Raw genomic sequence first — 42,919 nt, 5'->3', positions numbered from 1 at the left:
CGCCGGACCGGGAGGAACTCTTCACCGCGGTCCGGGCCCTGTACGCGCAGGCGCTGGAGTACCCCGAGGAGGTCTTCACCGAGGAGGTCCTGCTGGAGGCCGAACTCGGCATCGACTCCGTCAAGCAGGTGGAACTGCTCACCCGGGTGACCGGCCGCTACGGCCTGCCGCCGAGCGACGTCCGGCTCTCCGACCACGACACCGTCGGCAAGGTGGTCGACCTGCTGCACGCCCACCTGGTGAGCGGCGACGTGTCCATCGCCGCCGCCTGAGCGGCTCACCCCGACCGGAACAGCGGCGATCGCCCGTTCCGGTCCCGGACCGCGCGACAAGGAGCAATCTCGCGATGCAGCAGCAACTCAGCGGCAGGCTAGCCCTGGTCACCGGCGGCGCCAGGAACATCGGCCGGAGCGTGGCCAGGGCGCTCGCCGAGCGCGGCGCCCACGTCCTGGTGAACTACTTCCACTCGCACGAGGAGGCCCTGCGCACACGCGCCGAGCTGGTGGCGCTCGGCGCCCAAGTGGATCTGATCAGGGCGTCCGTGGCCCGGCAGGACCAGGTCGACCGGATGTTCGCGGAGATCGAGGAACGCTTCGGCCACCTCGACATCCTGGTGAACAGCGCCGCGAACGGCGCGCTGCTCCCGTTCGACCGGATCACCGAGGCCGACCTCGACAAAGCCCTCGACACCAACTACAAGGGCAGCCTGCGCTGCGCCCGGGCCGCGGCCCCGCTGATGGCATGCCGGGGCGGTGGCTCGATCGTCCAGATGTCAGCCCTCGGCAGCTCGCAGATGGTGATGGCGAACTATCTGGCCTGCGCCCCGGCGAAGGCCGCGGTGGAGGCACTCACCCGCTATCTGGCCGTGGAGTTCGCCCCCCTCGGCATCAGGGTGAACACCGCGTCCGCGGCCATGCTGGTCAGCGAGGTCGCGGACGCGTTCCCGGACGCCGAGGCCATGCAGGAGGTCATCCGGGACGCCACGCCACTGGGCCGGCTCGGTACGGCGGAGGAGTTCGCCGCCCTCGTCGCCTTCCTGGCCTCCGACGACTCCCGCTGGATCACCGGCCAGACGATCCTGGCCGACGGCGGACTCTCCCTGGGAGCGGCACTGCTGTCGCCGTCTCGCGGGGAGCGATCCGCTCCCGCTCGCGACGAACACGTGCCGGACGACGGCGACCTTGACCGGAACACCGTCACGGAACCCGCTCCGGACGCCCACGGCACGCCTGCAGGGGGCGTGGACCGCGGCGCTCGCGGCGAGGTCGCGGACGACCACGGTGCCGTGGACGAGGTCGCGGACGACCACGGTGCCGTGGACGAGGTGGCCATCGTCGGCATGGGGCTGGCCGTCGCCGGTGCCAACAGTCCGGAGGAGTTCTGGGCGTTGCGCACCACGGGGGCCGAACTGTTCGTCCCCGTTCCCGAGGACCGCTGGAAGCGCTCGACCTTCCATTCGGCGGACCTCTCGGCGCTCGACAAGGCGTACCAGGACACCTGTGTCTTCATCACCGACTTCCAGCCGGTCGCCGGAGCCGTGGAGACGATGGACGCGGCCGACGGCGCGGACCACGAACTGACGACCACCTGGCTTCGGCACAGTCTGGTGCAGGCGCTGGAGGGGGTACGGCGCGCCCCCTCCGCCCGTCATTCCTTCCTGGTGGGCTACACCCCCGACGGCAGCCAGCACCTGGAGGAGGCCGGAGTCCTCGCGGGCATGGACGCGCGGGCCCGGCGGACGGCCGGCTCGCTCGACCTCACCGCACCGCAGCGCGAACGCCTCCTCGACGCGGTCCAGGACACCCTGACCCGGCGGTACCGGCGCGGCGCCCGGGCTCCGGAGCGGTTCCTCCCGCACCGGGTGGGACAGCTGGCGATGGCGGGCGTCCTGCCGGCCGAGACCGAGGTGCAGATGATCGACACCGCCTGCTCGTCGTCGCTCTACGCCATCGACATCGGAGCCAAGGGCCTGCTGAGCGGCAAGCACGACGTCGCCGTCTGCGGCGGCGCGTTCGCCCTGGCACCGCGCGGGACCGTGCTGTTCTCCAAACTGCAGGGCCTGTCGCGGCGCGGCGCGGTCCATTCCCTCGACGCCGACGCGGACGGAGTGATCTTCGCCGACGGCGCGGGCGTCGTCGTCATGAAGCGGCTCAGCGACGCGCGGCGCGACGGGGACCGGATCCTCGGCGTGCTCGGATCCGTCGGAGCCTCCTCCGACGGCCGGGGCAAGGCGGTCTACGCACCGAACGCGGCCGGTCAGGACCTGGCGGTCCGCGCCGCCTTCTCCGAGGGCGGCTCGCCCGCCGACATCGACTGGATCATCGCCCACGCCACGGGCACCCCGGCCGGAGACCTCGCCGAGTTCACCACGCTCCGCGCGCACTTCGGCCGGACGAACCCGGCGTACGTCACGTCCAACAAGTCGCTCATCGGGCACACCGGCTGGGCGGCCGGCGTGGTGTCGGTCATCGAGGCGCTGCTGGCGATGGAGCACGAGACGATTCCGAAGCAGTTCCGGTTCACCCGGGCGCCCGAGTCGTTCGGGATGGACGACAGCCTGCTGGAGATCCCGGCCGAGAACGTGCCCTGGGCCCCGTCGGCGGGCCGACCCCGCACGGTCGCGGTGTCCGGCTTCGGTTTCGGCGGCACGAACGCGCATGTGCTGGTGAGGGAGCACCGGGAGGGGAAGCAGCGTCCCTCCGGACAGCGTCCGCCCGACGGTCGCCCCGCGCGACCTGCGGCCGTACGCGGCCAGGACCGGGTGGTGGTCGTCGGATGGGCCGCGCATGTCCCGGGCCTCGACCGCGAGGGCGTCGTGGAGTGGATCGGCGGGCGGGGCGCCGGGCCGGCCGACAGCTTCGGCCCCGCCTACCCGACGCCGCCGCTGCACAGGGTCAGGCTGCCTCCGGCGACGGTGCGCACCATCGACCGCTGCCAGTTGATGATTCTGGAGTGCGCCCACGATCTGCGCGGCCGGCTCGCCCGGTTCTGGGACGCCGGCACCGGGGCGACCGGCGTGTTCGTCGGCCACATGGGCCCCACCAGGGCGGCCATGCTGTCCGCCGACCGCTGCTACCTCGACGACGTCGAGCAGGCCCTCACCGAGGATCCGGTCACGGCGTCCTCGCCCGGACTGCCGCAGTTGCTGGCGGGACTGCGCGAGCTGGTGCACGACGAGACACCGGCTTCCAACGAGGACTCGTTCCCCGGCATGATGCCCAACGTCATCTCCGCCCGGGTCGCCAACTACTTCGACCTCAAAGGCCCCAACATCACCCTCGACTCCGGGTACGCCTCGAGTCTGACCGCCATCGAGACGGCCGCGCGCTATCTGCGGTCCGGGCAGCTGGACCTCGCTCTGGCGGGCGGGATCAACGGCAACAGCCTCCCTGAGTACGCGACCCTGCTGGCCGGGCTTCCGGAGGGCGCCATCGCGGACGGGCGACTCGCGGAGGGGGCCTTCATGTTCGCCCTCACCACCGAGGCCACGGCCGTCGCGGCGGGGCTGCCGGTCCTCGGCCACCTGGCGGATCTGACGGTCGGCGCCACATCGTCCGGGGGCACACCGTCCGGCGGCCGTCGCATCGACCTCCTGCCGGCCCGTGCGGCCGCGCCCTCCACCGCCCGCTACCTGGGCGCCGCCGGCGCCCTGGCCGTCCTCCAGGGACTGCTCGGCCCGTCCGGCGCGGTGGACATCACCTGCCGGGGTCAGACCGCGCGGAGCACCGTCCACCTCACCTTGGGCATACCCGGCGGCACGGCGCAGGCGCCGCCCCGTCCGACGGCCACCCGCCCCCCGTACCCCCCACAACGGACCGCCCCCGGTCCGCAACCGGCCCCCCGTCACTCGCGGGCTCCGCTGCTTCCCCTGCCCGCCCGGTTCGCCGACGCCGACCGGCTGGCCACCGGCGAGAGCCCGATGACCACGCGTCATGTGCCGGTGCTGTCCGAAGCGGCGGCCGGGCCCGAGCCGCACGAGCAGGTCGCGTTCCTGCCGCCCGGCGTCGTGGTGCTCACCGATCTGCCCGACCTGTGGGCCTCCCTGCGCCACCTGCCGGCCGACGCCACCGTGCTGTGCACCGCGCCTGTCAGCGTGACCCGGCCCGGCTGGCATCATCTGCCGGAGGTCACTCCGGAGGCGGTCCGTGCGGCGCTGGCCGACCACGGGCCCGTACGGCATCTGCGGGTCGTCGCCGACCTGGCCCGCTCGGCGCCACTGCCCGGGCCCCGGACCGGCCCGTCCGCCTCCCGTGACGGACTGGCCCCCTCCCTGACCGCCCTGCACGACGCGGCGTTCCTCGTCCTGCAGACCGCCCACCCGGACCTGGCCGCCGAAGGGTCGTCGTTCCTGACCCTGCTTCTGGGCGCCGTCACGGACCGGATCCCGCACCCCTGTACAGGTCTGTTCTCCGGGCTGGTCAAGTGCGCGGCTCTTGAGTCGCCCGACACCCTGACCTTCCTCCTGGCCACCGACGAACGAGGACCGCGCAGGGGAGCGCTGCTCGCGGAGCGTGAGTCCCGTGCCGTACGCACCTTCCCCGTCGTCCTCCACGCGGACGGCCGGCGCCTCATCCCCGGGCTGACACCGGAGCGCGCCCTCTCCGGCGCCGGGCGGGGAAGCATCGCGGGCCGCCTCGGCCCCGACTCCGTGGTGGTCGCCGTCGGCGGCGCCCGCGGTATCACCGCGGAGGTGGTCATGGCACTGGCCGAGCACTTCCGCCCACGGATCTACCTGTTGGGGAGCAACCCGTTGGACGGGTATCCCGAGACCGTCTTCGAAGGGGACGACGAGACGTTCGCAGCCACCCGCCGGTCCTACATCCGCGAGAACCTGGTGGGCGGCCGGACGGTCGCGGAGGTCAACCGCGCCTTCGACCGGCTGCTGGACGCCCGCGCGGCGCGGCGCACCATCCGGCGCCTGGAGGGGTTCTGCGGTGCCGACCGGGTGACCTATCTGACGTGCGACGTCCGGGACGAGAAGGCGGTCGGCCGGGCCGTCGACCGGGTCCTGGCGGAGCAGCCGGCCGTGGATCTGCTCGTGAACGCGGCCGGCCGCAACCGATCCGCCCTGATCAAGGACAAGGACTTCGCCGAGTTCAAGGCCGTCCGTGACCTGAAGGCCCTCGCCTACCGCAACCTCAAGCGCGCGTTCGCCGGCCGGACTCCGGCGACCTGGTGCAACTTCGGTTCCCTGCTCGGCCACTTCGGCCAACTCGGCGAGCCCGACTACGCGGCGGGCAACGACTACCTGGCGGCGGCCGCGGTCGACGCCGCCGCGCACGGGGCCGACGAGTTCACCGTCGGCTGGACGCTCTGGGACGGCGTGGGGATGGGAGCCCACGAGCTGACCAAGGCGTACTTCGAACGCGCCGGCTCCTACAGTCACATGCCGGTTCGCGAAGGCGTGCACCACTTCCTCCAGGAGCTCCACGCCGAGCGCCGAACGGCGTCGGTGGTGCACATCGGCGTGGCGGAACGGGAGACGATCGAGGGCTTCTATCCCGGCTACCTGACTCGGACCGCACCCGTCGCGACCGCACCTCACGTGACCGCGTCGGGCGGGTCGCAGCCGGAGGGATCCGGGAAGGGCGCGTTCTACCTTCGCGAGACGGTGTCGTCGGACACCGACTCGGCGGTCTTCGCCTGCGCCTTCGACCTGAGCACCGACGGCTACCTCGCCCACCACACCGTCCGCGGAGTGCCGACCCTGCCGGGCACCTTCGTCGTGGAGATCGCCGCCGAGGCGGCGCGCCACCTGGCGCCGGATCTCAGGCCCGTCGCCCTCGAAGACCTCCGCTTCGCACACTTCCTCCGCGTCCACGGCGCCGCCCGCTCCGCCCCCGTACCCAAGAAGATCACCGCCCGGGTGTCGGAACGGGACGACGACCTCACCGTGGTCGAGGTGTCCGTCACCGGAGACGTACGGGCCCCCGGCGGCGTCCTGCTGGTGCGGGACAGGGTGCACTTCACCGCGCGCGTGCTGCTGCGCCGCGAGCTGCCCGCGGCCCCCTCCTGGCAGCACTGGGACGACGGCGACGACCTCCCGGTCGTCGACCCGTACCACGCCCCGGCGTCACCGGTGTCCCTGACGGGCCCGTTCGTCTCCACCGCGCAGACACGGCTGCACCCCCTGGGCAAACGCTCCGTCTACCGGGCCGGCATCGCCGCCGACGATCCCGCGTTCTCCCGGTTCACCACCCCCGTGATCCTGCTCGACGGCATGGCCCGCACCGGTGTCCTGCACCTGGAGCACGGCCGGCTCGTGCCCGTCGCCGCACCTCTGTCCATCCGCCGGGTGGATCTGTACGAGGAGGCCAACGACATCGAACTGACCAGGAGGTACGGCCGGCTCCACCTCTACGTCACGCCCACCGGCTTCGACATGACGCGGGACGGGCCCGACAACCGGTTCGTCGCCGTCACCCCCGAGGGCCGGGTCGTCGCCCAGATGCAGGGTGTCTCCGCCACCCTCGTCGGCCGTCTGGACGCGGTCTCCGGGCGCCTGTACCTCCCGGACGAGCAACCGCTTCCCGGGCCCACGGACACCGAGACCCAGAGGAGGGCAGGCTGATGACGCAGCGGACGACGACCGGGGACGCGGTCGAGGAGCAGCGGGCCGAGCGAGCACCCGGGCCCGTAGGCAGCGTGCTGTTCGGGGCACTCAGCAGCTTCAAGAAGGACACCCTGCGCCTCCTGACGGAGCTTCAGCGGGACCACGGCGGCGTGGTCCGGATGAAGATGGGCCCCTACCTCGTGCATCAGGTCACCGCGCCCGAGGCCGTCAGGCACGTCCTGCAGGACAACGCGCGGAACTATGTGCGCGGCAGGTTCTACCGGGGCTTCAACCTGTTCTTCGGCCGCGGGATGCTCACCACCGACGGAGCGGAGTGGCGGACCCGTCGCGCGGTCAGCCGGCCCTTCTTCCACCGGGCCGGGCTGCGTGCGCGTTCCGACGCCGTCACCGACACGGTGGAGGAGCTGCTGACGCGCTGGGAGCCCAGCGCGCGCACGGGCGACCCGGTCGACATCACCGACGACATGATGTGGCTGGCGATGGGTGTGCTGGGCCGCATGCTGTTCGGCGTGGACCTGCGCCGGTACGCGGACCGGCTGCTGCCCGCGGTCCGCTTCTCCCTGAAGGCCATGATCCTCACCGGCGAGGTCGAGCAGCTGCTGCCCCGCTGGGTGCCCACCGCCTACCAGCGCCGCCTCAGGCGGCACCAGCAGGTCCTCAACGACGTCATGGACGAGATCATCGACCTTCACCGGCGCGGCGAGGGCAGCCCCGACAGCGTGGTCGCCGCGCTGCTGAAGGCGACCCACGAGGTCACCGGCGAACCGTTTACCCAGCGGCAGATACGGGCCGAACTCAAGACGCTGTTCCTCGCCGGCCATGAGACCACCGGCTGCGCCCTCACCTGGACGCTGTACGCGATCGCCCAGCACGAGGACGTCAGGCGCAGGCTCGACACCGAACTGACCGAGGTCCTCGGCGGCCGGGTGCCCACCGCCGAGGACGTCGACGACCTGCCGTATCTGCGGGCGGTCGTCGACGAGTCGCTGCGCCTGTACCCACCCATCTGGCTGTTCCCGCGGGACGCGGTCGCCGACGACCGGGTGGGCGGCTACCACATTCCGGCGGGCAGTACGGTGCTCGTCCCGGTGTATGCGGCCCACCACAACCCCGCCGTGTGGGACAACCCGGAGGCATTCGCCCCGGAACGATTCTGCCCCGCCCACGCAGCCCGCCCCACGAGCAGCGGAGACGCGGACACGGACGCGGACACAGCCACAGCCATTGCTGCGGCTGCAGCAGGGGATGGGGATGGGGATGCGGGCGGGAGCGGGAGCACTGCGCGCAGCGCGCCCCGGCAGCGTGACCGTTACGACTACTTCCCCTTCGGCGGCGGCGCCCGCAAGTGCATCGGCATGGACCTGGCCCTGATGGAACTGCGCCTCGCCGTCGCCATGGTGGTGCAGCGCTACCGCCTCCAGCTGGTCGCGGGACACCCGGTCAAGCCCGCTGCGCTGGTCTCCCTGCGCCCGCAGCCCGGTGTCCTCATGCACATCAGGCCGGCAGACCGTACGGTGCCCTCGGCATGAGCGCCGTCACCCGGTCGGCGTCCGTGGCGACCGCCCCGGCACCGTCCTTGGCCCCGGCGTCGGCCGTGGCCCCGGTGCACCGTGTCCGGTGGCGGACCGTCACCGCGGCCGATCCACCACAGCATCCGGCACCGGCCCTGCGCGGGGCCAAGGTGCTCGTCCTCGGCGGCACACCCCCGCTGGCCCGCGCCGTCGCCCGCGCTCTGCGGGCCGCGGGTGCCGAGGCCCGCGCGGACGACTCGGGGCGGTGGCCGGTCGCGGGCGAGGCGCCCGACGGGCTGGTGGACCTGGGGCACACCGACTCCTTCGTACCGGGAGAACACCACGGCTATCGGCGGGCGCTGCTGCGCTCGGTGACCGCGCTGCGGGCCTGCTACCCGCACTGGCAGCGGGAACCGGACGCGCAGCGGCTGTTCTACGTGGCCGTCACCTACCTCGGGGGCGGCATGGGGTACGACGCTCCGGACGACGCCGGAACGGCCACGCAGCCGCTCGGCGGCATCTGGGCCGGACTGGCCAAGACCCTGCACCGGGAGATCGCCAACTGCAACACCCGCGTGGTGGACACCGACCTCGCCGACCTCGCGGAGCTGCCGCGGCGGATCACCCACGAGCTGTACCGGTGGGGCCTGTTCGAGGTCGGTTACCGTGCGGGCCGCCGCCGCACCCTGGAGGCGGTCCCGGAGGACGCCGGCCCACCGGCGCTGTCCCTGGACGCCGGGGACCTGGTACTGCTCTCCGGCGGTGGACGCGGCATCGGCTGGCGGCTCGCGCGGACGCTGGCGGCCCGCCACGGCTGCCGGGTGGTCGTCACCGGACGCGGCCCGCTGCCCGGCCCGGACGACCCGTCCCGCGCGCTCGACGACGAGCGGTTCAGAGCCCATGAGCGGAGCCTGTGGGCGCAGCCGCGGCAGGGCCGCGGGCTGGCGGCCGTCCGCGCCGCCGTCCATGCCGCCCGGCGCGACCGGGAACTCGTCCGGCACCTGGAACAGGCCCGGCGGGCCGGCCTGCGCATCTCCTACGAGGTGTGCGACGTCACCGACCGCGATCAGACCGCGGCCCTGGTCGCCCGGTACGGGAGAGCGATCACCGCCGTGGTGCACAACGCGGGTGTCGACACACCCGCGCGGCTGCCCAAGAAGACCGACGACGAGTTCCTGAGCACGGTCGCCACCAAGGTCGACGGCTTCGTGAACCTCTTCTGCGCGGTGCGTGAGCTGCCCCTGAAGTTCTTCTGCAACGTCGGCTCCCTCACCGGACGGCTGGGCGGCATGGTCGGCCAGCTCGACTACGCCGCCGCGAACGACGGACTCACCCGCCTCGGCCTCTGGGCCGGGCCGCGGGCCGCGTTCCCCGTGATGACGCTGTGCTGGCCCACCTGGGACCGGCTCGGCATGGTCGCCAACTTCGAGGCCACGCTGCGCTACATGGCGGCACTCGACGTGGGGGAGGGGCTCGACCTGTGGACGCGGGAGCTGACGGCCGCCACCCGCGGCGAGGTCACCTACATCGGCCCGCTGGGCCGCGCGCTCGGCCCGCACCAGAGTCGCGGCTACCGGGTGAGCGCGGATCTGCCGGGCCACCGGGACGTACTGTCCGCCGTGTTCCACCTGGGCGATCTGCGCACCAATGTGCCGCATGCCGAGCAGAGCGCGCTGTTCGCCCTCGACAGCGCGCACGCACCCGTCCTGAACGACGTGCTGGTCGGCGGGGAGCCCTCGCTGCCGGTCTCCCTGCTGCTGGAGAACGCGGTACGGGGCGCCGCCTGGGTGCAGCCGCGGGACTACGCCCCGCTGGCCCTGCAGTTTCTGGAGGACGTGTACGTCGCCCTCCCCGAACTCCGCCTCCGGCACGGCGGCATCGCCCTTCGGCGGTCGGTCACCGCGGGCTACACCGAAGGCCGCTGGATCGCCGACGTCCGGTTCCACCACGCCGGCACCGGCCGTGAGGCAGCCAGGCTGCGGCTGGCGTACCGCCACGCGGACGCGCCGGTCGCGCCGTACGCCGTACAGGGCGGCGCCGACGAGGACTGGGCGGGGGAGTCGTACGGCATCGGCGAGGCCGACACCTACGGGGCCGCCGCTGTTTCCCCTCGGCCCCCGCGCCCTGACACGGCGGGGCTCCCGCTGCGCTGGTCGGGTCTGGTCCTGCGGCGGGCCCGCTGGCACACCGGACCGGGGGACACGTGTACGGCCGAGATCCGTGAGACGCCGGCCGGCGATCTGTGGGTGCTGCCCGGCTGGCCGGTCAGCACGCTCCCGCTGACCGCCCTGGAGAACGTCTTCCGCCGCACGGCGGAGCACGCCCCGGGCACCGTGCTCGCGGTCCGCCGCATCGAGGTGAAGGGCGGGATCCCCGTACCGGCTCCGGGCGAGGCGCTCGTCGCCCGGGGAAGCCCGGCCGCCGGCCACTGGACGGTGTCCGGCGCCGACGACCGCGCACTTTGTCTTTCCGGCGTCGCCTACCGAGGAGATCAGCGATGACGCAGCCGCAGCCGACCGCTCCCGAAGTGTCGCTGTCGCACGTGTACCGGCCCGAGTTCATCGACGACCCGTATCCGCTGTACCGGCGGGCCCGTGAGACGGACCCGGTGCTCTGGGACCCGTGGATGGGAGACGCCGGCGCCTGGATGGTGACCGGCTACGAAACCGCGCTCACCGCGCTGCGCGACCCGCGATTCTCCGCCCGCCGCCCCCAGTGGGACCCGGCGACCGGCACCGAGCGCACCGCGTCCCCGCTGCGCGCCCTGCACACCCAGGTGTTCGTCAGCGACGCACCGGACCACCAGCGCATCCGCAAGGCGTTGTCGCAGCCCTTCCTGGCGCGCTCGGTGGAGGCGATGCGCGGGGACATCGAGCGGTCCGCGCACCGCCTGCTGGACGCGGTGCTGCCCCGCGGGGAGATGGACTTCATGGCGGACTACGCCATGGCACTGCCGTCCGAGACGGTCTGCCGGGTTCTCGGCGTCCCGCGGGAGGACCGGGACACGGTCTGGAAGTTCATCCTCAGCTGGGGACTGCTCGTGGACGAAGGGCCGCTCAGCAAGGAACACCCGGAATACCACCTGGCCGGGATCGGGAAGTACATGGACTACTTCCGCGCGCAGTTGGCCAGGCGCCGCGACCGGCGCACCGACGACCTGATGCAGACCGTGGCCGACGCCTGGGAGGACGGCGGGTTCAGCAGCGAGGAGGAGCTGCTGGGCAACCTGATCTTCCTGCTGACAGCCGGTCAGACGACGACCGCCCACCAGATCGGGAACACCGTGCTGGCCCTCCTGGCCCAGCCCGAGGTGTACGCCAAGGTCGCCGCCGACCCCTCCCGGGTGCCCGCGGCCACGCCCGAGTTCCTGCGGTACGACAGCTCGGTGCAGCTCACCAAGCGGCGCGCGACCGAGCCCGTGGAGCTCGGCGGCCGGCTCATCGAGGAGGGCCAGGAGGTGTTCGTCTGGATCGGCGCGGCACACCGCGACCCCGCGGCCTTCGCCGACCCCGACCGGATCGACCCGGACCGTCCGCGCGCCCCGAACCTCGCGCTGGGCCACGGGGCCCACTACTGCCTGGGCGGGCGGCTCGGACAGCTCGTCAACGAGATCGCCGTACAGAGCTTCCTGGAGCGGGTGACCGGACCGAAGGCCGACCCCTCCCGGGTACACCGGGCGGCCACCGCCACGTTCCGCGGTCCTCACGTCATGCCGATGACCTTCGACGCGAAGGAGACACGATGAGCACCACCAGGCCGCCGCTGCCGGACTTCGCCGGCTTCACCACCCTCGACCGGGAGGTGTCGCTGGACCGGCTGCCGGTCAGGGGCGCCGTCCCCGACTGGCTGAGCGGCACCCTGCTGCGCAACGGACCGGCGAAGTTCGAGGTCGGCGACTACCGGCTCACGCACTGGTTCAACGGTCTGGCGATGCTCCACGCGTTCTCCTTCGCGGACGGCCGGGTGAAGTACGCGAACAAGTTCCTGCGTACGACGGCGTACGACCTGGCCACCACCAAGGACCAGCTCTACGGGAAGCAGTTCGGCCACGACCCCTGCGAGCGGCTCTTCGGACGGCACTTCGCGGCCTACTCACCGAACGTCACCGACAACACCAACGTCAACGTGGCCCGGATGGCCGGGCGTTACTTCGCCTTCGCGGAGCAGCCCCTGGCCAACGAGTTCGACCCGCGGACGCTGGAGACGCTGGGCGAGGTCCCGTTCGAGGGCCGGATCCAGGGCGAGACCTCCACGCCGCACCCGCACTTCGACTTCGACCGGCGCGTGCTGATCAACTACACCACGTCGATGGCGGACCGACCGGCGTACCAGCTCTTCTACGTCCCGGACGACGAGCTCGTCCAGCGCCCGCTGGCCACGATCGAGGTCGACGAGCCGTGCTACATGCACAGCTTCGCCGCGACCGAGAACTACGTCGTCCTCGTGGAGTTCCCGGTCGTCATCGACACCGAACGTTTCCGGCAGGTCCGCAGCCCCTTCCTGGACACCTTCAGCTGGCGGCCCGAGCGGCCTGCCCGGTTCCTCGTGGTGGACAAGCGGGAGGGCCGGCTGGCCGCCGTCTTCGAGAGCGAGGCGTTCTTCGCCTTCCACCACGTCAACGCCGTCGAGTCGGGCAGGGACCTTCTGGTCGACATCGCGGCCACGCACCATCCCTACGAGACCGTGCTCGGTCTCGAACCGACGGAGGACCAGTTCGACCTCACGGCGTACGGATACCAACTGCGGCGCTACACGCTGCCGTTGGCGCGCCCCGGCGGCTCGGTCGGGTGGGAGCCGCTCGCCGACGCCGGCGTGGAGATGCCGCGCATCAACTACCGGCAGCACAACGGCAGGGCGTACCGCTACGCCTACGGCCTCGGGCATTCCCCGCGCAGTCCGCGCGCGATGAACAGGCTGCTGAAGGTCGACGTGGTGGCAGGCACGCACCAGGCCTGGTACGAGAAGGGCTGCTTCCCCGGCGAGGCAGTGTTCGTGCCGCGCCCGGGGGCCACCCGGGAGGACGACGGCGTGGTGCTCTCGGGCGTGCTGGACGCGCGGAGCGAACGGTCGTTCCTGCTGGTCCTCGACGGGCCGTCGTTCGAGGAACTGGGCCGGGCCGAGGTGCCGCACCACATTCCGAACGACTTCCACGGACAGTTCTTCCCGGATCTGCTCCGCTGATCCGGACCGGTCGCGGCCGGCACGGACCGGCCCGGCCGGGCAGCGCCGCCGCTGCCCGGCCGGACGGACCGGAGTCAGGGTGTCCAGGCCTGGTGGAGGAACCGCATGGTGCCGACGCCGATGCCACCGTCCGCATACAGCGTCTGCCCCGTGATGTAGCGGGCCTCGGCGGAGCCCAGGAAGGCGATGACGCCCGCGATGTCTTCGGCCTCGCCGAGCCGGCCGAGAGGGAGATACGCCCCGCGCCGGGCGTGTTCGGCGGGGTCCGGGCCGAACAGACCGGAGACCCCCTCGGTGCGGATGAGGCCGGGGCCGACCGCGTTGACGCGGATTCCGGCGTCGGCGTATTCGGCGGCGGCCTGTTTGGTGAGGGCGATGACAGCGGCCTTCGCCGCGGGATAGATGCCGGAATTCGCGCGGGCGGTCTCGGCGAGGAACGAGGTGACGTTCACAATGGCCCCGCCACCGCTGTTCGCGATGATCGGAGCGAAAATCTGGGTGCAGAGAAGATTACCGAGGACATTGACATCGAGCACGCGGCGGAAATGCTCCATGTCGATTTCCTCCAGGGAGCTGAACGTCCACACTCCGGCGTTGTTGACCAGCAGGTCGAGCCGGTCCAGTCCCGCCGCCAGGGACCGGAGCCCCTCGGCGTCGCGGACGTCGCAACGGCAACCGACCCCGCCGACCGAACGGGCCGTGCTGTCCGCGGATTCGTCCTGGTCCAGGGCGATGACCGAATAGCCGCGCTCGGCGAGCAGCGAGGCGGTCGCCCGGCCGATTCCCCGGCCTGCTCCGGTGACCAGGGCGACGGGTTTTTCGGATGCGGTGCTCATCAGGTCTCCTCGCGTCCGGAAGCCCGGAATGCGGATGCATGACGGGCAGGGGTATGTAATATCCGGACGGCGACGTGTGTCAAGCAATATCCGCCGACCGGAAGAAAAGACGACCGTTTTCTTGAAGTCCGAGAATGGAGTGAGGAAATGGCAGTGACGACGACGGAAATACCTGCGCCCGGAATTTCCACGGCGCCCCGGAAGATGCTGGTGGACGGTGTGTGGGTGGACGCCATCGACGGCGCCGTCCTGGAGACCGTGGACCCCGCGACGGAGCAGGCGCTGGCCACGGTGCCGCTGGGCGGCGCCGCGGACGTGGACCTCGCCGTCCGCGCCGCCCGCGCCGCCTTCGAGCCGGGCTCGGCGTGGCGTCGGATGTCCCCGTCCCAGCGGGGCCGGCTCATCCACCGGCTCGGCGACCTCGTCCTGGAGCACGCCGGGGAACTCGCCCTGACCGAGTCGCGGGACAACGGCAAGCCGGTGTCGTACGCGGCGATGGCGGACATCCCGATGGCGGCCGACCTGTTCCACTACATGTCCGGGTGGACCACCAAGATCGAGGGCAACACGATCCCGTTCTCGGCCGCGCCGCCCGGCAGCTTCCTCTCCTACACCACACGGGAGCCCATCGGCGTGGTCGGCCAGATCATCCCCTGGAACTTCCCCCTGATGATGGCGGCCTGGAAACTGGCCCCGGCACTGGCGGCCGGCTGCACCGTCGTCCTCAAGCCCGCCGAGCAGACCCCGCTGAGCGCGCTGCGGCTCGGTGAACTGATCCAGGAGGCGGGCTTCCCGGACGGCGTGGTGAACATCGTGACCGGCGACGGAGGGACCGGGGCGGCCCTGGCGGCCCACCCGGACGTCGACAAGGTCGCCTTCACCGGCTCCACGGAGGTCGGCAAGGAGATCGTCCGTGCCTCGGCGGGCAACCTCAAGAAGCTGACCCTGGAACTGGGCGGCAAGTCCCCGAACATCGTCTACGCCGACGCCGACCTGGAACGCGCCGTGGCCGCTTCGGCCGGCGCCGTCTTCTTCAACCAGGGCGAGTCCTGCATGGCCGGCTCCCGTCTGTACGTGCAGCGGCCGGTACTGGACCAAGTGGTCGAGGGACTGGTCGCCGAGATGAACCGGCTCGTCGTGGGCGTGGGCGCCGACCCCGCGACCCAGCTCGGCCCACTGGTGTCCAAGGAGCAGCTCGACCGGGTCCGGGGCTATGTCGAGTCCGGTGTGCACGACGGGGCCGTCCCGCACACAGGAGGCCAGATCCTGCCGGACACGGGGTACTTCGTCCCGCCCACGATCTTCACGCGCACCGCACCCGGCATGAGGATCGTCGACGAGGAGATCTTCGGTCCGGTGCTGGTGGTCCTGCCCTTCGACCGGCTCGAGGACGTCGTGGACATCGAGCGCGCCAACCCCTACGGTCTGGCCGCCGGTGTCTTCACCCGCGACGTGGGCAAGGCCTTCCGGACGGCTGACGCCATGCGGGCGGGAACCGTGTTCGTCAACACCTGGAACGCCCTCGACTCCGCCCTCCCCTTCGGCGGCTACAAGCAGTCCGGATGGGGCCGGGAGATGGGGCACGCGGTCCTGGAGAACTACCTCGAGACCAAAACGGTCATAGCCGACCTGTCCTGACGCGGCCCGCCCCGCTCCGGGCAGCGTCGGACGAACGGGCGCGCGCCACGGCCTGCACGTACTCCGGGGACCGCACCCATGTCCAAGTCCGCGACAACTTCCCCAAAAACATCACGGACTTGGCGTGAAGGGGTCCTCGAAGTCACCGCGTTCCACCGCCGGCTGGTCACCGAGCACGCCCCGACCGTGCGCGCGGGCCTGGTACTGGCAATTGCGCAGCTGGCCCGAGCGCACCAGGACGTGGAAGCGGTGATGTGGGCCCGCGCGTGCTGGACCGATCCCATGCAGCCGCCCGAGGCGCGCGTCAGCGCCGCAATCGCGTGGATGTGCCTTACCGACATCCCCGTCCCAGGCGAACTGCGTGCCATTCTGGACGATCTCGCCACCGAGGAGACAGCACGTCTGTAGGCGCCGCTCCCTGGATGCGTGCGGTCGAGGGCATCGGAGGCAACGGCCTGCATTGCTGCCTCCGCAAGATGCTGCACTCCGACGCACCTGACCCCGAAGATCATTGCGACCCGTGGGCCTGACCTCTCCTCGATTCCCAATCGCCCGCAGGACTGGGGGTGACACGTCGGCCCATCCACGCTGCGACGAGGTGGGGAATCGAGGCGGGCAAGTCTGGGGAACGGGCAAGCACGGGGTGGGAAGGTCCAGGGAGGCTGCGCCATCTTGAACGGGCTGGTCAGCAGGGGTGGTGTGACCCCGTTTCGGGCTGGCCGTACTGGTCGCGGGCGGCAGTCTGGGGTGCAGATCGTCTGGCAGGGCGGTTTTTTGCCGATGAGTTCACCGTCCTCGAACGGTCTACCCAGCGACACGACCGTTCTTGACAGGAGTGCCATGTCCACCATCCAGCCAGTGATCATCACTGCCGACCAGGACGGCCTGCTCGGCTTCTATACGAAACTGTTCGGCGCCGAGGAGATCTTCCGGATACCGGCGGAAGGCCCGGCCTTCTACCTCGGCTTGCGCATCGGCGACACGGACCTCGGGCTGGTGGCCAAGACGAATGTGGGGCCCGGGGCAGCACCGCGGATCCTGCTCAGCATCGCTGTCGACGACGTCGACGAGATGCTCGGCCGGGTGACGGCGCTGGGCGGCTCGGTCTGCGGCGGTCCCAACGACATGCCGTGGGGACAGCGCGTCGCCCACATCCAGGACCCCGACGGCAACCCGGTGAACCTCACCCAGCCGATCCCGACTCAGTGACGCTGTTCCGGGTGCTTGTGCTGGTCGTGGGCTGCCTGCGGTAAGGATCAATTGCCTGAAGCGGCCTCGATGTTCGTCAGTACAAGCAGCGCGCGAAGCAGGTCGCTCGCTGCGGACGCCAGCGACCTGCACCAGGCTGTGACCAGGACCCGGCTGCTGGCCTACGTCATCCTCGACGGCAGGCTGATCCCGATCGACCGCGTGCACGATCAGAAGCCGTACTACAGCTGTCGCGCGCCCGGATCCGCTGCCGCGGTGAACGGGCCGTCGCCACCCTCAAGACCTGGTAAATCCAACGCTGAGCAGCCATGCCGACCGACCCCAGTGATGAGTTGTCGCGCCCGCATCCGTCATACCTACGAAGGGACACGACGAGGCGGAAGGTGACGTGATGAGTGCGGACACACGGCTGGAGGAGCTGGGCGTGAGTGGTCTGGGCGAGGTCGACGAGTCGGCGTTCTCGGGGCTGGCGGAGCGGCACCGGCGGGAGCTGCACGTGCACTGCTACCGGATGCTCGGGTCGTTCGAGGACGCCGAGGACACCGTGCAGGAGACGTTCCTCCGTGCCTGGCGGCGGCGGGAGACCTTCGAGGGGCGGTCGACGTTCCGGGCCTGGTTGTACCGGATCGCCACCAACGCCTGCCTGGACCTGCTCGCCAAGTGCCGCCCGGAGCCTGCGACCGGCGGCGAGGTGCTGTGGCTGCAGCCCTACCCGGACCGGCTGCTCGACGAGCTGTCCGCGGGCGACGCGGACGAGCCGGAGACCGTCGCCGTCGCGCGGGAGACGATCGAGCTGGCGTACATGGTCGCAGTCCAGCACCTCGCGCCGCGCCCGCGGGCCGTGCTGATCCTGCGGGACGCGCTCGGCTGGCCGGCGAAGGATGTCGCGGAGCTCCTCGGGGACTCGGTCAACTCCGTGAACAGCGCGTTGCAGCGGGCCCGCGCCGGTATGCGGGAGCACCTGCCCGCCGAACGGCAGGACTGGACCGGCGGCGAACAGGACACCGGGACGCGCGAGCTGGTGCGCCGCTATACCGACGCCAGCGTGGCCACGGACGTCGCCAGGCTCGCCGCACTGCTGCGCGACGACGTCCGCTGCTCGATGCCGCCCACGCCGGGCCTGTACGTCGGCCGCGACGCGGTGGTGAACGACTGGATCGAGAGCGGCTTCGAGGGCATGAAGGGCCTGCGCGCCGTCCGCGCCTCCGTGAACCGGCAGCCCGCCGTCGCTTTCTACCTGTGGCGGAAGCGGGAGGGCGTGTACCTGCCGCTGACGATCGACGTACTGCGCGTCACCGGCGGGGCGATCACCGAGATCGTCACGTTCCACGACGACCGGTTCCCGCGGCTCGGGCTGCCGGAGCGCCTGCCGGCGGACGGCACGGAGTAGTCCCGGTGTGGACGCTCACGCTGCGCGGTGGCGCGCGTGTCGCGGTGGTCGCCGGCGAAGTGGTACGACGCGTTCGGCGTCGTCACCCGTGGGCGGGCGCAGCTGGAGCTGCGCGACGACGAGCCCGATTCGGTCCTCGGACGCGACGCGGGGTTCTGGCTCCGCGGCACCGGCGTCCGCGCCCTGGGAACCCCGGCCGTCATCCGTGCGGGCCGGTGCACACCAGATACAGCTTCAGCCCCCAGTAGAACCGCGAGTGGCTGGCGCAGTACCCATAGCCCGCCCATCCGGCCAGGTCCGAGCGTTTCACCGTTGGCCGCGACATCCCGCAGGGCACCGGGGTGGAGTCCACGATCCAGCAGTCGTCCAGCCAGAAGTCGCTCGACTTCGCCAGCATCCGGATGACCCGCTTGACCAGGCCGAACGCGGACCGCAGCCGCTTGTTGTAGCCGGACTGCTGAGGGAGGTACGGGAACATCCCGGTGAGGTGCTTGCCGGCGTAGCGCAGCCAGTACGTCTCGGACGTGAAGCCGAGCAGCGACTGGGCGAGTGCGAGGCACACGAGCTCGGAGTCGGTCAACACTGGGGGTCTGCCCAGCCGTCGTGGTCCCGCCGGCTCGTCGTCGATCTTCACGTACAGGGCGGTCAGAAGGGTCTCCATGTCGCTCGTCACACAACGATCAACGAGACCCTTCTCCTTTGCGCCCGCAGGACTTCGGACCTACTCGTCCAGCCCTACCAACCGGGGTGGGGAGAGGCCGCTCAGCATTCGTTACGGCGCGGGAGCGGCCCCCGCTCACAACCGGCGGGTGAACTCCTGGCGGTCGGCGAAGTTCTCGTAGCCTGCCCGTTCGAAAGCCATGATCATGGCGGTGTTGGCCGCGTCGCAGTCGCCGCGGATCTCCTCGGCGCCCGCTTCGACCAGCAGCCGCGTGCCGCGGGCCACCACCGCCGTCGCGTAGCCGTTGCCGCGGCAGGCGGGAGACACAGCCACCAGGCCGATCACCGCGGTCGAGGGGTTTCGGGCGGGGAGGCTGAGTGCAGCCGGCGTGCCGTCCGGAGCGTAGCCGAGTTCCCACCACGAGGGCTCGTACAAGAACTCCTCCATGTCCGCGAAGAGGCTCTCCGCGGCACGCCGGGCGCCATGCCGGGCGACCTTGGCAGCGAGTTGGGCGTCGGCGCTGGTCGGCAGCGCCTCGGCGAGGAGAGCGATGAACGGCTCACGGCCCAGACTGGGCAGGGAATGCCAGGTCAATCGGTCATCATGCGAAGTGAGTTCTACCCCGGAGCGGCGGCGGAAGCGGCGACCGTCACGGGCCCGCTCGAAGCCCGCCAGACGGAGAAGCTCGGCGCGCCGTTCCGGCTCCGCCTGATACTGCGGCGGCTGCGTCGGCGAGTCGTTGACGTGCTCCAGCTCCGTGGCGCCGAGCGAGTCGGCCAGGGCGACGGCCTCGGCCAGCAGCGCCTGGCCGATGGCCAGGCCGGGTTCGTCCCACGGTGCCTCAAGGAGCACCAGGGCCATCGGGACGTCGTTCCCGGGGAGGGTCCATAGCGCGGTGGCCGCGGTGAGCCGACCGGCCTCGTCCTCCGCGACCAGGCACCACTCCGGCCGGGTGCACTTCTTGGCAAGTAGGTCGGTGAGGTAGGCGGCCGTCCCGGCGTTGCGCTCGGGCTGGTCGGAGTGCTGGACGAGGGCAGGTAGTTCGTCTGGGCGCGCTATACGTATAGGCATGTACTGGGATCATCCTGTCTCTCGATGACGTAGCTGGCTTTGCATGAAATCCCACCCAGTGACACCGGCAGGCCTGGCTGTTCCTGCCCTTGTCAGACCGACCATCAGACCCGGGCCTACGGACTGGATACTGTCGGCCTCCTGCCGCAGCGGTGGATCCCACGGCCGATCGGCGGTGGTCGTGGCCTGGCGCAGGGCGGTGCGGCGTAGGCATCTCATTCCACCGGGTAGCGCACCACCAACACCCCCTCCACATCCCTCCCCACCGCCTCGTACTGATGCGGTACATCTGCCGCCCACCGGGCGTGGCCGCCCGGGCCCACCTCGAACGGGGCGGAGGCGGGACCAACCCGCGCCGTGCCGCTGAAGACCAGCAAGTGCTCCTCCGCGCCCGGCACATGAGCGGCCGAGCGCTGCACCGCGCCGCTCAGAATGTGGATGCGATACACCTCCGACACCGCAGCCGCGTCCTGCACGCGGTCCGTCAGCACCGCGTGCACCGCCGCGCCCTGCACCGGGGCGGGGCCGACGACCGTGCTCAGCGGCGCCTCGAGGGCCGTGGTCAGCGCGTACAGCGTCTCCAGGGTCGGATTGCGCCGGCCGGTCTCCAGTTCCGAGAGCGTGCCCTTGCCGACGCCGGAGCGGCGGGCCAGTTCCGACAGCGACAGGCCGCCGTCCTGGCGCAGACGGCGCAGCCGCTCGCCCACCTCCTGGGCCAGTTCCATCCCTTGATTTTCGCGGGGAATCCTGGCCTTCGGGCCGGGCGGGAATGCGATCCTTGGCCCGCAGGCGCGTAGCGCCGGAGTTCGCTGCGTCTGGGGGGCAGGCCGGCCGTTTCTGGCTCTCGATGTAGTCCTTGACGATGCTCAGTGGTGCGCCGCCGCAGGAGCCGGCGAAGTAGGACGGGGACCAGAACACCGAGTCTGTGCCGGTCTGGTTGATCCGTTCGGTGTATTCCGCGCGCAGGTAGCGGGAGCTGACGCCTTTGAGGCTGTTGACGAGTTTGGACAGGGCGATCTTCGGCGGGTAGTGCACGAGCAAGTGGATGTGATCGCCTTCGCCGTTGAACTCCCGCAGCTCGGCGCCGAAGCTCTCGCACACATCGCGCATGATCTCCTCGCAGCGCGTCAGCATCTCGCCGTTGAAGACCTCCCGCCGATGTTTTGTGACAAACACCAAGTGTGCGTGAAGGTTGAAAACGACATGATTTCCTCGTCGGACATCGGGATCCGGTTCCCACCGCGGTGACATAGACCAAGCATAGTAGGATCGAGTGGAATCGACCGGAGGGGGTGGGCTGGATGATCCGTGCGTACAAGTTCCTGCTGCGGCCCACCGTCCGCCAGGCCCAGGCGCTTTCCGAGATGCTGCGCGATCACTGCTCCCTCTACAACGGGGCCCTGCAGGAGCGTCGTGACGCCTGGCGGCACCCGTCGAAGAGCACCGTCCAGTACGGGGTGCAGTCCGCGCAGCTCAAGGAGATCCGGGCGTTCGACCCGGAGCGTCAGGGCCGCTGGTCGTTCTCCTCGCAGCAGGCCACTCTGCGCCGCCTGGACAAGGCGTTCGCCGCGTTCTTCCGCCGCGTCAAGGCTGGGCAGACGCCCGGTTACCCGCGTTTTCGCGGGGTGAGCTGGTTCGACACGGTGGACTTCCCGAAGGACGGGGACGGCTGCCGCTGAGACTCCACCCCGCACGATCCGGTCACCCGGGTCCGCCTCCAGGGCGTCGGGCATGTGAAGGTCAACCAGCACCGCCCGGTGGCCGGCCACGTCAAGACGGTCTCGGTCAAGCGCGAGGGCCGCAAGTGGTTCGTCGTGCTCACCGTCGAACAGGACCAACCCGAACCGCTGCCCGGAACCGGCAGCGTGGTCGGGATCGACCTGGGCATCGCGAACTTCCTCGCCGACTCGAACGGTGTCTTCGTACCCAACCCGCGCCACGGCCGCCGTGCCGCCGCCAGGCTCCAAACAGCGCAGCAGGCCCTGTCCCGGTTCCCCCGGCGCAAGGCCAGGGACCGCACCGGCAACCACCGGCGCGCGGTGGAGAAGGTCGCCCACCTGCACGGCAAGGTCCGCCGCCAGCGGCTGGACCACGCGCACAAGACGGCGCTCGGCCTGGTCCGCGCACACGATGTCATCGCGCACGAAGACCTCAAGATCCGCAACATGAGCAAGGCCCCCGCACCGAAACCCGACCCCGACCAATCGGGCGCGTTCCTGCCCAACGAGGCTGCGGCCAAGGCCGGGCTGAACCGTTCGATCGCTGATGCGGGTTGGGGGTGTTCCTGACGATCCTGCACGCCAAGGCTGAAAGCGCCGGACGGGAAGTGATCGCCGTGAACCCCCGCAACACCTCCCGCACCTGCCCCCACTGCGGGCACACCGCCAAGGAGAACCGGCCCACCCAGGAAAAGTTCCACTGCATCGCCTGCGGCCACACCGCGCACGCCGACACAGTCGGAGCACTCAACGTTCTACGGGCCGGGCTGGTCCGTCGCAACGCCAACCCGGCGTAACGAGAAGCCCCTGGCTTCAGCCAGGGGAGGAGTCACCAAGCTCTGGCCCGCTCCACACCGCGCCAGACACGCGGACCTCTGCACGACGGAGGGCGGACCGTGCGCTTCGACAGTGATCTCCTGCCGTCGAGCACCCTGAGCAGGTTGCCGGGGTGCTATTGATCCCCAATGACCAGTCCTACGACGGACGAACCTGCGAGCAGGACACCAAGGACGGTGGCGGGCCGCATCCTCCGAAACCAGCCAGCCTGGGGGACCAACTGTAACGACGTGGCGCTCGATTGGGGTCGCGCCGTGCCGGCCTGGCGGGTTGGCTGGTGGTGATCATCTCTCGGCGGCGCGGTCGGAGACCAGACCGGCCACAGCCGGCTGGTCGCGATGCGCCCGGTCTGCTGTGTGCGGAGTGGTTGCAGGGCTGCGCCGACGCCCCCGGCAGGCGACCGAAGGCGGGCAAGCCCAGGACGGCCGTCCTCGTTCAGGAGATGTGCGACAGCCCCTGGGGTACCTCACCGGGGCCGCTGCCGGCGCAGTCGCCGGTGCCGAGTGTGTTGGCGATGCTGTAGGCGGTCTTCATGTCGGCGTTGAGGCCGTCGATGGCCTTGTTCGTCGTGGTGACCGCCGTGGTGATGTGGGCCTTGGCCGTGGCGATGGCCGCGTCGGCTCCGGGCAGCGCGGGCAGCCCGTCAGCGGTGAGGGCCGCCTGCGCGTCCTTCAGGTCGGTGATCCTGGAGCGTAGTTGCTTGATGCCCTCCTGCTCCTGGTCGACGTCGTAGCTGGCCGTGCTCGTGACGTCGTAGCCGACGACGTACTCCGCGTCGTAGCCGACGACGTACTCCACGTTGTAGCAGTCCTCTCCGTTGCCGCCCTTGGCGTCTTTGCGCAATTGGGTCAGGTCCTTGGCGGCCGTCGTGAGGTCGGCGCGCACCGACTTGGCGTTGGTGAAGGCGCGGTTGGAGTCCAGGAGGGTGGCGAGCGCCTCAGCGGCGGTGCCCTGGTCCGCTGCCCGTGCGCTGGCCTGGGCGCTGGCATGCGCGGTCTGCTGGTCCTGCTGCTGCGCGCTTTTCTCGGCCTGCGCGTCTTCGGCCCAGCCGTCTTGCAGCAGTGCGCTGCACACGTTCTGCCCGAATATCTGGGCGTTGATGTCGCGGACCACGACTACGAGGCCACCCTTCTGGACGGCGCACACCTCGGGCACGATTCCCTCTGCGGCGACGGCCTGCGTGGTCCAGAAGTCACCGCCCTGAGACAGGGACGAGGCCAGGCTGCGGCACTCGCCCGCCGCATCGGACGCATCGTTGCTGCGCACCTCGGCGCGAGCGGCGTGCCCGTACAGGTGGATCGTGCAGGCACCTTCTGGCGCGGCTGCCTTGCTGCTCGCGGACGGCATCGGCGAGGAGAGCGGACCGGCACCCGGTGCGGTAGGAGGTGCGGGTGCCGATGCGCAGGCCGAGAGGAACATGCCATAACTGGCCACGGCCACGGCGACGACGCCTGTTCTCATCGACTGCTCTCCTCGCGAAGTACCTGTGAAGAAGTTGTGTTGGGGCTGTACTCTCCCACCGTTTTCCGGCGCCGCGACACCAACGGGCACACTGAGGCATGCGCATTCTGGTCGTCGCGGGCTCGGGACCTGGCATGCTTGGAGGGACAGCCGTGAGGCACCTGCATGAACTGCACCTGCATGAACTGCTCATCGATGCCTGGTCGTGGCTCGACCACAAGCACGCGATGGTCCGCCCCGCAGGGCCGGCCACCATGCATCCCCCGAGTTGAACACCTCGCGGGTACCCGCCGAGGGCTTGCGTTGCCTGGCGGCCTGCAAGTTCCGACCGACAGGTCTCGAGGGTGACATGGTGGAGTCGGCCGCTGCGGCTCGCACCAGGCTCGACGGATACCTGACCGTCGTCGCCGTGTGAACCGGCAACCGACGCGGGAAGCGCATCTGTGGCGCACGTGCGGCCGGCTGGAGCGCCGTACTCAGCTGTGTACGGCCTGTGCCAAGGCGGTGAGGACGCGCCGGGTCTTGTTCTCGGGGTGATTGGAGAGCGTCACTCCGCGTTCTCTCACTGCGTCTTCCAGCTTTCGCTGCTTGTGCTCGGCCCGCGCCGTGAACTCCTGGGCGTCCTCGTCCTTGGGCTTCACCCGGATCGAGGCCTCAAGGAACTCCAGATCCGCAACCGACCAAGCCTCCAGGTTCACGTCGAGGTCGCCGAGCGGAACATCGTCGACCTTCGTCGAGAGGATCGGCCCCAACGCGGCCAGCCCGTCGAGCCGGACGGCGGGGGCGCAGGCGTGCAGGAACTGATCCTGCACCGCGTCGATCGGCGCGGCGGTGTCGGCCCCTGGCTCCACCGCGCCCGACAGCGCGCCCGGCGGGTGATCGTGCGTCAGGGAGGCAGCCAACACCCTGTGGTCCTGCGACCAGTCCTCCTCGATTCGGTACGTGAACGGTGTGGTCTCGAACGTGGCCGCGAACCGGCCGACCAGCTGCTCCCGGGTGCACGGACGCAACTTGACGGTCAGATCGTCGGAACCGCCACCCATCCTGAACCGTACGATCACGCCGCTGTCCAGCAATGGCACCCGGCCCTCGGCCACGCCGTTCCGGTCCTCGGCGAACCAGATGCGACGCGTCGTCATGGCGCCGGCTGCCCCTCTCAAGGCCGACAGCGCCGCCGCGACCTCACCTTCGATGTTGACCTTGATCTCGACCGGCAAGAGGTCCATTGCACAGCTCCCGCTCGCTTCCTAGACGTTGTCGCGCACGTCCTGCAGGTACTGCTGGACGAAAGCGTTGAATGCCGTCTGCTGGTCCTGCTCCTCCTCCAACTCGGGGTCGACGCCGTCCGGGTCCTCCCGGAAGACGAACGCGCCGAGGCCGTCCGGCTGCATCTCGCCCAGATCCGCCGCGGCGAAGACGTTGTTCAGGTGGGTCGTTTCCAGGGCCGTCTCGGTCACGTCACCGGGCGTCAGACTTCCCGCGGTGTCCTCAAGCCCGGACGCGGCCTGGAACTCTGCGAGTGCGCCAGCGGTCTCCTCGCTGAACGACCCGTCGACGGCGATGAGCGAATCGCCTGTGCTGTCCCGCCAGTCGTTGATCAGCGCCTGAAGGAAGCGCACGTCCTGGGAGTCGTTGTTCCCGTCCGGGCCGACAGAGCCTCCCATGGGGGAGTTGAAGACGAGCAGGGCGGGCGCGAGGATGGCGCCGAACAGCTCGGCGGCGATGAGGGCCAGCGCGACGAGGGCGGCGATGATCGCCGACACGATGATCGCCTTGGCCAACGCCTCCAGCAGCTCTCCGTCGACCTCCACGCAGATCTCGTAGACGATGAGCCCTTTCGTGATCTCCGGCTCCGTGGCACGCCGGTAGTGGAGCGAGACGCTGCACGGGACGATGCCAAGGTAGTTCCGCCGGTAGAACACGATGGACCGGTCGGGATCGAACTGCGTCCCCATCTCGTACTTCACGAAATTGGGGTCCGTCTGGGCCAGGAAGTCCGTCAGAGACAGAAATGTCTCGATCTTGGTCCGGCCGGCCCGTCTCCCGGAGTCGGAGTTGGGCTTGATCTCGTAGAACTCCATGCGCATGCCCGGCTGATGGGTGATGACGTCCGGCACCGCGAACCGCTCGTTTTCGTCGTCCTCGGGATCGACCGGCTTCTTCCGCATCTCGCACGAACCGGAGATGAAGGTCTCGTCGAGCGATGGTGTGTGCGTGGCCAGGAAGCTGGCCAGGAAGCGGCAGCGCGTCGTGTCGGACGCCTCGTCGAAGAAGTCAGTTCCGGTGTTGCCCCGGGCGAACTCGTTGCAGCCGCCCTTGCTGAAGCAGTAGTCCTGTTTGACGATCCACTCGACGATCCGGGCGACCTTCGCGGCCGCCCATCGGGGCGCACCGGCCTCACGCGGGGTCCGGCAAACCTTGGCCATGGCAGTCACCTCTCTGTGCGCGTTCTGGTGCTGGTGCCGACCGTCGCCGACACCCCCGTTACGCCGCCCATTGGTGATCCCGAGCTGTGGTCCGCCGGGTGTCCGACGGGGCTGCGCCGAACCGATTCGACGCCCCGCACCGATCCCGAGTCCGTAAATCCTTCTCAATTCCAGGATATATCGACCCCGACCGAACTCATTTCGTACATCGCTCAATGATAAATGCGATCTAATGTGGATCGGTCAATTAATTTCAAATACGGGCAAGGCTTCAATGTGGGCAGCGCAAGGCGGGCGCCGGGCAGCTGGCCCACGGGCCAACTCATGCTGAAATCAGGCGAGGGCCTGCAGAATTCCCTCTGCCCGCGCCGCAAAGGCACCTTGTGCGAGGCCACTTGCCCTACCTCGCTCCAAGTCCCCTCACGGACAACCCGGTTGGTAGACCAATCGGCAAGCGTGATGTCGATGGCTACGCGATGCCGATAGGGCTCTGTCATCGTCTCGCCCGCAGTGGAGGTGACGCCCTAATGGGTGGCACGATGGCCGCTTCTCTCCGGTGGCATATGCTCCCGGCGCAACGGATAATGAATGCGTAACCCGGATGCCGTCGTGGACGGCACGGGTCATCGTTGAAGCGATTAGGCCGCCGGACGTAATGGCGATCACGCCTCCGGATATCAGAACGTGAAGCGCGCGATGCGCGCGATGGGCCCCTCCTGCACGGGCAGGCCGGTGGCCCCCGCAAGGAATCTCACCCTCTCGCCGTCCAAGGATGACAAGAGAGGTCATCCTCGCCCTCCGAGGCTGAGACCAGTCCGGGTCAGAACGCAGCTGACGAGCAATCAGCATCCCGAGGTGGAAAACCATGCCATGGCAAGACAGAGCTCAACGCGCGCTCAGCGTGCTCGACGGCGTAGACGGGGACGGAGGTGCGGCGGAGCGTAGCCGTCGGGTCTTCAACCATGTACTCGACGAATCAAACCGCGATGACTACATCAGTCATGACTTCTTCAACGTCCAGCAGACCGCGGGCGGGCTTCCCGAGGGGGTCTCGTTCGATGATTTCCTGGCGATGGTGGCGGGACACGTGCGCCCGGAGCTCGAAGGTTCGGGGTTCGCGGAGGAACTGGATGACGACAACTTCCGCAACGCAGCGCTGACCTTTGACGAAGTCATCCGCCGCCACATCGATTTCCTCAACGGGGTAGTGCACCAAGCCGCCGCCGGCGAGGTGCACCTCGGCCTGTGGAACCTGATCCTGAACGCTCGCAGCGACGACACGAGCGTCTACGCCTGCTATCGCGACTTCCTTGTGGATGCCTGAGCCGCAGGCCCGTCGGCCGGAAATGCCATCCGGTCGTGAACAACCCACGTGAACAACCCTGTTGGAGGGGTGGCTGCCATGACGATGCTCCTGATCAACGGAGCTTTCCAGATCAAGGGAACACAACCGGATGGCGACACCGTCCGGTTCGTGCCCGGTGATCCGCAGGAATGGGACCTCGTGACCAGCAGGGGCCGCACGGTCAAGCACGATGTGCTGGGGCGCGCGGCCCTCCGCCTGGACGCGATAGACGCTCTGGAGACCCACTACGGTCCGAACCGTGTGCATCAGCCTCTGCAGTTCGCCCATGCCGCTCGCGACGAACTGCTGAGCTGGCTGGGGTTCACGAATGTCCAGCAGGGGCCCAACGAGACGGTGACCGCCGTGGTACCCGATACGGTTCCCGGCTTCGTCCTCACCAGCGGCGCCGACATCCACGGCCGGTGCATCGCCCTGGCGGGCCGGGGTGCCTCCGGGGGCACCAGCGGCGTCGACGTGGATGTGGACGTCGACCTGCTCAGGACGACGGCGAACCATCACCTGCTCGCCGCAGGTCTGGCCTATCCCACGTTCTATCGAAGTCTGTTCCCCAGTCTGCGCACGGAGTTGACGGCCGTTGCCCGCCAGGCGCGGACGGCGGGCCAGGGCCTGTGGCCGAGCGACACGACCACAACGGGGGCGAAGGTCACGGCACTGTCGTCGATCACCGACGACGCCGTGATGCTCCCCAAGCTCTTCCGGCGTCTCCTCGACTACCTTCAGCTCGACAACCCCTCACTGGCCTGCTTCCCCGCCTACCTCGCCGGCGTGCAGGACCGCTTCACGATCCTGTCCTCCGGCAAACGCTGCGTCGGCCTGCACAACGTGGTCGAGATCAGCAACGCCCAGACGGTGCGCATGACGCAGCCGCCCGAAGACCTGGTCTTCGAGGAAGGATGAGGCAGTGCCGCAGACGCCGTCACCTCCGGATCGAAGTGGATGAGCACCATGTCCGAGATCGAGGCCGTATCGGTTTCCCGTGAAGCGGCCGACTACTTCATCACCGCAGCGAACTACATCGCCGAGGACGCCGCAATCAGGAGGCTTCGCTATCACCTCCTGCGGCTCGGCGCCTCGGCCGGCCTCACCGACAAGGACGTCGAGGAACTCGGCGAGCTCGGCAGCCTGGTCTTCCGGGAGGACCGGACGACCGATCAGACAGCCAAGATCGCGAACCGGGCCGACGCCAGCCCACTCGCCGTCACCATCGCGAAGGTGGTGGAGGAGGGCACGTCCTCGGCGCGATGGCCGACCGACCCCAAAGCCGTACTGCTGGGCGCCGTACTGGGTGCCTACATCTCGCTCAGCGCGCTGAGCGATACGTCGGGCCCCAGTCCTGAAGTCTCCGCGACGTCGGGAGCGGTCGCCGGGGCACTCGCGGCCAGTGCGAGCACGTTCGTCATGGGGAACATCGAGCGGACTCCGTTGGACGACTACCTCGACATGCGCGAGGGCTAGACCGCATATCCACGGCCGAAGGCCTGGGAGCGGACAGAGTCCTGGCCCCGGAGAGCCTCATCCAAAAAGTCCTACGGCCGTACGGGAGGGCCGGTGACTGAGAACGAGCTGACCGAAGAAGCGCAGCCCGAGGACACGGAGGCGCAGCCCGAGGACGCGCGGCCCATGGTCGTGAAGCTCGGCGGATCGACTCTCGACCTGAACATCGACCCGGCCGACGAGTTCACCCTCGGCATGCTCGGGATCGATCCTCAGACGCTCAGCGGTGACCCGGAGGCAGCCACCGAGGAAGTCCTGCGTGCGGCCAGGGAGTTCTCCAGCGACCTGGCCAATCTTGTGCCGCAGCTCTTTCCTTTCATGACGGACATCGAAGGCTGGGCAAAGGAGTTCGATCCGTTCCCCCCGGCGGCACGCAACAGGCTGCACGAAGCCTTCGCGACGACCTCCGAGCCCGAGTTCGACGACCTGTTCGAGAGCTCCGACGGCAGGACCCGGTTCGACCTGATTCCTTACATGGTCGGCTTCGAGGAGGGGAACCAACAGGAACCGCTCGTGTCCTTCAACGAGAGCGAAGGGACGGAGGAGTTCACCGTCACGCTCTTCGAGGAAGGGCAGGAGATGAGCGAGATACTTGAGCTTCCTCACCTTGTCGCCGTGTCGCTGCGGCGTCGGATTCCGGCGGCCGGCGGGGAAAGCGCCACGGAGGACATTCCCTTCCCCGCCGTCGCATTCGGCGACTCCGAGTCCGTCCTGATCGCGCGCATGCCGCTGACCGGCCCCAAGCAGCGGCGGCAGTTGCTGGCAGCCCTCTCGTCCCCGAAGTTCGAGACCTCGGTGATCGTTAGACGGGGAGTGACCCTGGAGATTCCGACGGGCTCGGGCTGCGAGGACAGTGACAACGCCGACGACCCCTGCTACCGCGAGACCCGCCTGATCCTGGAATCCGTCGCCGCGCCCTCGCCGTTGGTCCTCTCCGAGGCACAGCGGAGCAGGTTCGGGGCAGGCGGCGCGCTCCCCGCGATGGAGTGCACCAGGGTCACGTACGGCGACCGCAGCTTCCCGTACTGGCAGGATCCGGTGCGGCCCGAGCGTTTCTACTACCTGCCGGATCGCTTCCTGCTCGCCCGGCTCCCCGACAGCGGACACCGGCCGGCGCTCAAGGTGCGGGCCGTCGGAGCCGGGAGTCAGGCCGATCTGCGGTTCACGATGGAGTTCTCGGCGTTGCCGGTCACCGACCAGATCCGGCTGAAGGAGGCGTTGGCGGGCCTTGAGGACGACGCCCGGAGGATGGGCGCCGTCGATCCCGTCCGGCTGGAGGTCCTCCAGGAGGCGCAGCCGATACTGCGGCTGGCCCTGCCACAGGACGGAGCGCCCGGCTCCGAACTGACCGAGCGGGACGGCGCCCTGATCGACCTCGAGCGGGAAGTGACCCACGCCGAGACGCTGAAGTTCGCCGACTTCCAGCTCGTCTACCAGGCGCTCTTCGGCGCCTCGCTCAGCGTGTTGCGGGGCGAGATCCGGGTCGGCGCGGGTGGCGGACCCCAGGAGGACATCCCGCTGGAGCTGCGGCTGGACCGTACGGCCGGAGAGGTGCTGGCCCTGGAGCCGGGCGCGGTGGCAGAGGGCCGGATCGCCGCCCGCCTCACCAACGTGATCGAGAGCGTGGTGCACCTGGAGCAGCCCACGGCGGTGGCGCTGTGCGGCACCGACCGGGTGGCCCTTCGGATCGAGGGCCTCCAGCCGGGTCTGCGGCTGGCACCCGGGGAGGGCGCGGACGTGCAACTGGTGCCCCGGACACCGCTGCCCGGGGCCGGTTTCGACGCGATCCACCTCAACGAGTCGGGCATCGTGGCCGAGCCGGACCGGAAGGTCGTCTGGGACCTGGTCTTCGACCGCAGCGTGGAAGCGCGCCTTACGCGGGAGGTGACGGTGGAGGCGGTGACGGCGCTGTTCGCCGGACCCGTCGGATCCACCGACCGGGTCGCGGCTTTCGTGGTGACCCTGGAGCACGGCGGGTCGGTGCGCCTGACGGAGGACCAGCTGGCCGCCTCCACCACGGTGTCCGTGCCGGTGGAGCCCTTGCTCACCGGAGCGCAGGCCCCGCCGATCCGCTACCGGACGGAGACCCTGTGGCAGTCCGGCGGCATCGGGGTGAGCCCCTGGCGCGAGACCGACAACACCATCCTGCTGCCGGTGAAGGTCGTCCCGCCCCCGGATCCGCCGCCCGCCGGCCCGCCGCCCGCTGACGGACCCGCTGTCCCGCCGCCGCCCGAAGGAGGAACGTAGTCGTGCTTACCGGACTTCCCGACCTCGGCCGACCCGTGCCCTCGGTTCCGGGTGCGGCGTTCCGTGCCTTCGGCGACGAGGGTTCCCTCGTCCTGGTGCCGGACGCCCTGGGCCTGGAGCGCCAGGCGGACGGAACGGCCGCCCTGCTGGTGACCCTGCTGCGCGGCACCGGTGTGCCCGGGGGAATGTCCGGCCGGCTGGAGGTCGGCTTCGCGATCGACCTGCCGCTCGAAGCAGCCGGGCGGGCGCTGGTCGCCCAGGCGCTTCCGGCCGCCCTGGTGCCGGCCGAACTCGACGGCGGCGTGCTCGAAGTCACCGCCCAGCTCGGGACGGGCGCGACCACCCCGCTCGCGCCTCCGGTCGTGCTGAGCCCGGACATGCTGGCCCGGGCACACGTGGTGGTGGACCTGACGGCGGAGAGCGCCGTACTCGCCACCCGCCTGATCGAGGACTCGGCCCTCCCGGTGCAGGCGGTGATCCGGCTGATGTTCCCCGCGGTCGCGCCGCGCCTGCCGCTGGCGTTGGAGTTCGACCGGCGGCGCCTTGCCCAACTGCTCGCCGAACGCTTCGGGGCGCAGGCGGTCGTCCCGGAGAAGGCGCTCGGCGAGGCGCTCGACGCGCTCCTCGCGGACCCCTGCGTCACGGTCGTCGGTGACCCGGCGGCCCTCGCGGACACGCAACGGGCCGGGACGCTGGCGCTGCGTCTGAAGGGCGAGCTGACGGTCCCGGAGGAGTCCGCCGCGATCGCGTACCGGCTGCGCCCGGTGTCGGGGCTCTCACCGGAGCCCGGGCAGGTGGACCTGTCGGAACCGGCCCGGGTGCAGGCCGACCGCCTGCTGACCGTGGATCCGTTCGCGGCGGCGCGGGTCCTTTCCGGAGGCGGACTCGACCGTTTCGTACGGTCGGTCGACGTGCCGGCCCTGCCGACCGGGCAGCTCAAGGTCACCTTCGTGGCCAATCTCCCGGAACCCGTGCTCGGTTTGCTCGCGCTCTTCGCGGACCTGCGCGTGGCCGCCTTCCCGCCGTTGCGACCGCAGGAGGTGACGGCCGGCGTCGAGCTCGTCGCCCCCGGACGCAGTGCCGCGGCGGGGATCGTCCTGTCGCCGGGAGAGCCGCTGACGGGCGAGACCAGACTGCGGACGCTGCTGGAGAGCGGGGACTCCCCGGTCGAACTCGCGGGCCCCTGGCTGCCGGTGACCGGTGAGTGGCTGCTGCTCGGTCCCGAGGCGTTTCCCCGTCCGCTGACCGTGCTGCGGGCCTCCGGCGCGCTCACCGGCGTGGCCGAGGTCGAGGTGCGCAGTGCGGCGGGGCGGCTGCTCGCCCGGCTGGACACGCAGACACCGGTCCTCGCCGTCCCCAGGGAGACCGACGATCCGCCGGCGTCCATCGTGGTCCGCCCCCGTGGCCCGGGCCGTACGATCGAGCTGCCGTTCGGGGCGCTGCCCCGGATCGACCTCGACCCCGTGACGCTGCCCGGTTTCGGCGCCCACCGGGCCCGGGTCGTCGGCCGGCCGGAGCCCGGCGGCCCGCAGCTGCTGGTGGAGTGGCGGCCCGAGGGCGGGGAGCAGGAGCCGCAGGCCGTACGGCTCGGTCCGGACCGGCCCGAGGCCGAGATCAGCTGGGTGGCGGCCTCGCCGTTCCAGCCCGGGGTCGTCTGGCGGGTGACGCGCGGCGACGCGCCCGGGCCGTGGTCAGACCCGGTACCGCCGGCGGAGGGGCTGGTGCTGTCGGTGCCCGCCGCGGCTTCGCCGGAGCCGGTGGTACTCGACGGGCTGGAGCTGCGCCCCGACCCCGCGGACCCCTCGGTCTGGACATACGTGCCGCCGGGCCCGTTCCTGGAGCTCGGGCCGGACGGCCGCCCCGCCCTGGGCGTGGTCGACGCCGGCCCGGTGAGCTTCCTCCAGATCACCACCCGCCTCGACCTGCCGGACGCCGCCAGAAACGCCCTGGCGGGCCGGCTGCCGCACCCGCAGCGGCCACCCGCCACCGTCCGGGCCGCCACGGTGGCCGTGACCAGGGTCGCCGTCGAGACACGACCGCCGGACGGCGCCTGGGCCAGCGTGGCCGAAGGCGCCAGCTCGGGCGTCCCCCCGTGGACCACGGCGCTGGCGGCAACGCTCGGCGCGGAACAGAGCGCCGCCGTCAAGGCCGCTCTGGGCGGCACTCGGGGCCGGATGCGGCTGGTCGGCGAGCTGGCCACCGGGCGGGAGAACTTCGTGAAAGAGAGAGATGTGGCCGACCTGCTCGGGCCGACCTGATCAGCAACAGGAGGTAACCATGCTGCAGCTGCAAGGCGCGATAGACCTGCCGGAAGCGACCGTCTACACGGACGACGTCGACGGCTTCCTGATGTACGTGCTGCCGAAGGTCCCGATCCTCCGGCGCGACACCGATGGCAAGGCGGTGTTCAAGTACGTCAAGTACCGGGCACCCAAGCCGCTCAAGAACGGGGAGATCGGCGCCGCACTGGTGTTCATGGACGTGGAGCTGGCGCTCACCGCCGCGCAGGAGCAGGCTCTGCGCACCAAGCTCGCGGAGCTGCTCACCGCCCGTCAGGGGCAGGGCGGCCAGCCGGTGGACGCGAACCGGATCACCCTCTCCAAGCCCCAGATCACCAAAGCGACCGTCACCGTCGAGGTACTGGCGGACAGCGGCAACCTCGTGCAGAAGATCAATCACGCGGGCAAGCCGTCGATGTACGGCAACAACGTGGTGGCGATGTCGGCCGAACTCACCCAGTTCGGCGCACCGGTCTTCGAGGCCGTGATGAAGAGCGAGGGCGCGGGCGGTGTGCGGGTCGTCTACGAGATGACCTTCGCCGGCCGGATGCCTCCGGTGACGGCCTTCGGCACGTGGCACGCCAGCAAGTTCTACAGTTTCGTCCAGGACGTCGACTTCGAGGAGAACTTCTGGTCCGAGGACGACTTCCACGAGCACGTCGAGGAGATCTTCGCCAACTCCGAGTCCCGCGAGGTCGTGGTCGATCCGGGCGGGCAGGCGGGGACCGACCCCTCGATCGCCCCGCTGCTCGCCACCCTGCGGACCTCGGTGACGCAGCAGCTCGACGAGGCGGTCAAGCGAAACCTGCTGGACGCGATCCCGGCGGAGAACAGGGACTTCTCGAAGATCCGGGACGAGGACTTCGAGAACATCCACCGCGATGTCACGGTGAACAAGACCGCCGACGTGCACATCGAGTTCAAGGAGAAGCAGGTCATCTCGGTCGATGTGGCGCCGCAGGCCAACATGCAGTCGCTGGTGAGCCAGGGGTTCAAGTGGGAGGACTACGCGATGGACGTGGACCTCAACGACCCCTTCTTCCGCCAGCTCCAGCTGAATATCCAGGTGAACGCCGAGTTCGACAAGCTGCCGATCTTCAGCGTCGACGTGAAGATCGACTATCCGCCGAAGACCGCGCGCGACGGCATCCAGACCTTCAGCTTCACGAAGGCCGACGACATCGGGAAGTTCGTGGCGTTCACGGACGGCGGCCCGACGGCCTTCAAGTACCAGTATGTGGTCAACTACAAGGGCGAGAGCAGGGTGCACACCTCGGAGTGGCTGGACGGGGACACCACCGATCTCAAGGTCAACATCGATGATCTCGGGATCTGGCTCGTCGACATCGAGGTCGGCGACATGAGCTTCGACCAGGTGGCCCGAGCGGTCCTGACCCTCGAACACCCTGAGGTGGCGCCCGGGATCCCGCCGGTGCGCCGGTTCCAGATCGACGCGCAGACGAAGACGGAGCAGGTCCAGGAGGTGCTGATGGAGCCGGTGAAACCGTACGGCGGCTCGATCACCTACTTCATGAAGGACGGCCGGGAGTTCGTCAAGACGCTCAAGGACCTCAAGGGCCAGCGCTTCTACGTCGACGATCCGTTCTCCGCCACCAGGACGGTCCGGGTCCGCACGCGTGGAGACTTCGAGCGGCAGATCGACTCGATCTTCTTGGACCTCACCTACAGCGACGAGGACAACGACTACCGCCAGACCTCGTCGGTGGCGCTCAGCAAGGACAAGCGTTTCACGGACTGGGCCTTCCCGGTGATCGACGAGCACAAGGGCAAGGTGACCTACCAGGCCATCACCACCTTCCGCGACGGCACCTCCACCGATTCCGGCGAAAAGACGCTGGACGGAGCGACGCTGCTGCTGGGCGAGGACGCGGCCATGCTCGATGTCCGGATGGTCCCGGACCTCATCGACTGGGCCGCGGTCAAGCTCGCCACGGTGGACCTTCACTACACCGACACGGGGCACGGCATCGACGAGTCGGAGAGCTTCACCTTCCGCAAGGACGGGGCCGAGGCGAAGTTCGAGCTGGCGATCCGCGACCGGAACATCCGGAGCTACACCTGGAAGGAGACCTTCTTCATGACCGACGGCTCCAAGAAGGAGAGTGCCTCCGCCGGCCTGGTGACCGACGAACTGCTGGTTCTCCAGGTCCCGGCCTGATCCGGCGCCGCGCCACGAAGGGCTGAGCCATGCTGTTTGAAGCACCGCCGTACTACCTCATCGACGGCGTCTCGATCATGCGCGACCACGCCGATCCGCTGCAGTTCTACTACCTGCCGCTCGGTCCCCAGTTCGTGACCAGGAGCGAGGGCGGCATCGAGGTGCCCGAGTTCCTGCTGATCAAGATCCGCTCCGAGGCCGGAACGATCGGATTCGCCGACTTCGACGTGCACCTGGGCATGCCCCCCGGGCAGCTGGAGGTCATCCAACAAGAGCTGCAGCGCCTCGCCGCTCTGGACAGGCCGCCCCGGCTCGCCCCCGTCCCGGTCACCGACGGCACCGTGGCCATGATGCTGTTCGGCGCGTCCGACATCGGTCCGGCGGCGGGCGAGGCGGCTCCGGCCGGCCCGGATCTCGTCCAGGCCATCCACCACGCCGCCAAGCCCGCCCTGTACGGGGACAACCGCGCGGCCTTCTCCGTCGAACTCGACGAACGCGGCATCATCGTGCTGGACCAGGCGATGGCGGGCGAGATGGCCCCCATCGGGGTCGTCTACAGCCTCGACTACCTCGCGCTGCGTCCCGCCTACCATGTGCGGCTCACGATCGACTGGAACCGGACGCAGGACGTCCTGGACACGACGTTCGGCCACGAGGGGATGGTCGACGCCGTCCAGATCCAGGACGTCTGCGAACGGCTGATCGAGGATCGGGTCATCCAGTTCGAGGCCGACACCTTCGTCCCCGAGGACGACGAGAGCGGCACCCTCATCGAACGCCGGAATGCCGCGGTGGCCCGGGTCCGGGACATGATCACCGACGCCTTCTTCGCATCCTCGCTCGACCCGCTGCGCAAGCCGCCCGACGGCTGGGACAAGGCCCGTGAGGTCATCAAGTCCTTCTCGCCGCAACGCAGCACTCCGCTCGGCGTGTTCAGCTACAAGAAGACGCACTTCACACGGGTCGACTCCAAACGGCTCGACGTGGACTTCTCCGAGCGCACCACGCTCAAGCGCACGATGTACCCGCAGGGCCACCTGTCAGGGTTCTTCGACCTCTTCGGCGCGGGAGTCGACCGCTCCCGACTCGTCCTGGACGTCACCGCCAAAGACCCGTGGTTCAAACAGCGCAAGGTCCAGCTCTTCTGCCGGGCCGACTTCGAACATGACCCGATCAGTTCCGTCACAGCGACGCTCACCTACGCCGGACAGCCCCAGACCCTGCAACTGGACAAGGAACACCCCGACGCGGAGGCCCACTGGTTCTCGGAGGTGAAGGACGGACGCATGGTCATGCCCGTCGACCTGTCGTACACCGTCGACCTCGTCCCGGACGCCGACGGCGAGCGGCCCACCCGGCTGGTCTCCGCGACCGAAGAGGTCGTGGGCGACTCCAAGAACATCCAGCCGCGAGAGCTGTTCTCACTGGAGACGATTCCCCTCCTCACCCTGCCGGGATTCCCCTGGGACCGCTATCCGGTGGTCGAGGCCGAGCTGCGCTACGACGACCCGGCCCACCAGATCCGGCAGAACGACCTGATACGCCTCACCGCGGAGAATCCGCAGGGCAGTTGGCAGCGCTTCCTGGTCGGGCCGCCCGCCGCTCCGGTGATGGCCAAGCTCACCTACCGGGCGGCCGACAACCGCGACCACGTCACGCCCTTCACGGCGCTCCCCGGGCCGCAGCTGGATGTGCTGGATCCGTTCCCGAGGCGGCTCAAGATCGATATCGTCCCCGTTCTCAACTTTGCCGAGGTCGACCGGGCCTTCGTCGACCTCGTCTACGAGGACTCCGCCAACGGCATCCGGGTGGAGGACTCCATCGAGGTGGTCAAAGACGGGAAGCCGAGACCGTTCGTCGCCGACCGGGCCGATCCGGCCCTCAGCAGCACGCGGTACCGCATCACCGTGCTGATGCAGGACACGACCGTCCTGGAGGGACCCTGGTCCACCACACTGAACAGCCGCATCCTCGTGCGAGCCGATCTGCGCGGGCACCGCTCTGTCACCCTTCGCTCGCCGGCCGACTTCACCGCCAAGGGGCTGGAGAGCATCCGGGTCGAGGCGCGCGCCAAGGACGATGCGGCCCAGCTGTCCTTCGAGGACCGGTTCGACTTCACCGCGCCGGGCAGCACGGCCGTCTTCGAGTTCGACTTCAAGGACCCGGCCGCCGACGCCTTCGAACTGAAGGTCCACCAGGTGTTCCTCAACGGCATGGCGAGCGACAAGGACTGGAGCCGCTTCGACGAGGACACCGTCACCATCGCCACGGTCGCATGAGAAGGACGAAGCCATGTTGCAGCTCGGATCCGGCACCTTCGAGGTCGACGGCGTCACCGTGTTCCGCGACCATGCCGACCAGAACCAGTTCTGGTACCTCGCGACCCAGGTCGTCCTCGGCAAGCGCCCGGACGGCAGCCCCGCGTTCAGCCTGATCAAGTACCACCCGGCGGTGGCCGACTCGGGAGTGAAGGGCGGCGGATTCCTGATGCTCCAGACCGCCGTGGCGCTGCCCGAGGCGACCCGCAGAAAGATCCTCGGACGGCTGGCGGAAACGGTCCAGGACGGCGAACCGCGCCTCACCGCGGCACCGGTCGAAAAGGGCACCGTCCGCTGCCTCGCCCTCAACCTCGAAGGGGCCGGCGGCACCGTCGCCCAGCCGCCCCCGCCGGGAGCCTTCAACGCGGTGGAACAGATCCTCGGCGCAACCAGACCCTCCCTGACCGGCGAGGAGACCGCGGCCTTCTCGCTGGTGCTGAACCAGGAGGGGGCAACCATCATGCAGCAGGCGTTCGAGCAGGGCGCGACACCGGTCGGCGTCATCTACGACCTGGAGTACGCCGCGCTCACCCCCGATCTGCGGGTCGTGATCCACGCCGACTTCGAACGGATCTACCGCTTCTTCTCAGCCGGCCTGGAGGCTCAGCTCTACTGGGTGAAGGCGGGGATCGACGCGGGCTTCGAAAAACTCCGCCAGGACGGCGCCATCACCATCGAGGTCACCGACTTCACGGGCGAGGCCGACAACGAGGCGAAGGAGAAGTGGGCTCTGGACTTCTTCAAGACCGACCTGCTCAAAACCTGGTTCGAACCGTCACTCGACCTCGGCCAGCTCAAGGGCGAGGGGGTCGACGCGCTGACGGAACGGCTGAAGAAGCAGAATCAGGCGGCCTCGACGCCCGGCTCACCGGCCGCCGGCGCCGCGAACCCCCTCCAGCCCGCACCGGCGACGCTGACCACAACGCAAACCACCCCGGCACCGCTGCCGGGAGGCCTGGGCCTGTCCCTCCTGCCGGGTGCAACAGGCACGGGCCAGAACCTGCACGTGCTGGGCCCTCCCAGCGCCGTACTGACCGTGGACGGCCTTCCGCGCCCGCTCGACGCGTCGGGGAACGTGCTGGTGCCGGTGCCGCCCGGCACCAGCCACCCGGTAACGGCCGACTGGCCCGTCGTCGCCCCGCTCCCGGCGGTGTCGATCAAGGCCACCCTGGCACGCCCCGCCGCCCCGGCGACACCGATCGCGCCGGGACTCCAGCCCCCCGTGCCCGGCGCCCAATTGCCCACACTCGGAGGCCAACCCGCCCACCCGCCGGGCTCGCCGCTGCCCGGCCAGCCCACCGCCGGCACCCCGCCGGCGCCGCCCGCCGCCGGCGGAATGCCGGCGCTGGTGTCGTTCCGGCTGCGGTTCATCGAGCAGGAGGAACGCAAGACACTCACACTCGTCTACGACCGCAAGACGACGGTCACCCGCACCTACGCCCCGCAGGGGTTCGTCGGCCTGCTGCTCAAGGACCTGCCCGACAAATCGGCGCACTTCACAGAGATCGACCTCGACGACCCGTTCTTCCGCACGCTGGGCGTCGACATCGCGACCGCCGCGGACTTCGAGAAGATCGGGCTGTTCTCCACCGACGTGTCGATCGAGTACGGCCGGCCCGCAGATGTCCAGGGCCACGAGACCGCCCAATTCCAACTGACCCCGCAGAGCCCGGGACCCAAGCACTTCGAGACCTTCCTCAACACGTCCCACGACCTGGACTTCCAGGTCGGGATCCAGCACCACTTCGATGCCTCCTCGGGCTGGACCGGGGAGAAACTGAGCTACGAGCTGCCACCACGCCGCACCCTGGACCGGACCCTGCACGTGGACCCCGCGGACGATCTGGGCTTCCTCGAACTCCAGATCTTCCCCCACCGCATCGACGAGGGCATCGTGGACGCCATCGACGTCGAGCTCACGTACGACGACGAGGCATCCTTCCAACGGCGCGACGTCTTCAGGGTGATACCCAAGGGCAGCCCGCAGCTGTGGCGCCTTCGGCTGACCCGGCCCGAGCGACGCGGCTGGACCGCCCGGTTCACCCACCACCTCAAGAACGGCACCGTGCTCACCTCGGGACCAGTGCACGGCGACGCGTCGTTCCTCCCCGTGGACGACCCCTTCGTAGCGGCACTGGACATCCTCGCCATCCCGCTCTTCGCGCCGGACGCCGTACAGGTCGCCTTCCTGGACATCGACTACGAGGACGCCGCCAACTCCTACAGCCGCCAGGAGCGGCTGGAGATCCCCGGCACGACGACAAAGCCCGTGCCGCTGCGCATCGCCCTGCTCGACGCCACCCGAAAGACCTTCCGCCAGCGTGTGACGCTGGTGATGAACGGCGCCAAGCTCACCCAGCTGGCACCGGTGGACAGCGAGGAGACGATCATCGGCCTCGGCGCGGCGCCGTGAGGGAGGCAGTCCGGCGCCTGACCACAGCACTCACCGGGATGACAGCCCTGCCCCCGCTGCTCGACGCCGCCGTCAACCGCCTGGAGAGCAGCAGCTGGCCCGAAGTCGCCTCCACCTGGAGCCGGTTGACGCCCACAGGCTTCCCCGTCGAGCTGGCGACGGCGTCCCAGAGCACCGGACCGCGCGGAAGCGGGGGACTTCGCTGGACCGCCGAGGTCGCCGGACCCGAACTGCCCGAGGCCCACCGGCTGCCACGGGCCGCCGCGCTGCTGGCCGCGAGCGGCCAGGCGCCGCGGCCCGACCTCGTCGCCCGACTGGTTGCCGCGCAGTCCAGCACCGCACTGCGTTTCGGCGCCTGGCTCGGCGGCCGGGAGACCACCGGCAGGACACCGGGACTCAAGCTGTACGCCGAGCTGCCCTCGCTCGCCGCCGCCCCGCTTCCCGGGCACATCGAGGCAGCCTGGTATCGGCTGCCCACCGGGACCAGACCACGGATGCTGGGCGTCGAGCCGGCCCGTGGACGGTACGAGCTCTATGCCAGGCTGCCGTCGGTCGACGCGTTCGACCTCCTGACCTTCCTGTACGCCGCCGGACACCCGGCCGCGCTGGCGGTCCTGGACGCCGGCCTCCCCGATGGGCTGCGCCGGCTTTCGGGACGCAGACTGGGCCTCAGCATGGCCTGGACCGCCGACAGCCCGATCACCCTGACACTGTTCGTGTCGGCCCGCACGCTGTTCCCGATGGCACCGGACGCGCTGGCCGAGCTGGCACCCGCGCTGAAACGGGTACGCCGACTTGATGTGCGCAGCGCGTTGGTAGCCATCGGTCTCGATCCCGCCCGTGATGAGCTGTCCGTCTCGGTAGGACTGGTTCCAGCCGGCCCCGGCCGCCCACTCGGCTCCAAGAGCGGAAGGCCCGCCACCTCCACAACGTCGGCAAGACCATCACACGGGCCCAATCACTCACCGAGCACGCTCGGTTGAAGGGTTAAAAGATCAAGCCGAGTCATTGCCAGGAGGTGTGGACGGGATTCCGGATCCCGTGCACGGTGCCCAGGACCTGCCGGCCGCCCAGGCCGCGCAGATGGCCGCCGCACAACGCCCCGCCGCCTTCGCCACCCTCACCCAGCCGGCAGGTGCACCCGCCTGGAAGACCATCCCGTCCTGGTACCTGATCGCCCGCAACGACCACACCATCCCCCCGGCAGCCGAGCGAGCCATGGCAGCCCGCGCCCACGCCCACACCGTCGAGATCAACAGCTCCCACGCCGCCATGGTCAGCCACCCGAACGCCGTCACCGACCTCATCCTCGACGCCGCCACCGGCTGACCCGGCGTCCACAGCGGAGCCCGCCGCGCAGCGCGAGCCGGTCCGAGGTGGACGGCGGTCGCAGGACGGGCGGGGGCCGTGAATGTCGCGACGGTCCGTCAGTTCCACGCCCGCGAGGGCCACTTGCGGTCAGCACGCAAGCACATCGAGCCGGTCGACGGGGCTCACCCCGCCCATACCTTCAACCAGCGTTCTCCGGCCCGCGGGCGGAGAACGCTGCAGGCACAACGCCGTCAGTGAGGCGTTCAACAGCGTGCTCAAGGTCGAATACGTCTACCGGCACACATTCGCCACCCGCACCGAGGCCCGACTGCGGATCGCGACCTGGATCACCGGCTTCTACAACACACACCGGCTAGACAGCGTGTGTGGATATCAGAGTCCGATCGACTACGAGCACAACCACCGGGCCAACTCCGCCTTGGAGCTAGCCGCTTAGAAGATCTCCACAGTTCGAGGGGATTGACAGTCGGCCCAGTCGCTGATCGCCCAGTAAGAGGTGTCGTTGACGGTAACCAACAGTCCGTGGCGGGCCCCGGGTTCAACCTGGTACGACTCCTGCCGTCCACCTACCGGTTCCGGTGGGCATGGATGCAGAACGGTCGTTCGTACCGTGGCTACTGCTGCTCCCACTGCTCCTTGGTGACCTCGTACCGGACGCCTCCATGCTCAGAGCCCTCGATCATCTCCATGTCGGAGGGAGTAGGGATGGTGTCCGCGAGCGTCATTTCGAGCTTCTTCATGATGTTGCGCGAACCGTGGTTCACGGACATCGTCTCAG

Annotated in this window: 27 protein-coding genes and 3 pseudogenes; 22 read left to right on the top strand and 8 right to left on the bottom strand. The window is 69.7% G+C overall.

Annotated features, from left to right (window positions below):
• From N4G66_RS39495 to N4G66_RS39470, 6 genes are all read left to right on the top strand, one after another.
• Positions 1-272 (top strand): acyl carrier protein (locus tag N4G66_RS39495; RefSeq protein WP_261709128.1); only part of this gene is annotated, 272 nt, incomplete at its 5' end.
• 74 nt (positions 273-346) lie between these two features.
• Positions 347-6,571 (top strand): SDR family oxidoreductase, encoded by a 6,225-nt coding sequence (locus tag N4G66_RS39490; RefSeq protein WP_261709127.1) that lies wholly within the window; start codon positions 347-349, stop codon positions 6,569-6,571.
• Positions 6,571-8,103 (top strand): cytochrome P450, encoded by a 1,533-nt coding sequence (locus tag N4G66_RS39485; RefSeq protein WP_261709126.1) that lies wholly within the window; start codon positions 6,571-6,573, stop codon positions 8,101-8,103. The genes N4G66_RS39490 and N4G66_RS39485 overlap by 1 nt, the downstream gene beginning before the upstream one ends.
• On the top strand, positions 8,100-10,586 hold the full coding sequence (locus tag N4G66_RS39480; protein WP_261709125.1) for an SDR family NAD(P)-dependent oxidoreductase: 2,487 nt from the start codon (positions 8,100-8,102) through the stop codon (positions 10,584-10,586). The genes N4G66_RS39485 and N4G66_RS39480 overlap by 4 nt, the downstream gene beginning before the upstream one ends.
• Positions 10,583-11,830, top strand: coding sequence for a cytochrome P450 (locus N4G66_RS39475; RefSeq protein WP_261709124.1), 1,248 nt, complete (start codon positions 10,583-10,585; stop codon positions 11,828-11,830). Before N4G66_RS39480 ends, N4G66_RS39475 begins: the two co-directional genes overlap by 4 nt.
• Positions 11,827-13,266, top strand: coding sequence for a carotenoid oxygenase family protein (locus N4G66_RS39470; RefSeq protein ID WP_261709123.1), 1,440 nt, complete (start codon positions 11,827-11,829; stop codon positions 13,264-13,266). The genes N4G66_RS39475 and N4G66_RS39470 overlap by 4 nt, the downstream gene beginning before the upstream one ends.
• A 74-nt stretch (positions 13,267-13,340) precedes the next feature.
• Here N4G66_RS39470 and N4G66_RS39465 read toward each other — a convergent pair whose 3' ends face one another.
• Positions 13,341-14,102: an SDR family NAD(P)-dependent oxidoreductase gene (locus N4G66_RS39465; protein ID WP_261709122.1), complete on the bottom strand. Its 762-nt coding sequence runs from the start codon at positions 14,100-14,102 to the stop codon at positions 13,341-13,343.
• Between the two features lie 147 nt (positions 14,103-14,249).
• Between N4G66_RS39465 and N4G66_RS39460 the strand changes: the two genes are divergently transcribed.
• From N4G66_RS39460 to N4G66_RS39440, 4 genes are all read left to right on the top strand, one after another.
• Positions 14,250-15,740, top strand: a complete 1,491-nt coding sequence (locus N4G66_RS39460; protein WP_261709121.1) for an aldehyde dehydrogenase family protein — start codon at positions 14,250-14,252, stop codon at positions 15,738-15,740.
• Between the two features lie 78 nt (positions 15,741-15,818).
• Positions 15,819-16,148, top strand: a complete 330-nt coding sequence (locus tag N4G66_RS39455) for a hypothetical protein (RefSeq protein ID WP_261709120.1) — start codon at positions 15,819-15,821, stop codon at positions 16,146-16,148.
• Positions 16,149-16,580: 432 nt separating this feature from the next.
• On the top strand, positions 16,581-16,949 hold the full coding sequence (locus tag N4G66_RS39450) for a VOC family protein (RefSeq protein ID WP_261709119.1): 369 nt from the start codon (positions 16,581-16,583) through the stop codon (positions 16,947-16,949).
• A gap of 391 nt (positions 16,950-17,340) precedes the next feature.
• The gene (locus N4G66_RS39440; RefSeq protein WP_261709118.1) at positions 17,341-18,339 is read left to right on the top strand and encodes an RNA polymerase subunit sigma-70; all 999 of its coding nucleotides are present in this window, start codon (positions 17,341-17,343) and stop codon (positions 18,337-18,339) included.
• Positions 18,340-18,553: 214 nt separating this feature from the next.
• Here the strand turns inward: N4G66_RS39440 and N4G66_RS39435 are convergent.
• The 4 genes and pseudogenes from N4G66_RS39435 to tnpA all read right to left on the bottom strand — a co-directional run.
• A pseudogene (locus N4G66_RS39435) lies at positions 18,554-19,012 on the bottom strand (IS982 family transposase); the annotation flags it as partial.
• Positions 19,013-19,135: 123 nt separating this feature from the next.
• On the bottom strand, positions 19,136-20,071 hold the full coding sequence (locus tag N4G66_RS39430; RefSeq protein WP_261709117.1) for a GNAT family N-acetyltransferase: 936 nt from the start codon (positions 20,069-20,071) through the stop codon (positions 19,136-19,138).
• A 215-nt stretch (positions 20,072-20,286) separates the two neighbouring features.
• Entirely contained in the window at positions 20,287-20,796 is a 510-nt protein-coding gene (locus N4G66_RS39425) for a helix-turn-helix domain-containing protein (protein ID WP_261709116.1), read from the bottom strand.
• A 103-nt stretch (positions 20,797-20,899) separates the two neighbouring features.
• Positions 20,900-21,322: pseudogene (gene tnpA, locus N4G66_RS39420) on the bottom strand (IS200/IS605 family transposase); the annotation flags it as partial.
• 50 nt (positions 21,323-21,372) lie between these two features.
• On the opposite strand from tnpA, the pseudogene N4G66_RS39415 reads away from it, so the two are divergent.
• A pseudogene (locus tag N4G66_RS39415) lies at positions 21,373-22,586 on the top strand (RNA-guided endonuclease InsQ/TnpB family protein).
• Positions 22,587-23,061: 475 nt separating this feature from the next.
• Here N4G66_RS39415 and N4G66_RS39410 read toward each other — a convergent pair.
• The 3 genes from N4G66_RS39410 to N4G66_RS39400 form a co-directional block, all read right to left on the bottom strand.
• Positions 23,062-24,087: a hypothetical protein gene (locus N4G66_RS39410; RefSeq protein WP_261709115.1), complete on the bottom strand. Its 1,026-nt coding sequence runs from the start codon at positions 24,085-24,087 to the stop codon at positions 23,062-23,064.
• A 476-nt stretch (positions 24,088-24,563) separates the two neighbouring features.
• A complete protein-coding gene (locus tag N4G66_RS39405; protein ID WP_261709114.1) occupies positions 24,564-25,313 on the bottom strand; it encodes a hypothetical protein in 750 nt (249 codons plus the stop codon).
• A gap of 21 nt (positions 25,314-25,334) precedes the next feature.
• Positions 25,335-26,513 carry a peptidoglycan-binding domain-containing protein gene (locus N4G66_RS39400; protein ID WP_261709113.1) on the bottom strand — a complete coding sequence of 393 codons (1,179 nt, stop codon included), beginning with the start codon at positions 26,511-26,513 and terminating at the stop codon, positions 25,335-25,337.
• A gap of 865 nt (positions 26,514-27,378) precedes the next feature.
• Between N4G66_RS39400 and N4G66_RS39395 the strand changes: the two genes are divergently transcribed.
• The 11 genes from N4G66_RS39395 (at position 27,379) to N4G66_RS39345 (ending at position 42,577) form a co-directional block, all read left to right on the top strand.
• The gene (locus tag N4G66_RS39395; protein WP_261709112.1) at positions 27,379-27,837 is read left to right on the top strand and encodes a hypothetical protein; all 459 of its coding nucleotides are present in this window, start codon (positions 27,379-27,381) and stop codon (positions 27,835-27,837) included.
• A gap of 78 nt (positions 27,838-27,915) precedes the next feature.
• On the top strand, positions 27,916-28,776 hold the full coding sequence (locus N4G66_RS39390; protein ID WP_261709111.1) for a nuclease: 861 nt from the start codon (positions 27,916-27,918) through the stop codon (positions 28,774-28,776).
• Positions 28,777-28,815: 39 nt separating this feature from the next.
• Positions 28,816-29,334, top strand: coding sequence for a hypothetical protein (locus N4G66_RS39385; protein ID WP_261709110.1), 519 nt, complete (start codon positions 28,816-28,818; stop codon positions 29,332-29,334).
• A gap of 93 nt (positions 29,335-29,427) precedes the next feature.
• On the top strand, positions 29,428-31,620 hold the full coding sequence (locus N4G66_RS39380; RefSeq protein ID WP_261709109.1) for a hypothetical protein: 2,193 nt from the start codon (positions 29,428-29,430) through the stop codon (positions 31,618-31,620).
• Between the two features lie 2 nt (positions 31,621-31,622).
• Positions 31,623-33,878, top strand: coding sequence for a hypothetical protein (locus N4G66_RS39375; protein WP_261709108.1), 2,256 nt, complete (start codon positions 31,623-31,625; stop codon positions 33,876-33,878).
• 19 nt (positions 33,879-33,897) lie between these two features.
• A complete protein-coding gene (locus N4G66_RS39370; RefSeq protein WP_261709107.1) occupies positions 33,898-36,078 on the top strand; it encodes a hypothetical protein in 2,181 nt (726 codons plus the stop codon).
• A gap of 29 nt (positions 36,079-36,107) precedes the next feature.
• Positions 36,108-38,357: a hypothetical protein gene (locus tag N4G66_RS39365; protein WP_261709106.1), complete on the top strand. Its 2,250-nt coding sequence runs from the start codon at positions 36,108-36,110 to the stop codon at positions 38,355-38,357.
• A 13-nt stretch (positions 38,358-38,370) separates the two neighbouring features.
• Positions 38,371-40,809 carry a hypothetical protein gene (locus N4G66_RS39360; protein ID WP_261709105.1) on the top strand — a complete coding sequence of 813 codons (2,439 nt, stop codon included), beginning with the start codon at positions 38,371-38,373 and terminating at the stop codon, positions 40,807-40,809.
• Positions 40,810-40,847: 38 nt separating this feature from the next.
• Positions 40,848-41,792 (top strand): hypothetical protein, encoded by a 945-nt coding sequence (locus N4G66_RS39355; protein WP_261709104.1) that lies wholly within the window; start codon positions 40,848-40,850, stop codon positions 41,790-41,792.
• A complete protein-coding gene (locus tag N4G66_RS39350) occupies positions 41,767-42,138 on the top strand; it encodes an alpha/beta fold hydrolase (protein WP_391858965.1) in 372 nt (123 codons plus the stop codon). Before N4G66_RS39355 ends, N4G66_RS39350 begins: the two co-directional genes overlap by 26 nt.
• An 82-nt stretch (positions 42,139-42,220) precedes the next feature.
• Positions 42,221-42,577, top strand: a complete 357-nt coding sequence (locus N4G66_RS39345; protein ID WP_261709102.1) for an integrase core domain-containing protein — start codon at positions 42,221-42,223, stop codon at positions 42,575-42,577.
• Positions 42,578-42,919 lie beyond the last annotated feature (342 nt).

Origin of the sequence: Streptomyces rhizosphaerihabitans (assembly GCF_025399795.1) — a bacterium.
Taxonomy (GTDB): domain Bacteria; phylum Actinomycetota; class Actinomycetes; order Streptomycetales; family Streptomycetaceae; genus Streptomyces; species Streptomyces rhizosphaerihabitans.
This window is presented reverse-complemented; position numbering and strand designations above follow the sequence as displayed.

Bases quoted from the DNA above. Each gene is read 5' to 3' on its own strand.
- N4G66_RS39440 (WP_261709118.1), top strand. From the start codon at position 17,341: ATGAGTGCGGACACACGGCTGGAGGAGCTGGGCGTGAGTGGTCTGGGC.
- N4G66_RS39360 (WP_261709105.1), top strand. From the start codon at position 38,371: ATGTTGCAGCTCGGATCCGGCACCTTCGAGGTCGACGGCGTCACCGTG.
- N4G66_RS39395 (WP_261709112.1), top strand. From the start codon at position 27,379: ATGCCATGGCAAGACAGAGCTCAACGCGCGCTCAGCGTGCTCGACGGC.
- N4G66_RS39460 (WP_261709121.1), top strand. From the start codon at position 14,250: ATGGCAGTGACGACGACGGAAATACCTGCGCCCGGAATTTCCACGGCG.
- N4G66_RS39485 (WP_261709126.1), top strand. From the start codon at position 6,571: ATGACGCAGCGGACGACGACCGGGGACGCGGTCGAGGAGCAGCGGGCC.
- N4G66_RS39370 (WP_261709107.1), top strand. From the start codon at position 33,898: ATGCTGCAGCTGCAAGGCGCGATAGACCTGCCGGAAGCGACCGTCTAC.
- N4G66_RS39425 (WP_261709116.1), bottom strand. From the start codon at position 20,796: ATGGAACTGGCCCAGGAGGTGGGCGAGCGGCTGCGCCGTCTGCGCCAG.
- N4G66_RS39410 (WP_261709115.1), bottom strand. From the start codon at position 24,087: ATGAGAACAGGCGTCGTCGCCGTGGCCGTGGCCAGTTATGGCATGTTC.
- N4G66_RS39450 (WP_261709119.1), top strand. From the start codon at position 16,581: ATGTCCACCATCCAGCCAGTGATCATCACTGCCGACCAGGACGGCCTG.
- N4G66_RS39385 (WP_261709110.1), top strand. From the start codon at position 28,816: ATGAGCACCATGTCCGAGATCGAGGCCGTATCGGTTTCCCGTGAAGCG.
- N4G66_RS39390 (WP_261709111.1), top strand. From the start codon at position 27,916: ATGACGATGCTCCTGATCAACGGAGCTTTCCAGATCAAGGGAACACAA.
- N4G66_RS39470 (WP_261709123.1), top strand. From the start codon at position 11,827: ATGAGCACCACCAGGCCGCCGCTGCCGGACTTCGCCGGCTTCACCACC.
- N4G66_RS39475 (WP_261709124.1), top strand. From the start codon at position 10,583: ATGACGCAGCCGCAGCCGACCGCTCCCGAAGTGTCGCTGTCGCACGTG.
- N4G66_RS39480 (WP_261709125.1), top strand. From the start codon at position 8,100: ATGAGCGCCGTCACCCGGTCGGCGTCCGTGGCGACCGCCCCGGCACCG.
- N4G66_RS39430 (WP_261709117.1), bottom strand. From the start codon at position 20,071: ATGCCTATACGTATAGCGCGCCCAGACGAACTACCTGCCCTCGTCCAG.
- N4G66_RS39490 (WP_261709127.1), top strand. From the start codon at position 347: ATGCAGCAGCAACTCAGCGGCAGGCTAGCCCTGGTCACCGGCGGCGCC.
- N4G66_RS39465 (WP_261709122.1), bottom strand. From the start codon at position 14,102: ATGAGCACCGCATCCGAAAAACCCGTCGCCCTGGTCACCGGAGCAGGC.
- N4G66_RS39345 (WP_261709102.1), top strand. From the start codon at position 42,221: ATGTCGCGACGGTCCGTCAGTTCCACGCCCGCGAGGGCCACTTGCGGT.
- N4G66_RS39455 (WP_261709120.1), top strand. From the start codon at position 15,819: ATGTCCAAGTCCGCGACAACTTCCCCAAAAACATCACGGACTTGGCGT.
- N4G66_RS39365 (WP_261709106.1), top strand. From the start codon at position 36,108: ATGCTGTTTGAAGCACCGCCGTACTACCTCATCGACGGCGTCTCGATC.
- N4G66_RS39400 (WP_261709113.1), bottom strand. From the start codon at position 26,513: ATGGCCAAGGTTTGCCGGACCCCGCGTGAGGCCGGTGCGCCCCGATGG.
- N4G66_RS39355 (WP_261709104.1), top strand. From the start codon at position 40,848: ATGACAGCCCTGCCCCCGCTGCTCGACGCCGCCGTCAACCGCCTGGAG.
- N4G66_RS39405 (WP_261709114.1), bottom strand. From the start codon at position 25,313: ATGGACCTCTTGCCGGTCGAGATCAAGGTCAACATCGAAGGTGAGGTC.